The following is a 57,551-nucleotide window of genomic DNA, read 5'->3' on the forward strand; positions in this document are numbered from 1 at the left end:
TGCAGCGTGTGGCGCTCGAAGCCGTCCTCGATGTTTCGGGCGCGACGACCGCGGGCGGCGCGCTGCGCATCCTCGTGACTCATCTGGAGTTTTATTCGGAACGCCAACGGCTGGCGCAGGTGGATGAGTTGCGCCGCTTGCAGCGCGAAGCCGCCGGACACGCGGCGCAGCCCGCACCGGCTGAAAACGCCGACGGGCCGTTCGCACGCACCGCCCGGCCCGCGAGCGCAATCGTCTGCGGCGATTTCAACAGCGAATGGAATAGCGCGGCGTACCGGCGCATGCTGGCGCCGATCGATGACAGCCCGGCCTTTATCGACGCCTGGGCCGCGCTGCACCCGGGCGCGACGCCGCCGCCCACGGCAGGCGTCTACGACACGCAGCAATGGCCCGACGGACCGATCAGCTGCGACTTCGTGTTCGTCACGGAGGATTTGAGCGCGCGTCTTAAGCGCTGCGAGTTCGACGGCGCGACGCAGGCGTCGGATCATCAGCCGGTCGTACTCGACATCGACTGATCCCGAGCACGAACGCGTGCCGCACCGACTTACTCGGCGTCGCCGAACGCCTTCAGATATTCGTCCCAGTGCGGCGCCGTTTCGGCCGCGAGCGACTGCTTCACGAAGGTGATTTCGTCCGCATATTCACGCTCGCTGAAGCCGCCGCGCATCATCTGAAAGCGGCAGTAAAGCAGATACGTATTGACCACGTCCGTTTCGCAGTAATTGCGGATTTCCTCGATCTGGCCCGCCTGGAACGCCGTCCACACCTGGCCGCCGTCCATGCCGAGCTTGCCCGGGAAGCCGCACAGCTTCGCGAGCGCGTCGAGCGGCGCGTTGGCGCGCGCCTGGTACATCGCGAGCAGGTCCATCAGGTCGGTGTGACGCGAGTGATAGCGGCTGATGTAGTTGTTCCACTTGAACTCGCGGTCCGCATCGCCCATTTCCCAGTAGCGCACCGCGCGAATGCCGTGCACCAGCGCGCGGTAGTGCAGCACGGGCAGATCGAAGCCACCGCCGTTCCACGACACCAGTTGCGGCGAATACTTCTCGATGGTGCGATAGAACGAGTCGATCAGCTTGGCCTCGCCGTCACCGGGCGTGCCGAGCGAGCGCACGCGAAAGCCCTGGCCGTCGCGGAACACACAGGAAATCGCGGCCACGCGTTGCAGATGATGCGGCAGGAAATCGCTGCCCGTCTTCTCGCGGCGCGCGGCGAACGCGTGTTCGGCCACTTCGGCGTCGGTGAGCGTGGCGGGCAGATCTTCGAGACGGCGAATGCCGTCCACATCGGGAATCGTCTCGATGTCGAATACGAGTACAGGTGTCATACCGGATAGCAGCACGGAATCGGCGCGGACAGCCCGCGCCGAAGGGGTTGTTCTGGGTGAGTCGGGCTTAGAGAACGGCGTCCTTGCGCACGCCGTTCGACGCGAAAAAGCGTTTGAGGCGCACCAGCGCTTCCTGCTGGATCTGCCGCACGCGCTCGCGCGTGAGGCCCATTTCGTCGGCCAGTTCTTCGAGTGTGGCCGGTTCGATATGGTTCAGGCCAAAGCGCCGTTCAATGACGTGACGATGCTTGTCCGACAAACGGCCGAGCCATGCGCGCGTCAGCGTTTCCAGTTCGCGATGCTGCACTTCGGCATCGGGCGACTGGCTCTGGTCGTCGGACAGCAGATCGAGCAGGCTGCTCGCGGGATCGAGATCGAGCGGCGCGTCGAGCGAAGCCGTATGCTCGTTGAGCGCGAGGATGTCGGTGACTTCCTCGGTGGTCTTGCCGGTGAGATAGGCGATGTCGTCGATGCTCGCGTCGCGCCGTTCCGACGCCGCGTTGGTGTTCATCGAATTCTTCTCCAGATGGCGCTTGGCGCGCAGCACCTGGTTGAGTTCGCGGATCACGTGCACGGGCAGGCGCACCGTGCGTGCCTGGTTCATGATCGCGCGCTCGATACTCTGACGGATCCACCAGGTGGCGTAGGTAGAAAACCGGAAGCCGCGCGTAGGGTCGAACTTCTCGATCGCGTGCATGAGACCGAGGTTGCCTTCCTCGATGAGATCGAGCAAAGGCACGCCGCGATTCAGATAACCTTTCGCAATGCTCACGACGAGACGCAAATTGCGCTCGATCATGACCTGACGCGCCTCGAACTCGCCGGCCTTCGCCAGACGCGAGTAGCGCTGCTCCTCCTCGACGGTGAGCAGCGGCTTGACGCTGATCCGGTTCAGATAATGCTGGATGGTGTCGGCCGTGAGCTCGGCCTGAAGGATGGCGCGGAAATCGTCGGCGTCCGAGGGCGCGGCGCCCTCTTCGCCTTCGCGGCTGCTACTTTCTTCGGAGCCCGATTCACGCTCTTCGCGTTCCTCGCGCTCCTCGAAATCGCGCTCCTCGTCGTCGGCCGCCTGCGCGCCGTCCTCCACCGAAACCTGGGCGGCTTGACTGTCAGACTCGGCTTGCTGCAGACGGCGCTTCGATTTCGGCATGGTCGGCTCGCTTTATTGCGGCGGCAAGTACTTCAGTGGGTCGACGGGCTTGCCCTGACGGCGTACTTCGAAATGCAGCATCACGCGATCGGAGTCAGTATTGCCCATTTCGGCAATCTTCTGTCCCTTGGTGACCGCATCGCCCTCTTTTACCATCAAAGCCCGGTTGTGTGCGTACGCTGTCAAAAACGTGGCGTCATGCTTGATGATAATGAGATTGCCGTATCCGCGCAGCCCATTTCCGGCATAAACCACGCGGCCATCGCCTGCTGCCTTGACCGGATCGCCCGCTGCGCCGCCGATATTGATGCCCTTGTTCTTCGAATCGTCGAAGCCGTTGAGCAACGGACCGCGCACCGGCCACGCAAGCGCGATGCTGCCGCCCGGCGCCGCGGCCATGTCGCCCGTGCTGGCAGCGGGCGGCACGGCGGCTTGCGGCGCCGACGTGGCATTCGCACCCGAACCGATCATCGGCGGCATGGCAGCCTGCGAGCCCGGCGGCGGCGAAGCCGCCATACCCGGCACAGGTGCGGTCACGACGCCCGGCGTGTAGGCCGCAGCATTGCTCGCACCCGGCGGCACGACACGCAGCAACTGATCCACCTCAATCTGGTTCGGATTGGTGAGGTTGTTCCACGTGGCGATGTCGCGATAGTTCTGACCGTTTTCGAGCGCAATCCTATAGAGAGTGTCGCCCGGCTTCACCCGGTAATATCCCGGAGGCGGCGGACCGAGCGGCACCGGCGGCTGCGCGCCGGCCGTACCGAGCGGTGCGGTGCGGTCAACGACGGGCGCGTTGTCGAGACGCGTCGCGCAGGCCGTCAGGAGACAGAGCGCGATGACCGAGGCACTGCGTTGGGCCGCGGTCAGGTCGATATTCAAGCGTTTTCTTTGCATCGCGCGCAACATACTCATCGGTTTCAGATCACTCCGGATTTTAAAGGGACAAAGAAAACGCGATCAAGCCGCGACTCCCGCCATTGCGCCGGACCCGTGCGCTCCACGAGCGTGAGCACCTGGGTCTGTTCGTCCTGCTCGGCGACCGGCGCCACGAGCCGGCCGCCAATGGCGAGCTGCTCGAGCAGCGCCTGCGGCACGTCGAAGCCCGCGGCGGCAATCACAACCGCGTCGAACGGCGCCGCCGACGGCAAACCGAGCCGTCCGTCGCCGTAATGCAAGCGGATGTTCGGGATGCGCAGCGGACGCAGGTTCGTCTTCGCGCGCTCGTATAACGGCTTGATGCGTTCAATCGAATACACATCGCGTGCAATCCGGCTCAAGACCGCGGCCTGATAGCCGCAGCCCGTGCCGATTTCGAGCACGCGGTCGAGCTCCCGGCCCGCGCCCGCGAGTTCCAGCATGCGGGCGACGACCGAAGGCTTCGAGATGGTCTGGTGATGACCGATCGGCAGCGCCGCATCTTCGTAAGCCTGGGCCGCGAGACCCGGATCGACGAACATGTGGCGCGGCACGGCCGCGAGCGCCTGCAGCACGCGCGGATCGGTCACGCCATTGGCACGCAGGCGTTCGACCATGCGTTCGCGCACCCGTTCCGAAGTCAGCGCAAGTGCACCGTTGAGCGCAACGCCGGGCGCACCGGCGCTGGGCGTCACGTGCGGCCGCGCCTGCACGGCCGTGTGCGGCTGAGACGGCCTGGCGGACGGCGCCGACGCCCCTTGAAACGATTGCGCGGCACGCGTGCCGAGATCGGCACGCGGCTTGGCCGACGCGCTGCCTGGCGAACTACCCAGTGAACTACCCGACGAACCACCGGAAAGATGGCCAGGATGCGCGGATTTGCGCGCGGGCGAAGCCGCGCTGTGCGCGGCGCCCGGCGGCTTGGCGGCCTTGACGCCGGTGCCCGCGCCCACGACACCCGATGCGCCCGGACCGCGCGCACCCGGCGCGGCCTTCGCGACCGTGCCCTTCGCGATGCCGGGCTTGCTCGCGGACGCGAGCGAACCGCGCGCGTCGTCGCGACGGCGCGGCTCGCGCACGAGATCCGCGAGGCCCAGCGGGAAACGCTTCGTGCGCTCGCCCGTCATGAAGCGCCGCCGCCCTGGCGCACCCAGTCGTGCGTCGCCGGCAACATGTGCGTATGCGTGAGGTCGAGTTGCAGCGGCGTGATCGACACATGACCGTTCGCGACTGCGTGGAAGTCCGTGCCCTCGCTCGCGTCGCGCGCGCTGCCCGACGGACCGATCCAGTAGATCGGTTCGCCGCGCGGATTGGTTTCGCGGATCACGGGCTGCGAGGGATGGCGCTTGCCGAGGCGCGTCACGCGCCAGTCGCCGATTTCCTCGTAGGGCAGGTTCGGGATGTTGACGTTCAGCAGCGGGCTGTCCGGCAGCGGATGTTCGAGGTAATGCTTGACGATTTCGGCCGCGACGCGCGCGGCGGAATCGAGGTGCACCCAATCCTTCTCGACGAGCGAGAACGCAATGGCGGGCACGCCGAACATGATGCCTTCGGTTGCCGCCGCGACCGTGCCCGAGTAAAGCGTGTCTTCGCCCATGTTCTGGCCGTTATTGATGCCGGACACGACGAGATCGGGCTTGTGCTCGAGCATGCCCGTGAGCGCGATATGCACGGAGTCGGTGGGCGTGCCGTTGACGTAATAAAAGCCCGTCGAGGCCGAGCGCAACACCGAAAGCGGGCGCCACAGCGTGAGCGAGTTGGAAGCGGCGCTGCAGTTCTGCTCGGGCGCCATCACCGTGACTTCGCCGAGCGGCTTGATCGCTTCGTAAAGCGCGGCAAGGCCGGGGGCGAGGTAACCGTCGTCGTTGCTGATCAGGATTCGCATCAGCCGATTGTAACCGAGGAAAGAAGGCAGGCGAACGACAGGCGGAGGCCCGCTGCGTCGCCGCTTACGACTCCACGCGCGGCGCATTCCTACGATCGCTTTCATGAGATCGCAGGGCCATTTTCCGATGTTCCTCTTGTATGCTTCTTCGAAAGAAAACTGCACGACCGTTCGCAATCTGTCGGATTGCCGTACACTGTGCTGCTGTGCAGTATCCATGACCGAAGTGACAAGACAGGAGACACGATGCGCGCAATCCGCTGCAACCAGTACGGCCCGCCCGACACGCTCTCGATCGAGGAACTGCCCGACCTCGTGCCGGGCGCGGGCCAGGTCGTCATCGACGTGAAAGCCGCGGCCGTCAACTTCCCCGACGTGCTGATCATCGAGAACAAATATCAGGTCAAGCCGCAGTTGCCGTTCACGCCGGGTGCGGAAGTCGCGGGCATCGTGCGCGCAGCGGGCGAAGGCGTGAAGTTCGCGCCCGGCACGCGCGTGGTCGCCTACGTGGGCAACGGCGGCTTTGCGCAGCAGGCCATCGCCGAAGCGGCCGCCTGCGTGCCGCTGCCCGAAGGCGCCGACTTCGCGACGGCCGCCGCCTTCACGCTCGCCTACGGCACCTCGCATCACGCGGTGGTCGACCGCGCGGCGCTGCGTGCGGGCGAAACGATGCTCGTGCTCGGCGCGGCGGGCGGCGTGGGCCTCGCGGCGGTGGAGATCGGCAAGGCGCTGGGCGCGCGCGTGATCGCGGCGGCATCGAGCGAAGAAAAGCTCGAAGTCTGCCGCCGCTTCGGCGCCGACGCGACCATCAACTACACGACCGAGGATCTGCGCGAGCGCATCAAGGCGCTCACCGACGGCAAGGGCCCGGACGTGATCTACGATCCGGTCGGCGGCGAGTATGCGGAACCGGCGTTCCGCAGCATCGGCTGGCGCGGGCGCTATCTGGTGGTCGGCTTCGCCAACGGCGAGATTCCGAAGCTGCCGCTCAATCTCGCGCTGCTCAAGGGCGCGAGTCTCGTCGGCGTGTTCTGGGGCGATTACGCGCGCCGCGAACCGAAGAACAATGCGGCTGCGTTCGCGGAGATGGTCGGCTGGATCGGCGAAGGCAAGCTCAAGCCGTATGTCTCGAAGCGCTACACGCTCGACGAAACCGCGCAGGCGCTCAAGGACATGGCCTCGCGCAAGGTCACCGGCAAGATCGTCATCGAACCCTGAGTCGCGAATCGGCGTCCGGAACCGGCATCCGGTTCGCGCACAATGAAAAAAGGCTCGCTGAATGCGAGCCTTTTTGTTGTTGCAACGGCCACGCAGGCCGCCGCGCGCTACACGACCTGCTGCTCGTGCAGCCGCGCGATCTGATCGGCGTCGTAGCCGAGCGAGCGCAGCACTTCGTCGGTGTGCTCGCCGAGCGCCGGACCGAGCCAGCGCGTGTCGCCAGGCGTCGCCGAGAGCTTGGGCGTGACGCCGGGCAGCGCGATATCGACGCCCTCGCCCGGCTCGCCAGCTTCACCATTCGCGCCCTTCGTCTGCCAGCGGAACTGCTGGATCATCTGGCGCGCGGCGAACTGCGGATCGGTGAACATGTCTGCGGCGCTGTAGATGCGGCCCGCGGGCACGTCGGCGGCATTGAGCACGTCGAGCGCCTCGTCGATGGTGCGCGACGACAGCCACGCGGCAATCGCGCCATCGATCTCGGCGGTGCGCGGCACGCGACCGTCGTTGTGCGCGAGCGCGGGATCGCTGGCGAGATCCTCGCGCTCGATCGCCGTCATCAGCCGTTTGAAAATCGGATCGCTATTGCCGCCGATCACGATGCTGCCGTCGCGGCACGGATACGTATTCGACGGCACGATGCCCGGCAGCGACGCACCCGTGCGCTCGCGCACCATGCCGTACACGCCATATTCGGGCACCACGCTTTCCATCATGTTGAAGACGGCTTCGTAGAGCGCCACGTCGACGATCTGACCGCTGCCGCCGTTCATGTTGCGATGATGCAGCGCCATCATCGCGCCGATCACGCCATGCAGCGCCGCGATCGAATCGCCGATCGAAATGCCGATGCGCGGCGGCGGCAGTTCGGGATAGCCGGTGATGTGACGCAGACCGCCCATCGACTCGGCAATCGCGCCGAAGCCCGGACGATCGCGATACGGCCCGGTCTGGCCATAGCCCGACAGCCGCACCATCACGAGACCGGGGTTGTGCTTCGAGAGCACGTCGTAACCGAGCCCGAGTTTTTCGAGCAGCCCGGGCCGGAAGTTCTCGACGACGATGTCCGCCTCCGCCGCCAGACGACGCACGATCTCCTTGCCCTCTTCGGCCTTGAGATTGACCGTCACCGACTTCTTGTTACGCGCCTGCACGGCCCACCAGAGCGATGTGCCGCCGGCCTCGGGCCAGAGCTTGCGCCACTTGCGCAGCGGATCGCCGCCTTTCGGGTCTTCGATCTTGATGACTTCGGCGCCGAACTCGCCCAGAAAGCGCGCGGCGAACGGGCCCGCGATCAGCGTGCCGAGTTCGAGCACCTTCACGCCCGCGAGCGGACCCGCGCTTTTTGCATCGGCGTTCGCGCCGGTGTTGGCTCCCGTCTGGGCGACGGATTCGTTGGATGCGGCTGCGCTCATGTGTCTCCTTGCGTGTTCTTCGCTGCGGCTCGGGTCGCTTGCATCGAGCCGCTTACATCGAGCGGCGGTCGAGCATCGCGCGCGCGATCGTGCCCGCGTCGACGTATTCGAGTTCGCCGCCCACCGGCACGCCGCGCGCGAGTCGCGTAACCGCGAGGCCGCGCGCCTTGAGCGTCTGGCCGAGATAGTGCGCGGTCGCCTCGCCTTCGTTCGTGAAGTTGGTCGCGAGCACGACTTCCTTGACGACGCCGTCGGAGGCGCGCTTCACGAGGCGGTCGAAATGAATTTCCTTGGGACCGATGCCGTCGAGCGGGCTCAGATGCCCCATCAGCACGAAATACAGCCCGCGATACGTAAGGGTCTGTTCGAGCATGATCTGGTCGGCGGGCGTTTCGACCACGCAGAGCAGCGTGGGATCGCGCTCATCGTCGAGACAGGTTTCGCACACCTGAGCTTCGGTAAACGTGTTGCACTTCTCGCAGTGCTTGAGGTTCTCGGTGGCGAACGTGAGCGCACGGCCGAGCTTTTCGGCGCCTTCGCGGTCGTGCTGCATCAGGTGATAGGCCATGCGCTGCGCCGACTTCGGCCCGACGCCGGGCAACACGCGCAGCGCTTCGACGAGCGCCGACAGGGCGGAAGGTTGTTTCATGCGGATTCAGCGCGGCAAAGCGGTAAGCGGACGATAAACGGACAAGAGCGATCGATGATCCCGCCATCGACGCGCGCTCAAGTCAACCAGCAAAGCCGCTCAGCGAGCCGTTCTGCTCGCGCGGCAAACCGCGCACAGGGCCACGCGCATGCGCGGCCCGGCGCGGGTACATCGGTACATCAGCGGTGCGCGCGCACGCCGGTCCATGCGGACCCGCGGCACGCGGCAACCTGCCTTAGAACGGCATCTTGAAGCCCGGCGGAATCGGCAGACCGGCCGTCATGCCGCTCATCTTTTCCTGCGACGTGGCTTCGGCCTTGCGCACGGCGTCGTTGAACGCAGCGGCGACGAGGTCTTCGAGCATGTCCTTGTCGTCGGCGAGCAGGCTCGGATCGATCGACACGCGGCGCACGTCGTTGCGGCAGGTCATCGTCACCTTGACGAGACCGGCGCCCGCCTGCCCCTCGACTTCGATCTGGGCCAGCTGCTCCTGCGCCTTCTTCATGTTTTCCTGCATCTGCTGGGCTTGCTTCATGAGCCCGGCGAGTTGGCCTTTCAACATTTCATTGCTCCTTGTGGATCATGGTGATGCGTCACGCGCGCGGCGACGGAGCACGCTCCGCGCCGCGCGGCGCAATTCAATGGGCGGCCTGGCCGCCCTGCGCGGCTTCGGGCGCGATCGGCCGGATCGAACCGGGCACGATGCTCGCGCCGAAGTCGCGAATCAGTTGCTGCACGAACGGATCGGCACCGATCACGCGTTCGGCGTCGCGCTGACGCTCGGCGCGCGCGGCGGCGTCGAGCGCGGCGGCCGTGCGGCGCGCCGGACCGACCGTCACGTCGACCTCGACGGGCTTGCCGAGCGCTTCCGCGAGCGCCGTCTTGAGCTTGGCGACCTGCGAGCTTTCCGCGTACTGCGGCACCGGCACGCTGAGCTTGAGCACGCCGCCATCGAGCGCGGTCAGTTCGCTGTTGAACGCGAGCTGATACGAAATGCCCTTGAGCGGCAGCGTCGCGGCCAGCGCGGGCCAGTCGCCGTTGAAGCCGATCGCGTCGAGCGCGATGCCCGGCGGCAGCTTGCTCACGTCGACGACAGCAGCGGAAGCGGCTGAACTCGCGCGCGGCGCGGCGTTTCCGTTGTCGAACGACGGCGCGAAGCCGTCATCGGACGACGAGAAATACGCATCGTCGGCACCGATCGGCATGTAATCGTCGGGCGGCATGTCGTCGAACTGACTGCCCCACGGCGGCGCGTCGGACGCATCCTGACGCGCGGCAGCGGCGCGCGGCTGACGTCCCTGCGCTTCCTGCGCGGCGGCGGCGCGACGCGCGGGATCGGGCGTCGGCACCTTCACTTCCATGCGCGGCTTGTCGAGCTTCGGCGCGGGCGCAGCAGGCGCGGAGGCGCCGGCCGGCGTGCGCGCGGCGGAACGATCCGTCGAGACGCGCAGGCCCTTGTTGCGCAGCAGATCGAGCGCGGCGCTCGCGCCGCTGCGTCCGCCCGCCGATGCAGCGGGCGATTCGAACGGGTCGTCGGACGCTTGCTGCGTTTGGGCAGGCACAGGCGCGGGCGCGGGTTCGGCGGCAACAGGCTCAGCCGCTGCGACGGCTTCATCCGCCGGTTTCGCGCTCGCGGCTTCGATCAAAGCCGGTTCCGGCGATGCAAGCGGCGACTCCGCCACGGCTTCCGCGCTGACAGCCTCGACCGGCGCGGCAGCGGCTTCGGCTTGAACCGGAGCTGCGGTCGCTTCGTCTTCCCACGGCGGCACGACGCGCGGCTGCGCGGCGCTCGTTTCAACCTTCGCGGGTTCAGCAGGCGCGGGCTCCACCGGCTTCGCGGCCGCAACAGGCGCGGGCTCCGGCGTAACGACGCCCGGCGTAACGACGCCCGGCGTAACCGGCGCGACCGACGTGACCGGAGCAACCGGCACAGTCACACGCGGCGCAGCAACGGGCGCGGCAACCTGCGGCTGCGCATCGGCACGCGATACCGGCGCGGCGCTCACAGCCGGCGCCGACGCACGCGCACTCGCTGCGCTGCTCGCGACACCCGCCGCAGCCGGCTTCGACGCCGGCGCGCTACCGACACTCCCCGCGCTCACAGAAGGCTCGAACGCCAGCATGCGCAGCAGCGCCATCGTGAAACCCGCATACTCGTCGGGCGCGAGACCCAGTTCGCTACGACCCAGCGTGGCGATCTGATAATAAAGCTGGACCTGTTCCGGATTCAGCGCCTGCGCGAAGCGGCGCACATCGTCGGCCTCGGGCCATTCGTCGAGCACCGAAGCCGGCGCAAATTGCGCCCAGCCGATGCGATGGAACAGACTCGCGAGATCCTGCAGTGCCGTCGAGAACGACAGGCTGCGCAGCGCCATTTCGTCGGCGATCGACAGCACGTTGGGGCCGTCGCCGGCCACCAGCGCGTCGATCAGGCGAATCAGATAGCTCTGGTCGAGTGCGCCGAGCATGCCGCGCACGGCCTCTTCCGTCACCTGATTGGCCGAATACGCGATCGCCTGATCGGTCAGCGAGAGCGCGTCGCGCATCGAACCGTCGGCGGCGCGCGCAAGCAGACGCAGCGCCTGCGGCTCGAACTCGACTTTTTCTTCGCCGAGAATATGCGTCAGATGCTCGACGATATTGCCGGCGGGCATCTGCTTCAAATTGAATTGCAGACAGCGCGAAAGCACGGTGACTGGAATCTTTTGCGGATCGGTCGTCGCGAGAATGAACTTCACGTGCGGCGGCGGCTCTTCCAGCGTCTTCAGCATCGCGTTGAAGGCGTGGTTCGTGAGCATGTGCACTTCGTCGATCATATAGACCTTGAAGCGCGCATCGACCGGCGCGTAGACGGCGCGCTCGAGCAGCGCGGCCATTTCGTCGACGCCGCGATTACTCGCCGCATCCATTTCCACGTAATCGACAAAGCGCCCTTCGTCGATTTCCCGGCACGCGCGACATACGCCGCACGGCTTGGACGTCACGCCGGTCTCGCAATTGAGCGCCTTGGCGAAGATGCGCGAGAGCGTCGTCTTGCCCACGCCGCGCGTGCCCGTGAAGAGGTACGCGTGATGGAGACGCCCGCCGTCGAGCGCATGCGTGAGCGCGCGCACCACGTGCTCCTGTCCGACGAGCGAAGCGAAATCCTTCGGTCGCCACTTGCGTGCGAGAACTTGATAGGTCATCCGGAAATTGTATCAGCAACGCCCGCGCGCTCCGATGAATCGGAAGGCGCCGAACGCCTTGTGTGCAGGCGCGCGGAACGGGGTCGCCCATGCGCGGCAAAACCGGTGCGAAAGCGCGCGCAAAAACCGCTCGACGCTGGTGCAAACGGGCATGACGCGAAACGATAAACGTGCGGAAGCCGGATGCTACGCGAGCAAGTTGACGCAATAGAAAAACCGGAGAAGACCGACGGAAAACTGCGAGGGGATGCTGCAAGACGCGCGCGAGGCGCAAGAAGAAAAAGCGAAGGTGACGAGCCTGACCCTCGGCACTGGCGGAAAACGGCTGTGGCTGCTTCGTTCCCGACCTGACCAGGTTGACCGCCCCACCATGCGAGGAGGCCCGTCACGAAGCATTCTAACATCGCTGGACCCGAATTGAGAATGCCGCACTGCAAAACTCTTTGCGCGGGGCCGCCGACCATCCGCGGGACGGCTGCTGCAATGCCCTTCCAGCGGCCCTTCCACGGACTTCGCGCGGTCTCTCGGCAAAGTCCTTGCAAAGCCGCGCCGCGACACCATATCGAGATTGTGCGATATGTCGGGTTCCCCACGCTGGCATTGCATTACAGTGCGGCAGCACGCAGTCAGGCTGTGCGGCACACGGAGAATCGGCATACGCCTGTGCGCCCTGTTGCATGCAATCCGTGCACGCGACGCACGAAATGAAGGGAAAAATGTGGGAAACCCTGCTGCCGACCTGCGTACTATCACCGTCGGCAACGCATAGGGATTTAGGCTACACTGGCGTCGATCGTCGTCAGGACAGCCTTGGCGACTCGATCCGGTCCCGCCCGGCAAGGCTTGGGCATCGCCGGATATATTCTGGTTTTTGGTGTATCGTGGCGAGCAATTCAATCAGCCTCGATCCGAAAGAGGTATTCATACAATGAGCGAACAAATCAAGCACATCAGCGACGCATCGTTCGAACAGGACGTCGTTAAATCCGATAAGCCCGTCTTGCTGGACTTCTGGGCCGAATGGTGCGGCCCCTGCAAGATGATCGCGCCGATTCTCGACGAAGTCGCGAAGGACTACAGCGACCGTCTGCAAGTCGCGAAGATCAACGTCGACGAACATCAGTCGACGCCGGTGAAGTTCGGCGTGCGCGGCATCCCCACGCTGATCCTCTTCAAGAACGGCGCCGTCGCGGCGCAGAAGGTCGGCGCCCTGTCGAAGTCGCAGCTCACCGCGTTCCTGGACAGCCACCTGTAAAAGCGTTCCGGCCGCCGCGCACCCTGCCCTCACGGCAGCCGCGGCAGTGCTGAAAGGCGCATCAGGTCGGTCACGGGCATGTTGTCAGCCGACAACATGCCCGTTAAAAACATGCTGAAACATGCCGCAGGGCTTCACTGGCGGTTTCTGGCGTGTGCTATGCTAGAATTCATAAAGCGTCGTATCCGGCGCCCTTATATAAGTCCTTGAGCGGTTCCGCTCGTTCTTTTCCCCCTGACTTCTTTTCGTCGCATCCTCCCCGACGGGTTCTCCGTATGCATCTTTCCGAGCTCAAGTCTCTGCACGTGTCCGAATTGATCGAGATGGCCAATGGCCTCGAGATCGAAAATGCGAACCGCCTGCGCAAGCAGGAACTGATGTTCGCGATTCTCAAAAAGCGCGCCAAGACGGGCGAAACGATCTTCGGTGACGGCACGCTTGAAGTGCTGCCGGACGGATTCGGCTTCCTGCGCTCGCCGGAAACCTCGTATCTCGCCAGCACGGACGATATCTATATCAGCCCGTCGCAGATCCGCCGCTTCAATCTGCACACCGGCGACACGATCGAAGGTGAAGTGCGTACGCCGAAGGACGGCGAACGCTATTTCGCGCTCGTGAAGGTGGACAAGGTCAACGGCCAGCCGCCGGAAGCCTCGAAGCACAAGATCATGTTCGAGAACCTCACGCCGCTGCACCCGAACAAGGTGCTGCTGCTCGAGCGCGAAATGCGCGGTGAGGAGAACGTGACGGGCCGCATCATCGACATGATCGCGCCCATCGGCAAGGGTCAACGCGGCCTGCTGGTCGCATCGCCCAAGTCCGGCAAGACCGTGATGCTTCAGCACATCGCGCACGCCATCAAGCAGAACCACCCCGACGTGGTCCTGTTCGTGCTGCTGATCGACGAGCGTCCGGAAGAAGTGACGGAAATGCAGCGTTCGGTCGCGGGCGAAGTGATCGCCTCGACGTTCGACGAACCGGCCGCGCGTCACGTGCAGGTCGCCGAAATGGTGATCGAAAAGGCCAAGCGCCTCGTTGAAATGAAGCACGACGTCGTGATTCTGCTCGACTCCATCACGCGTCTCGCGCGCGCCTACAACACGGTCGTGCCGGCTTCGGGCAAGGTGCTGACGGGTGGTGTGGACGCTAACGCGCTGCAACGTCCGAAGCGTTTCTTCGGCGCGGCGCGTAACATCGAAGAAGGCGGTTCGCTCACGATCATCGGCACCGCGCTGATCGAAACCGGCAGCCGCATGGACGACGTGATCTACGAAGAGTTCAAGGGCACGGGCAACATGGAAGTGCACCTCGAGCGCCGTCTCGCGGAAAAGCGCGTCTATCCGTCGATCAACCTGAACAAGTCGGGCACGCGTCGCGAAGAGTTGCTGATCAAGCCGGACATCCTCCAGAAGATCTGGGTGCTGCGCAAGTTCATCCACGACATGGACGAAGTCGAAGCAATGGAATTCCTGCTCGACAAGATTCGCCAGACGAAGAACAACTCCGAGTTCTTCGACATGATGCGCCGCGGCGGCTAAGGCCTCGCGCCCCGCTCGATGCAGCATCTGAAACGCCCGCTCCCAGCGGGCGTTTTTCATTTCCGGATGCGTTAGGACGCGTTAGTGCGCTGATTTCACACAATAAACCGTTGCGGATACGCGGAGCCCCAACCTGTACGTGAACGTTCACGTTGGACTATAATTCGGGGCTGTATTCACTGCCGCCTGCCCGGCCGGCCACCGATGTCCAGACCCGCCAGACCGGACCCCGCTCCGGACGCCAACCCGCTCCTCACCGTGCGCGACGCCGCCTTGCGGCTGAACGTCACGCCACGCACGCTCAAATACTACGAGGAACGCGGACTCGTGACCCCGACGCGTAGCGAAGGCCGCTACCGCCTCTACGACGAACACGATCTTGAGCAATTCGCGCGCATTCTGCGCTTGCGTGCGCTCGGCTTTTCGCTGCACGGCATCACCGAAATGCTCAAGCGTCCGCTGGAATCGGTCGGCGACGGCCGGCGGCGCTACTCGCACGAATCGCTGCAACAGATCGCCGACGCGCTCGCGCAGCAGATCGACACGCTCGATGCGCGCATCGGCGCCGTGCGGCGCGAGTTGAAGGAAGCGCAAAGCGTGCGTGCCGAACTCGCCGACGATCTCGACTACCTGAAGCGTCGCCTCGCGGGCGAACCGTCCGAAGCGCTGATCGGCGAACGTCTGGCCGCCTCGCGCCGACGCCAAGATGCCGAACGCGGCGCACCACCGCTCGCCCAGGCGCCCTCGTCCACCGCACTCAAATCCGCGAACAAGCCAGGCCATGCGCGCGCGAGCAAGGGCGCAGAAAAGCGCGGCGCAAAGCGCACGCAAAAGCAGTCCGACGACGAAGACGGAGGCGAACGCGCATGAGCGCCACCTCCACCCGCGAACCGCTCTTCAGCGCCGCCCGCCTGCGCGGCGACTTCCTCCCCTGGGTCCTCGCCATCGCGACCGGACTCGACTACTACGACAACGCGATCTTTTCGTTTTTCACGAGCTACATCGCGGGCGGCATCAACGCCTCGCCCGACGAGCTCGTCTGGTCGTCGAGCAGTTATGCCGTGTGCGCGGTGCTCGGCATCCTGCAGCAGCAATGGTGGGTCGAACGCGTGGGCTACCGGCGCTACGTGGGCGGCTGCCTGCTGCTCTATGCCGCGGGGTCGGTGGCGGCGGCGCTGTGCGAATCGTCGATCGAACTGGCTTTCGCGCGCGGCTTCCAGGGCTATTTCATCGGCCCGATGATGGGCACCTGCCGCATCCTCATTCAGATCAGCTTCACGCCGCAGCAACGCCCCGTCGCCACGCGCGCGTTCCTGATCCTGATCGTGCTGTCGAGCGCGCTCGCGCCGCTCGTCGGCGGCTATCTGGTGTCGTATTTCGACTGGCGCGCGCTGTTCGCCTTTTCCGCGCCGGCGGGCGTGCTCTACGCCGTGCTGGCGCTGCTCGCGCTGCCCGATTCCGGCCACGTGCTGCCCGAGGAGCGCGGCGCGTCGCACTTCTGGCCGTACATTATCTTCGCCTTCGCGCAAGGCGCGCTGCAGATCGCCATGCAGCAGGTGCGCTTCGAACTCTTCACCACGTCGCCGCAAATTCCGCTGCTGACGCTCGCGGGCATCGGCTCGCTCGCGTGGTTCGTGTGGCATCAATGGCATCATCCGAAGCCGCTCGTGCGGCTGCACGCGCTGCGCGAGCGGCCGTTCCAGGTCGGGCTGCTGCTGTACATGTTCTACTACTACATGACCACGGTGCTCAGCTATCTGGTCTCGCGCTTTCTCGAAAGCGGTCTCGACTATCCGGTCGAAAACGCCGGCCGCCTCACCGGCATCACCTCGCTGATTTCCGCCACCGCGCTGTTTCTTTACTTCCGCTATGCGAAGTTCGTCACGCACAAGAAGTGGATCATCGTGCCGGGCTTCCTGCTGGCGTTTTTCGTGGCGTTCTGGATGACGAAGATGACGCCCGACGTCAGCGAGACGTGGCTGATTCCGCCGCTGCTGCTGCGCGGCCTGTTGCTGCTGTTCATCGTGCTGCCGGTGGCCAATCTCACCTTTCGCATCTTCGATATCGACGAGTTCACACACGGTTACCGCTTGAAAAACATCGTCCGTCAGTTGACGATATCGTTCGCGACCGCCACGGTCATCATCGTCGAGCAGCATCGGCTGGCGCTGCACCAGACGCGGCTCGTGGAATTCGTGAATCCGCTCAACCCGATCTTTCAGGACACGTTCGCGAAGCTGACGCACACCTTCGAGGCGCTCGGCCGCTCGCCGGGCGAAGCGCACGGCCTCGCGCTCGCGCAGGTCAGCCGGATGGTGGCGCAGCAGGCGAGCTTCCTGAGTTCGCTCGACGGCTTCTACTATCTGATGGGCGCGGCGATCGTCGGCGCGGTATTCGCCGCGTGGCAAAAGCAGATCGACTGAACACAACTGACGCGATGCTTTCGAAACTCTCCAGCTGGTTCGGCGCGCGCCGCCGCGAAAAGGCGCTGCGCACCTATGCGATCGACGACGTGCTCTGGCAGGCGACGCTCGAGGGACTGCCCTTTCTCGGCCACCTCGACGCCGCCGATCTCATACGCCTGCGCGAACTCACAAGCCTGTTCCTCGCACAAAAGGAATTCTCGACCGCGCACGATCTCGAACTTACCGACGCCATGACCGTGGCGATCGCCGCCCAGGCCTCGCTGCCCGTGCTGAATCTCTCGCTCGATCTGTACAAGGGCTGGGTGGGCGTGATCGTCTATCCGGGCGAGTTCGTGATCCGCAAGACCGTGGAGGACGAGGACGGCGTGGTGCATGAAGTCGAGCACGACGCGAGCGGCGAGGCGTGGGAAGGCGGCCCGGTGATCCTCTCGTGGGAAGACGCGCAGATGACCGACGGCAGCGACGCCTACAACGTCGTCATCCACGAGTTCGCGCACAAGATCGACATGCTCAACGGCGAAACCGACGGTCATCCGCCCCTTTATCGACGCTGGCACGCCCCGCTCGACGCGCAGGCGTGGGCCGATGTGTTCGACAACGCCTACGACCAGTTCTGCGACAAGGTCGATGCGGTGCCGGAACGCCGCTGGAAGCGCTTCGAACGTGACTCGCTGATCGATCCCTATGCGGCCGATCACCCGTCGGAGTTCTTCGCCGTGTGCAGCGAGGCGCTGTTCGTCACGCCGAAGGCCTTCGAGGCCGAATATCCGGAGCTTTACCGGCTGCTCGCGCGCTATTACCGTCAGGATCCGGCACGGGTGGGCGCGCTCGACGGCCAACCGGCCTGAAAAAGCTGTCGCGGGCCCGCAAAAATTCGCCAACCAGCTGATTTTCTGGCATAATCGCGTTTTTTCGACCTTGGGCAAGTGGCTCGCGCGAAGAGCGCCGCGACATGGGTGTTGCGGGCAACGTGGGTTGGCTACCGCCAGATTTTAGGAAAGATCATGAAAGAAGGCATTCACCCGGATTACCGCGAAGTTCTGTTCATCGACGTGTCGAACGATTTCCGTTTCGTGACGCGCTCGACCATCCAGACGCGCGAAACCGCCGAATTCAACGGCAAGACCTACCCGCTCGCGAAGATCGAAGTCTCGTCGGAATCGCATCCGTTCTACACGGGTACGCAGAAGATCATGGACACGGCCGGCCGCGTCGAGAAGTTCAACAAGAAGTTCGGCGCACGCGCTACGGGCAAGGCAGCGAAGTAAGCTTCGCTCTCCGGTCATCGTGCCGGACCCGCACAGACGTGTACAAAAAGGGCAGCCCAGGCTGCCCTTTTTTGTTGCCCGCGCCGTCTTACCGGATTTTTCCGACGCTTTCCGACGCTTGTTGCAGCTTACGCTGACACACTGCCGCCGCCCCGCCGTGACGGTCCGGTTTCGACCATCGACCGCTTCATTGCGCCGGCAAGCGTTGGCAACAGCTGACAAGCGTCGCTTGCCGTGACGCGCGCGAGCCTGCCCGGCTAGAATGCCGGATGCTCCGCAACGGCCGCCCGCGACCGTTGCGCTTACTCGAATTCCCTCGCACTGCATGAAGCCAGCCATTCGCCTGACCGCCTCCGCCACCAGCGCCCTGCCGCGCTGGCTGCTGCTGACCATCTGTATCATCTTCGCGTCGTTCGGCCTGTTCGGCCGCGATCCGTGGAAGAACGAGGATGCGGCCGGCTTCGGCGTGATGTGGACCATGGCCGGCGGCACCTCGCACGACTGGCTGCTGCCCAACCTCGTCGGCAAGTACGTGACCGAGAACGGTCCGCTCGGCTACTGGCTCGGCGCGCTGTGCATCCGCGTGTTCGCGCCGTGGGTGGACGCGAGCAACGCCTCGCGCATCGCCACCGGCGTGCTGTTCTGCCTCGCCTGCGCGTTCGTCTGGTACAGCGCCTATCTGCTCGGCCGCCGCGCCGAAGTGCAGCCGTTCAAATACGCGTTCGGCGGCGAGCCCGAGCCGCGCGACTACGGCCGCACGCTCGCCGACGGCGCCGTGCTGATTCTGCTCGCCTGCTTCGGTCTCGCCGAGCGCGGCCACGAAACCACGCCGCAACTGATGCAGTTCGTCGGCATCGCGATGCTCGTCTACGGCCTCGTGCGCGCCATCGACAAACCCATCCAGGGCGCGCTCTGGTGGGGCCTCGCGCTCGGCATCGTGATGCTCGCGGCCGGCCCCGTGCTGGTTGGCGCCCTGCTGATCGGCACGCTTGCGATGCTCGCCGTCGCACCCGAAACGCGTTCGCGCTGGCTGCTCGTGGCCGGCTTGCCGGTCGCGCTCGTGGTGGGGCTGTCGTGGCCGCTGCTCACGCTGCACATCTATCCCGACGACGGCGTCTGGTTCCTCAACCAGTGGGCGCGCACCAACGTCAACGCGTTCGCCGGGCCGCCGGGCACGGTGCTGCGCTACGCGGCCAAGAACCTGCCGCTGTTCACCTGGCCGGCCTGGCCGCTCGCGATCTGGGCGTGGGTCAGCTGGGCCGGCCTGCGCCGCGCGCCGCACATCGCGATTCCGCTTTCGGTGATCGTGCCGCTGCTGATCCTCGTGGTCGTGCAGAGCCACGAAACCAACCGCCTGTTCATGCTGGTGCTGCCCGCGGTCTGCGTGCTCGCGGCTTTCGCGCTGCCCACGCTCAAGCGCGGCGCGATCAATGCAATCGACTGGTTCGCGGTGCTGAGTTTCACGATCCTCAGCACCTTCGTGTGGCTCGTGTGGCTGGCGGGCATGACGGGTTTCCCGGCGCCCCTCGCACGCAATCTCGCACGCCTCGCACCGGGTTTCGCGCCGCAATTCAAGATTCTCTCGTTCGTCTGCGCCGTGGCCGTGACGCTGTGCTGGATCGCACTCGTGCAATGGCGCGTGGCGCGTCATCCGAAAGTGTTGTGGCGCAGCGTCGTGCTGTCGAGCGGCGGCACCACGCTGATGTGGGTGCTGCTGATGACGCTCTGGCTGCCGGTCGTGAACTACAGCCGGACCTATAAGGATGTCGCGCAGCAGATCGCCGCGCACCTGCCCGCCGACTACCAGTGCATCTCGCCCGTGCGCCTCGGCGACGCGCAGATCGCCACCTTCGCCTACTTCGGCAAAATGCACTTCTCGTTCGACGAGGATTGCGACGTGATCCTGCGACAAGACACCCAGGACTACGGCGAGCCGAGCTCGATGTCGAACTTCGTCTGGAAGCTGGTCTGGGAAGGCCGCCGCGTCGCCGACCGCGACGAGCGCTTCCGTCTCTACGTGCGCATCGACCGCCCGCAGCCGCCCGTCAAAAAACATGTCTGGCGCAAGCGCCCCGACTGAGGCCGCGGTGACGACGACGTTCCTCGCCGACATACGGCGCATCGCCGGGCTCGCCTGGCCGGTGCTGATCGGCCAGCTCGCGATCATCGCGTTCGGCGTGATCGACACGGCGATGGTCGGCCGCTACTCGGCGCTCGATCTCGCCGCGCTCGGCCTCGGATCGTCGATCTACGTCTCGGTGTACATCGGTCTCACGGGCATTCTCACAGCGCTTCAGCCCGTGACCGCGCAGCTCTACGGCGCGCGCAAGGACACCGAGATCGGTCTGGAAGTGCGCCAGGCCTTCTGGCTCGCACTCGTGCTGATGGTGATCGGCTTCACGATCCTCTATTTTCCGGGCCCGCTGCTCGACCTCGCGCGCGCGCCCGAAGCGCTGCGCGAACGCACCATCGGTTATCTGCGGCTGCTGTCGTTCGGCCTGCCCGCCGCGCTCGCGTTTCGCATCTACAGCTCGCTCGCCAACGCCGTGGGACGGCCGCGTCTCGTGATGTTCCTGCAAGTGGGCGCGCTGATCGTCAAGATTCCGCTCAATACCTGGCTGATTTTCGGCGGACTCGGCGTGCCCGCGCTCGGCGGTCCGGGCTGCGCGCTGGCGAGCACGTCGATCAACTGGGCGCTCGCGTTGTGCGCGGCGATCGCGATCACGCGCGTGGATGTCTTCGAGCCGTTCGAGATTTTCAAGCACTTCTGCTGGCCCGAATGGAAACGGCAAGCGGAACTGCTCAAGCTCGGCATTCCGATGGGACTCTCGTATCTGATCGAGGTGACGTCCTACACCTTCATGGCGATTTTCATCGCGCGCCTGGGCACGACGACGCTCGCCGGACATCAGATCGCCGGGAACATGGGCGCGGTGCTGTACATGACGCCGCTCTCGATCGGCGTGGCGACTTCGACGCTGGTTGCGCAGGCGCTGGGCGCCGAACGCCACGCGGAGGCGCGCACGCTCGCGCGTCATGGCGTGATGACGGCGGTTGCGATTGCCTGCGTGTTCGGTGCAATCGTGTTCGTGCTGCGGCCGCTGATCATCGGCGCGTATACGCCCGATCCGGCCGTGGCGATCGCGGCGATGCCGCTGGTTGCGATCGTCACCGTGTATCACGTGTTCGACGCGCTGCAGATCACCACCGCTTTCGCGCTGCGCGCCTACAAGGTCGCCGTGGTGCCGACCGTGATCTACGCGATCGCGCTCTGGGGCGTGGGACTGGGCGGTGGCTACGCGCTCGGCTTCGATGTGTTCGGCAACCTGCCCGTCTGGGCGACCGGCGCGCGCGGTTTCTGGCTCGCCAATGCGGCCAGTCTGGTGATCGCGGGCGCAGGGCTCGCGGTGTATTTGCAGCGTGTGAGCACGCGGTATTTAAAGGCGGCGTAGTCGAAGCGATGATGGCGGCGAGGCCGACGTCATCGCGTTAAAGACCGGCGTTTTCATTTAGCACTCGACGTGGTCGAACCGCCACCGCCCCGAGTTGCAGAATCGCGCACACTTGGCAGTTAGTTGCGTAACTCGTCGACATCACGCCACCCCGCGCGCCGCCTCCACCGTCTGCGCGGCGTGATACGACGACCGCACCAGTGGCCCCGCCACCACCTCGCGAAAGCCCATCGCCAGGCCCGCCTCGCGCAGCGCCGCGAATTCGTCCGGATGCACGTAACGCCGCACCGGCAAATGAAACCGCGACGGCGCCAGATACTGCCCGATCGTCAGCACCTCCACGTCGTGCTCGCGCAGATCGCGCATGGTTTCGAGCAATTGCGCATCGGTTTCGCCGAGCCCGACCATCAGCCCCGACTTCGTGACGAGCGCCCCACCCGCGCCACTCGCGGCCTTCGCGCGCGCCAGCAGTTGCAGCGAGCCGCGATAATCCGCGCCCGGACGCGCCGCGCGATACAGCGACGGCACCGTCTCGATGTTGTGATTGAACACATCGGGCCACGCCGCCGAAAGCGCATCGAGCGCGCGCTCGATGCGTCCGCGAAAATCCGGCGTCAGCACCTCGACGCCAATGCCCGGCACGCGCTCGCGCACCCGCGCGACGCAGCGCGCGAAATGCGCCGCGCCGCCGTCGCGCAGATCGTCGCGATCGACCGACGTGATCACCACATGCCGTAAGCCGAGCGCCGCGACCGCCGACGCGAGATGCGCGGGTTCATCCTCATCGAGCGGCGCCGGCCGCCCGTGCGCGACGTCGCAGAACGGACAGCGCCGCGTGCACAGCCCGCCCATGATCATGAACGTGGCCGTGCGCTGCGCGAAGCACTCGCCGATGTTCGGGCACATCGCCTCCTCGCACACCGAATGCAGCCGATGCTCGCGCAGCACGGCCGCCACGTCGGCGACCGTCGTGCTCATCATCGGGCGCGCGCGCAGCCAGGGCGGCTTGGGCAACGCCGCGCCCTCGCCCGCCGGCACGATCTTGACGGGAATGCGCGCGAGCTTCTCGCGGCTGCGCAAGCCGTGCTGGCCGAGCGCGGTGTCGCCGGCGCGCGGCGTGTCGGACGCGACGGGCTCCATCTCAGCCTCCCGCGTCGAAAAAAGCCTTGAGCAGGCGATTGATCTCGGCGGCGGCTTCCATCTGCACCATATGCCCCTTGCCCGCGATCACCTCGACCTGCACCGTGGGCGCGAGTCCCTGCGCGTGGCGCGCCGGAATGATCTGATCGGCGTCGCCCCAGATCACCAGCACTTTGGGCGCAAGCGTCGAGAGCCGGTCGCGGAACACACGCCGCTGCGCGCCGCCCGCGAAACTCTGCGACGCGATCTTCGCGAGCGCGTCCTGCACGCCTTCGAGCCGCTTGTACTTCACGAGGTCTTCGACGAGCTGACGCGTGACGAGCGCCGGATCGGCGAACAGCTTCGTCACGTGCGGCTTGAGCACGTTGCGGTTCGTTGCGCTCGCGAAGCCCTCGATATACGCACCATCGATTTCGTCGCCGAGACCCGCGCTCGCGATCAGCGAGAGCGACGCGACGCGCGTGGGCGCGCGCTCGGCCACGGCCATCGCCACCGCGCCGCCCAGCGAATGCCCGACCAGATGCGCGCGCTCGATCTTCTGCGTGTCGAGAAAATCGATCACGCTCTGCGCGAGTTCGTCGAGCGCGCCGCTTTCGACCGCCTTGCCCGACTCGCCATGCCCCGGCAGATCGAGCGCCCACACGGTGCGTCCCGTCGCGAGATCGGCGTGATTGAACAGCCAGTTGTTGAGATCGCCGCCGAAACCGTGGATCAGCACCACGGGTGTGCCGTCGCCCTCGCCCAGCTTCAGCCAGCGCACCGTGCGGCCACCGATCTGCGCCTTCTCCGGCTGGGGGCCCGCGTCGGCGTCGCCCGCTTTGGCAGGCACGAAGTCGCGCTGGAATTCAGCGACGGCCGCATCGATTTCGGCGTCCGATGTTTCCTGATCGGCAACGACGCCGAGCAACGCGCCCACCGGCAGCGTATCGCCCTCCTGCGCAATCTGTCGTCGCAAGATGCCGTCGAACGCGCACTCGACGCCCGAGGCGATCTTGTCGGATTCGACGTCGAGCAGTTCGTCGCCCTTCGAGACTTCGTCGCCGGGCGATTTGAGCCAGCCGTTCACCTGGCCCTGCTCCATCGACAAGCCCCATTTGGGCATCGTGATCATGTGAATCGGCATGACTTCAGCTCCTTGCGGCACGCGCGGCGGCGGCGATCTGATCCGCCGAGGGGATGTAAATGTCTTCGAGCGAGGCCGCGAACGGCACCGGCGTATGCGGCGCGGTGACCATGCCGACCGGCGCTTTCAGGTCGTGAAACGCTTTCTGCGCGACCAGCGCGGCGATGTCCGTGGCCATCGAGCAGCGCGGATTCGCTTCGTCCACCACCACCACGCGACCCGTGCGGCTCACGCTTTCGAGGATCGTGTCCTCGTCGAGCGGCGAGGTCGTGCGCAGATCGATCACGTCGGCTTCGATGCCGTCTTTCGCGAGCTTCTGCGCCGCGTCGAGCGCGTAATGCACCATGCGCCCGTAAGTGACGATCGTCACGTCGTCGCCATCGCGCACGATATTGGCCTCGCCGAACGGAATCGAATACGACTCCTCGGGCACGTCGCCTTCCATCGTGTAGAGCAGCTTGTGCTCGCAGAAAATCACCGGATCGTTGTCGCGGATCGCGGCGATCATGAGCCCCTTCGCGTCATACGGCGTGGCCGGGCACACGACCTTGAGCCCCGGAATATGCGTGAACAGCGACGTGAGCATCTGCGAGTGCTGCGCCGCCGCGCGCAGACCCGCGCCGCACATCGTGCGAATCACGACGGGCGTGACCGCCTTGCCGCCGAACATATAGCGGAACTTGGCCGCCTGATTGAAAATCTGGTCGAAGCACACGCCCATGAAGTCGATGAACATCAGCTCCGCCACCGGCCGCAAGCCGCACGCGGCCGCGCCCACCGCCGTGCCGATAAACCCGCCTTCCGACAGCGGCGTATCGAGCACGCGGCCCGGAAACTTGCCGTACAGCCCTTTCGTCACGCCGAGCACGCCGCCCCATGCGTCCTGCTCGCCGGGCGCACCCGCGCCGCCCGCGTTGTCCTCGCCCATCACGATCACGCTTTCGTCGCGTGTCATTTCTTGTGCAAGCGCTTCGTTGATCGCCTGCGAATAAGTGATTTTCCGTGCCATTTTTGTCTCCTTGATCTGGAATCCTGACTAATCATCGTTCCCGGCGCAGCAGGCGCTCAGGGATAGGACACGTACACATCGGTCAGCAGCGCTTCGGGCGCAGGCAGCGGCGCGGCCTTCGCCTTGGCCACCGCGTCGTCGATCAGCGCCTTCACTTCCGTATCGACTTTGCGCAGGTCGTCGGTGCTGGCGAGTTCCGCGCGCACCACGCGCTCCTCGAAACGCTTGAGGCAATCCTTTTCCTCGCGCAGCTTCTGCACTTCGCCGGGCGCGCGATAGGTCTGCGCATCGCCTTCGAAATGGCCGAAATAGCGCGACAGTTTCATTTCGACGAGCGTCGGGCCGCCGCCGTTGCGCGCCCGCGCGATGGCTTCGCCGAGCGCTTCATAAACGGCGAAGAAGTCGAATCCGTCGACGATCACACCAGGCATGCCGAAGCCGTTGGCGCGATCGGCGATATTGTCCGCGGCCACCGACCATGTCGATGACGTCGCTTCCGCGTAACCGTTGTTTTCGGCGACGAAAATCACCGGCAGACGCCACACCGAAGCGAGATTCATCGACTCGAAGATCACGCCTTGATTCGACGCGCCATCGCCGAAAAAGCACACGCCCACGCCGCCGGTTTTCTTCTGCTTCGCCGCGAGCGCCGCGCCGCATGTAAGCGGTCCGCCCGCCCCGACGATGCCGTTCGCGCCCAGCATGCCCTTCGAGAGATCGGCGATATGCATCGAGCCGCCCTTGCCGCGACACGAACCGGTTTCGCGCCCGTAGATCTCGGCCATCATCTCGCGCACGTCCACGCCCTTGGCGATGCAATGGCCGTGACCGCGATGCGTGGTGGCCACGTAATCGGCATCGTTCAGGTGGCTCATGACGCCGACCGCCGACGCCTCCTCGCCCGCATAGAGATGCACGAAGCCCGGAATCTCGCCGGTCGCGAACTCGACGTGCAGACGCTCCTCGAATTCACGGATCGTGCGCATCGAGCGATACGCCGTGAGCAACTGCTCCTTGTTCAACTGATTCGACATGGTTGTCTCCTGATGAAACACAATGAGTCGTGCCTGAGTCGTTTCTGCGTTGCCTTCAATGAAACGTGAAGCCTCCATCGACGTTCACCGACTGGCCGGTGACGTTGTCCATCGTCGCGAAGAACAGGGCGAGCCGCCCCATGTCCTCCGGCGTTTGCGCGCGGCCTTGCGGAATCAGCGCAAGCTGATGGCGCTGCCACGATTGCTCGACGCTCTCGCCTTCGTTCTTCCATTCGTCGGAGAGCCGGTCCCACATGTAGGTGCGCACGATGCCCGGACAGATCGCGTTGACCGTGATGCCCTCGCGCGCGACTTCCTTCGCGAGCGCGTTCGTGAAGCCGACCACCGCGAACTTCGAGGCGCTGTAGTGCGCGAGATTCGGAAAGCCTTCCTTGCCCGCGATCGACGCGACGTTGATGATGCGACCGCGCTTTTGCATCAGAAAATGCGGCAGCGCAGCCTTGCAGCCGAGAAACGTGCCCTTTGCGTTCACGTCCATGACGAAGTCCCAGTCGCGCTCCGATAGCTCGGCGACCGGATGAATCGAAATCACGCCCGCGCAGTTCACGAGAATGTCGAGGCCGCCGAGTTCCGAAATCGCCCGCGCGATCATCCCGTCGATCTGCGCGGCCTGCGTGACGTCGACCTTGCAGGTGAGCACGCGGCGGCCGAGTTCCTGCACCTCCTTCGCGGTCTGTGCGAGCGCTTCGTCGAGCAGATCGGCGAGCAAGACATCGGCGCCCGCACGCGCGAGCGTGAGCGCTATGCCGCGTCCGATACCGCGCGCGCCGCCAGTGACGACCGCGACCTGACCTTTAAGGGGTTCGTCCATGCTGATGTCTCCTGTTTTTAAGGCGTTGGCGAGAAAAACCTTCAAACGCGCCGGCATGCGTACACCTGCGCACACAAGCGCGGACCTGCGTCCTCATGCACGCGTGGCCGCCGCGCGCAGCAACTGATGCGAGGCCGCGTAACGCAAGGTGCGCGCGACATCGACGGTCAAAGGGCCGCCCCAGTCGAGCGCCACTTCGTAGCGGTCGCCGCGCGACGGTTCGATCTCGCGCTCGCCGTCGAAGGCGAGCGTGCCGTGGCCCGCATCGAGCGGCATCGGCATGCCGACTTCGAGCCGCTGGCACGTGCGCATGTTGAGCCGTTCGATGCGGCCCGGCGCGATCGGCGCGAGTATCGGCACGCCTTCGCCGCCGGCGTCGGCATCGCCGAACGTCATGTGCAGACCGTGCGCCGCGTCTCGTCCGACCGGCGCCCACGCGCCGCCGATCGACGCGAGCCCGATGCCGTCGGGCGGCGCGAAGGCCAGAAATAATGATTCGATATCCGAACTATCCGAAATCGCCCGCGCGCCAACGAACGGTTGCCGCGATACGCAAACATCGACCAGTGCGATTTCCTCGCGGCCCAGCGCCGGTCCTTCGACGCAGCGCGCGACCAGCCGCTTGTTGCGCGCGAGCGCGGCCTCGGCGGGCACCGCGCCGGTGGCCACGAGCGCGCCGGCAAGGCCCGCGACGGTGGCCTCGCGCAGTTCGGGGAACGCGTTATTGGTGCCGGTGGAGAGCGCGAGCAAGGGCGTGTCGCCGCTATGCGCCGCGACCGCGCGATGCGTGCCGTCGCCGCCCAGCACGGCGATCAGCGCGACCCGTTCGCGCACCATGTGAGCGACGCCCGCGTGCGTGTCGGCGGCGCTGTCGCTGATCGGCAGATCGATGAAATCGACGGTCGGCCAGCGCTCGTGCCGCGCCACCGCCGCATGCGTTTCGAGCGCGCGCAGCACCAGCGCGGCGACGCCGGTCTTATCGCGCAAGGTGATCACGCGATCGACGCCGAATGCGCCCAGTCCCGCGAGCAGTCGCACGACCATGTTGGCTTTCTCGGCCGTCGGAAATACGGAAGCATGCGTGGTGAGGCGGCGGATGTCGCGTCCCGAAGCCGGGTTCGCGATCACGCCTACGGTCACGGGCGTCGTCACGGGCTTTGTCTCCTGATCCGCGCAAGGGCGGACCGATTGTGTCGGCGACGCTTGCCGATTGCGTTTGCGCGTCGCGTTTGTGCGTCATGTTTGTCCGCAGACTCTGCAAGCGTTGTGCCAACGCGTGCGCGCCGCGCGTTCACGCAGACGGAATGCCGCTGCGACAGGGCTTTGCGGCCGATTCGCAAGCGCGCCGCGATCAGCGTCGCGTGGCGCGACGGCGTCTCAACACGGCCTGCGTTGAGCTCGGGGGCGAAGTGCACTGCAGCGAAACGCGCGGACGCAATCGCGCCGCGCCCCGCACGACGCACCCGACCCGCCGTTGTGCAGGCCCGCATGCGCGTCTCGCGACACACTGAGACGATCGTCTCAGCCATCTCGCTTGCTGCGCTGCGGTGTGATTGCGCGCGCGGGATGTGCTACAAAAGGTTCCCGCCTGGAGTGGTCTGGATTCGACTGGAACCGCCATGCCCTACGCCCTCGCTCCCACCCGCCACGCCGCGCGCGTGCGCGACGCCGTCGAAGGACGCCTGCCCGCGCCTTCGGGCTCGGCGCGGCTCGCGTCGTCGTGGCAGCGCTCGTTCGAGCGCTATCAGCTCGATCCCGGCTCGGTGATCGGCCCGCGCGTGCTGAGCGCCGCCGAACTGCGCGAAATCCGCGATCGCGAGGAGTCTTTTCTGCGCGCTTCGGGCCAGTGCCTCACGCGCCTGCACGACGTCGTGCGCGACGCCGACTATTGCGTGATGCTCACCGACGCGCATGGCGTGACGATCGACTACCGCATCGACCGCGAGCGCCGCAACGACTTCAAGCACGCGGGCCTGCATATCGGTTCGTGCTGGTCGGAGAGCGAGGAAGGCACGTGCGGCATCGCGAGCGTGCTGGCCGATCTCGCGCCGATCACCGTGCACAAGACCGATCATTTCCGCGCCGCGTTCACCACGCTCACCTGCAGCGCCGCGCCGATCTTTGCGCCCGGCGGCGAGCTGATCGGCGTGCTCGACGCCTCCGCCGTGCAGTCGCCCGATGGCCGCGAGAGCCAGCGCATCGTCAATCAGCTCGTGCGCCAGAGCGCGACGCTCATCGAGGACGGCTATTTCCTGCATCGCACCGCGTCGTGCTGGATTCTGTTCGGCCACCAGAGCCGCAATTACGTCGAGGCGCAGCCCGAACTACTGATCGCCTTCGACGAAAACGGCAACGTGGTCGCCGCGAACCGGCGCGCGCGCGAAATCATTCCGGGCCTCGAAGGTCCGCGCCATATCGACGAGATTTTCGATTCGTCGCACGTGCAGTTGCGCGATATCGGCCGCATCGAGGCCATCGCGGCGCTGCGCCTGCGGGCGAGCGGCGCGATGCTTTACGCGCGGATTCGCGCGCCGCTCGGACGGGTGCCGTCGCCGGGCGTGCATGGCGCGGTGCCGCTGCGCGACGTGCGCGATGCGCCCCAAACCCGCGCCGAGGAGGCGCACGACCGCAGCGCGCTCGGCCCGTTCCTGCGCAGCGCCGACGCGCGCGTGGCCGACAACGCGCGCATCGCACAGCGCGTCGTCGGCAAGCGGCTGCCGATTCTGCTGCTCGGCGAAACCGGCGCGGGCAAGGAAGTATTCGCGCGCGCGATCCACGATGCCGGGCCGCGCCGCAACCGGCCGTTCGTCGCGGTGAATTGCGGCGCGCTGCCCGAGTCGCTGATCGAGAGCGAGCTGTTCGGTTACGCGCCCGGCGCGTTCACGGGCGCGCGGCGTCACGGCGCGCGCGGCAAGATCGCGCTCGCCGACGGCGGCACGCTCTTTCTCGACGAAATCGGCGATATGCCGCTCGCGCTGCAGACGCGCCTGCTGCGCGTGCTCGCCGAAGGCGAAGTGCTGCCGCTCGGCGGCGAGACGCCGGTGCGCGTCGATCTCGACGTGATCTGCGCGACGCACCGCGATCTCACGCAGATGGCCGCGGCGGGCGCGTTTCGCGACGATCTCTACTACCGCCTGAGCGGCGCGGTGCTCACGCTGCCGCCGCTGCGCGAACGGCGCGACATCGGCATGCTGATCGACACGGTGTTCGCCGAAGAAGCGCAGGCCGCGGGCCGCCCGCTCGGCCTCGACGCCGCGCTGGCCGCGCAACTCGCCGCCTATGCGTGGCCCGGCAATCTGCGCCAGTTGCGCAACGCCATGCGCTACGCATGCGCCGTCTGCGACACCGTGCGTGTGGAGGCGCGGCATTTGAGCGCCGATCTCGCCGCGCAATTGCCTGATTCAGCGCGTGGGGGCGCCATGGCCTCGCGCGAGGGCGACCGCGCGTCGACGCGCGCCGAACGCGCGACGGGCCATCACGACAGCGCCGAACGCGCCCGCATCCTCGCCGCCCTCACCGCCCACCGCTGGCGTCCCGACGCCGCCGCCGCCGCGCTCGGCATCTCGCGCGCGACGCTCTATCGACGGATCGCGAAGCACGGCATCGTCGGGCCGCATCGCGCTTGAGCGTCGGCGCGTGCGGCTGTTCCGCCGTTCCAGCGGCAGTTTTCGCGCGCGCGCACCGTCATGGCGCACGCGCGCTCGTTGCGTCCGCCGCGATCGGCCTGTGCGCGCAATGCACAGAAGTATTAAATATTGTGCGGCGCGATTGTCTTGCCACGAAACGCTCGGTATAAATCGTCCGCTTCCCGTCCACGCAGGCGCGAACTGTCCTATCCTGATAGCGCAGCGCCCACCGACTGGATGCGTCGTCCGTTCCCGGCTAACCGAATTCGAATTGCCCTCAATGGAGCGATTGCCATGCTGAAGAAGCTGCTGATGCTGTTCCTCGCACTCGGTCTGTCGCTGTCCGCCGCGTTGGCCGCGGCGGTCGAAGTCAATACCGCCGATCAGGCGGCGCTCGAATCGGTCAAGGGCATCGGCCCCGTCCACGCCAAGGCGATCCTCGACGAACGTAGCAAAAACGGCCCGTTCAAGGATGCGGACGACCTCGCCACGCGCGTGAAGGGCATCGGTCCGAAGTCGGTGCAGAATCTCGAAGCCGCCGGTCTGACGATCAACGGTTCGTCGGCGCCGCCGGCGGGCAAGCCGGCAGCGTCGTCGAAGAGCAGCAAGGCGGCGACCACGGCGGCGCCCGGCGCCACGGCCGGCACCGCGCCGAATCCGATGACCACGGCCCCGACGTCAGCGGCGCCCGCCACCACGGCCACGACCGCGCCGGCCGCCTCGGACGCCAAGGCCGGCAAGTCCAAACGCAAGAGCAAGAAGGACAAGGAAGCCGCCGCCGCGAGCGCCGCGCAGGCGGGTTCCGCCGCGCCCGCCGCCACCGCGCCGGCCGCCGCTTCGGATACCAAAGCAAAGAAGAGCAAGAAGTCGAAGAAGAGCAAGGCCGCGTCCGACGCGGCCGCCTCGGGCGCTTGAGGTCGCGCGCCCGCTTTCCGGCACTTTCTGCCATCCCCGCGGCGCGCCTCGTGCGCGCCGTCCGATTTTCCGGCCGCGTCCCCCGTCGCGGCCATCATTAGTGAGATCGTCATGAGCCTGCTCGATACCCTCGGTTCCCTGCTCGGTTCGTCGCAACAGCAACAAGGCGGCGGCCAAACTCAACTCCTCGCGCTCGCGATGGAATTCGTCAACAATCAGCCGGGCGGCCTGAACGGCCTCATCCAGAAGTTCCAGCAAGGCGGTCTCGGCGACGTCGTGCAGTCGTGGGTCAGCAACGGCGAGAACCAGTCCGTTTCGCCCGATCAGCTGCACAACGTGCTCGGCTCGGACGTCGTCTCGGGTCTCGCGCAGAAGGTCGGCATGCAGCCCGAACAGGTCAGCGGCCTGCTCGCCCAGGTGCTGCCGCACGTCGTGAACGCGGGCACGCCGAACGGCGAAGTGCCGCAGGGCGGCCAGATCAACACCGAAAGCGTGCTCGGCACGCTCGGCGGCCTCGCCTCGCTGTTCGGCGGCGGCAACAAGCAGGCTTGATACGCTGACGCGAGGCGCGCCTCGCGCGCGCCGGTGCGTACTTTTGCGACGCCCATGAAAAAAGGGCTCCCCGAATCGGGGAGCCCTTTTTGTTTGAAGCGCGACAGATTACCGTCGCGCCAGCGGTGCATCAGCGAACTGAGAGCGCTTAATGAACGACGCGCTCGAACACCAGCTTGCCGTCCTGGACGTCGACCGGAATCACGTCCTTCGGTCCGAACTTGCCCGCGAGGATCAGCTTGGCGACCGGGTTTTCGATCTCCTGCTGGATCGCGCGCTTGAGCGGCCGCGCACCGAACAGCGGGTCGTAGCCGACATCCGCGATCTTGCCGAGCGCTTCGTCCGACACGACGAGTTCCATGTCGAGCTTTTCCAGACGCTCGCGCAGGCGCTGCAACTGGATCTTCGCGATCGACTCGATGTTGTCCTTGCCGAGCGCATGGAACACGACGACTTCGTCGATCCGGTTCAGGAACTCGGGGCGGAACTGCAGCTTCACTTCGTTCCAGACCGCTTCCTTGACCGCTTCCTGCGGCTCGCCGTGCATCGACTGGATGAGGTGCGAACCGAGGTTCGAGGTCATCACGATCACCGTGTTCTTGAAGTCGACGGTGCGGCCCTGGCCATCGGTCATGCGGCCGTCGTCGAGCACCTGCAACAGCACGTTGAACACATCCGGGTGCGCCTTCTCGACTTCGTCGAGCAGGATCACGCTATACGGCTTGCGGCGCACGGCCTCGGTCAGATAACCGCCTTCCTCGTAACCGACGTAGCCCGGCGGCGCGCCGATCAGACGCGCGACGCTGTGCTTCTCCATGAACTCGCTCATGTCGATGCGGATGAGGTGATCCTCCGAATCGAACAGGAAACCCGCGAGCGCCTTGCACAGCTCGGTCTTGCCCACGCCGGTCGGCCCGAGGAACAGGAACGAGCCGTACGGCTTGTTCGGGTCCGCGAGACCGGCGCGCGAACGGCGGATCGCATCCGACACCGCGTTAATCGCCTCGTCCTGGCCAACCACGCGCTCATGCAGCTTGTCTTCGATCAAGAGCAGCTTTTCGCGCTCGCCCTGCATCATGCGCGAGACCGGAATGCCGGTCGAACGCGACACGACTTCCGCGATTTCCTCGGCGCCCACCTGCGTGCGCAGCAGACGATGACGCTTCGGGCTGTTCTGCTCGGTGGCCTCGGCCTGCGCGACCTGCTTGAGCTGCGCTTCGAGTTGCGGCAGCTTGCCGTACTGCAATTCCGCGACCTTCTCGAGCTTGCCTTCGCGCTGGAACTTCGTGATCTCGGCACGCACCTTGTCGATGTCTTCCTTGATCTGCGCGCTGCCCTGCACCGCGGCCTTCTCGGCGGTCCAGATCTCTTCGAGGTCTTTATATTCGAGGCTCAGGCGATCGATTTCCTCTTCGATCAGCTGCAGACGCTTCTGCGACGCTTCGTCCTTTTCTTTCTTGACGGCTTCGCGCTCGATCTTCAGCTGGATCAGACGACGATCGAGCTTGTCCATCTCTTCGGGCTTCGAATCGATTTCCATCTTGATCTTCGACGCCGCTTCGTCGATCAGGTCGATCGCCTTGTCCGGCAGGAAACGGTCGGTGATGTAGCGATGCGACAGTTCCGCCGCCGCGACGATCGCCGGGTCGGTGATTTCCACGCCGTGGTGCAGTTCATATTTCTCCTGCAGACCGCGCAGAATCGCGATGGTCGCTTCGACCGACGGTTCGTCGACGAGCACCTTCTGGAAGCGGCGTTCGAGCGCGGCGTCCTTCTCGATGTACTTGCGATATTCGTCGAGCGTGGTCGCGCCGATGCAATGCAGCTCGCCGCGCGAGAGCGCCGGCTTGAGCATGTTGCCCGCGTCCATCGCGCCTTCGGCCTTGCCCGCGCCGACCATCGTGTGAATTTCGTCGATGAAGACGATGGTCTGGCCTTCGTCCTTGGCGATGTCGTTGAGCACCGACTTCAGGCGTTCCTCGAACTCGCCGCGATACTTCGCGCCCGCCAGCAGCGCGGCCATGTCGAGCGAGAGCACGCGCTTGCCCTTGAGCGTTTCCGGCACTTCGCCGTTGACGATGCGCTGCGCGAGACCTTCGACGATGGCCGTCTTGCCCACGCCGGGCTCGCCGATCAGCACCGGATTGTTCTTGGTGCGGCGTTGCAGGATCTGGATCGAGCGGCGGATTTCGTCGTCGCGGCCGATCACGGGATCGAGCTTGCCGGCGCGCGCGCGCTCGGTCAGGTCGACCGTGTACTTCTTGAGCGCCTCGCGCTGGCTTTCGGCGTCCTGGCTATGCACCTGCGCGCCGCCGCGCACCGCGACGATCGCGGCTTCGAGCGCCTTGCGCGAGAGGCCGTTCTTGCGCGCGATCTGGCCCGCGTCGCCCTTGTCGTCGGCGACGGCGAGCAGGAACATTTCGCTCGCGATATAGGTGTCGTTGAGCTTCTGCGCTTCCTTGTCGGCCTGATTGAGCAGACCCGTGAGCTCGCGCCCGACCTGCACGTTGCCGTCGGTGCCCTGCACCTGCGGCAAGCGGTTGATGGCGTCGTTGAGCGCGTTTTGCAGCGCCTGAACCTGCACGCCGGCCCGCGACATCAGCGAGCGCGCGGAACCGTCCTGTTGCGCGACGAGCGCCGCCAGCAGATGGACCGGTTCGATGTATTGATTGTCGCGGCCGACGGCCAGGCTTTGTGCGTCGGCGAGTGCTTCCTGAAACTTGGTGGTGAGCTTGTCGATTCTCATTTGAAACGAGACCTCCAGTAATCTTGACTGTCACCAGATTTAAGGGTCATTGAGCCGGTTTCAAGCGCACAGGCCGTCATTTTTTCCGATTTTTAATATGAGGGTGCGCTGGATGCGCAGATCGCCGTCCGCAGGGCGGATGACGGTGAAGCCGGTGGATTCGTCGGATCGAAGCGCGCCGTGAGGAGCGTCGCGAGATCGGGCGAAGTCAGCGCGTGGCGCTCGTCGCCTTTGCGCGCGGGATGAAGTTGACGGGCGCGAGGCCGAGCGCGCCGCTCAGTTCATGCTCCGGTTGCGCCAGTTCGCCGATGGTGTGGCGATCGAGTTCGGCGAGGAAGGCGTCGCGCGCGGCCGCCAGCGCATGCTTGAGGCGGCACTGCGGTTCGATGACGCAGCCGCGGCGCTCGCCGTGTTCGTCGGGAAAACAGCCGACCAGCGCGAAATCGCTCTCGGTGTGGCGCACCACGGTGCCGACGCTCAGCGACAGCGAATCCGCCGCGAGCCTCAGGCCGCCGTTACGGCCGCGCAGGGTGTCGACCCAGCCGAGTTCGCCCAGCCGCTGCACGACCTTCATCAGATGGTTCTTCGAGATGCCATAGGCGTCGGAGATTTCCTGGATCGTCGCCAGGCCGTCGCGGCGCAGCGCGAGATACAGCATCACGCGCAGCGAGTAGTCGGTGTAATCGGTCAGTCTCATGGCGATCGTTAAAAAATGAGTCAGGTCAATCGTGACGCTAATGCGTCTAAGATAACATGCAGCGCCCATGCAGGTTTTGCGCTGTCTGGGTATCATGACGCTTCGTATTTCCAGGCATTTTCCGGCATTTCCAGCCGCATCGGAACGTGCCGTGGCATTTGTACATCCGCAACAAGCCCATCATGACCGACGCACGCCCCGCCCCCTACGCCGAGCCGACCGAAGACAACATCCGCGAACTCGTCTACGCGTTCTATGACCGCGTGCGCGCGGACGCGCTGCTCGGCCCGGTCTTCGACGGCATGCTGGCCGGGCGCTGGGACGACCATCTGCCGAAGATGGTGCGCTTCTGGTCGAGCCTTGTGCTCGGGACGAAAACCTACCGCGGCAACGTGCAGCAGGCCCACAATCCCGTGGAAGGCGTCGAGCCGCGTCATTTCAGCCGCTGGCTCCATCTGTTTCTCGATACCGTGCAGGCGCGCTACGAGCCTGCCGCCGCGCTCCAGTTCATGGAGCCCGCGCTGCGAATCGCGCAGAGCCTGCAATTGAGCAAGTTCGGCTGGGACTACCAGATTCCGCCCGAACAGCAAGCCTTGCTCGATGCGGTCGCGCCGCGCCGCCGCCCCGCAGGCCACGGACACGATCACGACCTGCCCACGCGCCCGCCTGGCGAGCCGTTTCCGACGCGCATCGTCGGCCGCTCGATGGACGCGGACGAAGCCGATCGCGCGAACTGAGCGACGCCTGCGTCTGGCGTCGTCGGCTGATTCTGGCTGTTAGTTGCGATTCATCACGCAAGTCAGCGCGATCTGCCCCGTTTTATGCGCATAACGGCGGCCAGGCATCGCGTCCCAGCTTCAAAACAGGCTGCGATCGACTTTCGGCACTTCGGGCGCCAGCTTCAACAGCCTCTCGCTCTGCGCGACGACAACGCGCGCCACCGCGTCCACCAGCGCCCGTTCCTCGCCCACATAAACCTCGGCGCGCGCCAGTTCCGGCGCAAGCGCACTCGCCTGCCGCGCCATCCGCACGATCTCGCGCTCCAGAAAACGCGGCTGCGTGCGCGTGCGCTGGGCGAAATCCGCTAGCGCGTACGGCGTGAGCTCCTGTAGCCGGAATACGTCGCCATAGGCCATCGCCATGTCCTGCTCGACGTGCTCGCCGTAGGCGTTCACCGAAACGAGGTCGTACAGCGGCGCGGGCTCCAGATTCGACGCGCGCATGAAAAACGAGATGTTCTTGCCATGCGCGTCGCTATTGCCGATCAGCACGTGCAGCAGCGCCCAGCGCACGAGAAACGTGCGCGTCGACAGCGGATTGTCGAAATACGGCTCCAGCGCGAACAGCTTCTCGAAACTCACGCCTTCGCGGATATTGCGCACGTCGGCGACATTGCCGAAATTGCGCTCGTATTTGAACGACACGGGCAGATCCAGCGCCTGACAGCCGTCGATCACATGCCGCCGGCGCACCGCGGTCACAGTCTCGCCATCGGCGGGATCGATGCTTACAGCGCGATCGAAACGCTCGATCAGCAGAATCGGCTCGGGGATACGGCGAATCTCGACCGGCGCAACCTTGAGCCCCAGACGCGCCGCCAGCGTCATGCAGAAGTGCTCGTTGGCGACCATGTGCGGCGTAACGGCATTGCGCGACTCGGGCTTGAGAATATGCGTCGAACTGAGCGCGCCGTCCGCGAGCGCGAGGCGCGCGCCTTCCGCCAGCACCTGCAGCTTGTCCTGATAGCCGGCGACCGAGAGTCGCACCTTGCCGTCCCAGACCGGGAAATCGACGAGATCGCGTTCGCGGATCCGCTGGCTCAGTTCTTCCGTCGAAATCGGTCTGCGCAGCGGCGGCGCGGCCTCGACCGGCGCGCCGGGCAGGTCCGAGGGCGGCGCGAAGCTCAGCGCGCCGACGGGTTCCTTGCCGAGCACGCGCACGAGCCCGAAAACGTTCTCCTTCGAGATCTGATTGACGATCGATGCGACGTCGAGCGCGCGGCCTTCCGGCAGCAGGTTTTGCAGGAAACGCTGGACCGCGCCCGGCGCCGCGACCGCGCCCGAGAGCGGGATGTGCGGCGAGAGCGGAAAGGCGTCGTCGCGCTGGCGCCAGGCCGCGTCGTAGTCGAAACCGTAGCGCTCCTCGCGCGATTCGAAGCTCAACGTGCCGACCGGCGCATCGCCGGTTGTGACGCGCAGCGTATGGGCGGCCATCAGGGCGTCTCCTGCGCGCCGGGCGGCATCAGCTTGCGCACTGCCATGCTGGCTTCGCTGCGCGGCAGGACCAGCAGGCTGAGCCCGAGCCCGTTGAGAATCAGAAACACCTTGTCGAGACTGACCGAGCGACCGTTTTCGAGCCGCGACAGCACGTCCTTGGAGACGCCGAGCATTTGCGCGGCATCGTCGATACGCAGTTCGCTTTGTGCGCGGCGATTGCGCACGAGCAGGCCGAGCGCGGCCATGTCCAGCGCCAGCGGGTCCGGGCGTTCAATCGGTCGAGGCAAGGTGCGGGGCATGGCGGGCGCGTCCAGAATGTCCAGATTTTCGGAATCAGCCGCTTGATGCGGCCATAATTCCGAGAATATCAGAATTATTCCGTTGGACGCCAGTTTTGGCGAATAGTTCTCGCATTTAAGGAATAAATCGACTCAGCCCACACGGCGAGCCGATTATTCTCATATTTCAGGAATTATTCCGTACGATCCACGGTTGCGCTTGTTATTCTGATATTTCAGGAACAATCGATAGAATACGCACGCATGCGTGTTTAATCCGGCTTGACCGCCGCATTCCCCGACTCGATCCCCCAACGCGCCAGCGCCGCGTCGTCGCTTTCGCGCGCATCGACCCAGCGCGCGCCGTGCTCGGTCGCTTCCTTCTTCCAGAACGGCGCTTCGCTTTTCAGGTAATCCATCACGAACTCGCAAGACGCGAACGCATCGCCGCGATGCTTCGACGTCGTCGCGACCAGCACGATCTGGTCGAGCGGCGCGAGCTGGCCGACCCGATGCACGATCAGCACCTCGATGCCCGGCCAACGCGTGCGCGCCGCCTCGACGATGTTCTCCAGCGCCTTCTCCGTCATCCCCGGATAGTGCTCGAGCTCCATCCCCGCGACCGCGCTGCCGTCGTTCAGGTCGCGCACGGTGCCGACAAAGCACGCCACCGCGCCGATCGACGGATTGTTGGCGCGCAGTTGCGCGACTTCGGTCGTCAGGTCGAAATCCCCGGTCTGAACCCGCACGGGCATGACTGCTCTCCTTAATCGTCGTGAGGGATTCAGCCGCCGGTGACGGGCGGGAAAAACGCGACTTCGCAGCCTTCGGTAATGCGCGTGCGCGGGTCGGTCATGACGTGGTTGCACGCCATGCGCAGCGAACGGCCTTCCGCCAGCGTCTCCGCCCAGACGCCGCCGCGTGCGCGCAGCCAGCCGCGCACATCGCCGACCGTGACGATGCTGTCGGGCAGCGTGACCGTTTCATCGGCGACGCCCAGTGCTTCACGCACGCTCGCAAAAAATTTCAGCTGGATTTTCATCGTTTCAAACTCAGTACAGCAATTCGGTAAAGGGGATGAAGCGCACGATCTCACCGGCGCTGATCGTATGATTCGGCGGATTGTCGATGATGCCGTCGCCCCAGACCGTCGAAGTCAGCACCGCCGAACTCTGGTTCGAGAACAGGTCGAGGCCGCCCGCCGGATTCACGCGCGCGCGCAGGAACTCGTTGCGGCGATCCGATTTGGTCTGCGTGAAATCGGCGCGCAGCGACAACGCGCGCGGGCTGACGTGCGCGACACCCGCGAGACGCAGCAGGAACGGGCGCACGAACAGCAGGAAGGTCACGAAGCTCGACACCGGATTGCCCGGCAGCCCGATGAAAAACGCCTGCCCCGCTTCGTTCGCGCCACGCCGCACCGCGCCGAACGCGAGCGGCTTGCCCGGCTTCATGGCGATCTGCCACATGCCGATATGGCCTTCCGCCTCTACGGCCGGACGCACATGATCTTCCTCGCCCACCGACACACCGCCCGAGGTCAGAATCAGATCGTGCTGCGCGGCGGCTTCGCGCAAGGTCGCGCGCGTGGCGTCGAGCTGATCGGGAACGATGCCGTAATCGGTCACGTCGCAGCCCAGATTGCGCAGCAGGCCCGTGAGCGTGAAACGGTTCGAGTTGTAGATCGAACCCGGTTTGAGCGGCTCGCCGGGCATCGTCAGTTCGTCGCCGGTGAAGAACACCGCCACCTTCACGCGGCGCGTGACCGTGAGCGTCGCGCAGCCGACCGAGGCCGCCAGCCCGAGCGCCGCGGGCGACAGGCGCGTGCCCACGGGCAGGATCACCGAATCCTTCTTGATGTCCGCGCCCTGGGCCGTGATCCACTCGCCGGCCTTGGGCGTGTGCAGGATCGTCACTTCGCCGTCGCCGGCTTCGGCCTGCTCCTGCATCACCACGGCGTCCGCGCCCGGCGGCACGGTCGCGCCCGTGAAGATGCGCGCCGCCGTGCCTGCCGTGAGCGGCTGCGGCGCGTGACCGGCCGGAATGCGCTGCGAGACCGGCAAGCGGCGGCTGCCTTGATGCAGGTCGGCCGCGCGCACGGCGTAGCCGTCCATCGCGCTCGTGTTCATCGGCGGCACGTCGAGCGGCGACACCACCTCGACCGCCAGCACGCGGTTGAGCGCGTCGAAGGTCGAGAGCGTTTCGGTTTGCGTGAGCGGCTGCGCGGCGGCGAGCAAGGTCGCGAGCGCATCGGCGGTCGAGATCATCGGCGGGCGCGGGGCGCCTGTAGCGGCGTTCGTGGCGGCGCGGGTGCCTGAATTCGGGGCTTGGGGCGTGGACATGGGCGGGATGTTGGGGCGTACGGGACGAGGCGCGATCCGCGGTGCTTGCAGAGCGCTCCGCGCGACGCCTTCGGCAGTGGGTCTGCCGTTATTGTAGCGGCGGGCAGGCGGCATTGCGCCGCGTGCCCTTATGCCGTGAATTCGCCGTGTGCGTCGAGGACTGCGCGCCGCGAGCGGCTCGCGCCCGCGGCGGGTACGGCGGCAGAACCGATCAGTCCTGCGTGTGCGCCGTGATGTAGTCCTTCACCTGCTTCGCGTCGGCGGCCACCACTTCGAAACGCTGCGGCAGCGCCTCCAGGCCTTCGAACGCCGCCGGACGCTCGGCTTCGCGATCGAGCGCTTCGCGGATCGTCTCGCCGAACTTCACCGGCTGCGCCGTTTCCAGCACGATCATCGGCACGCCCGGTTGCAGGTGCTCGCGCGCGACCTTCACGCCGTCGGCCGTATGCGTGTCGATCATCGTCTTGTAGCGCGTGAAGACGTCGCGGATCGTCGCGATACGGTCGTCGTGGCCGCTGCGGCCCGACACGAAGCCGAACTGCTGCACGCGCACGAAGTCGCCGCTCGCCGCGAGATCGAAACCGCCCTTCTCCTCGACGTCGCGGAACAGCTGCGCGACGCGCGCCGGATCGCGGCCCAGCAGGTCATAGACGAAGCGCTCGAAGTTCGAGGCCTTCGAGATGTCCATGCTCGGGCTGGTCGTGTGATACGTCTCGGCCGACGCGCGCACGCGATAGACGCCGGTGCGGAAGAACTCGTCGAGCACGTCGTTCTCGTTGGTCGCGACCACGAGCTTATCGATCGGCAGACCCATCATGCGCGCGATGTGACCCGCGCAGACGTTGCCGAAGTTGCCCGAAGGGACCGTGAACGACACGCGCTCGTCGTTGCTCTTCGTGGCGGCGAAATAGCCCGCGAAGTAGTAGACGACCTGCGCCACGACGCGCGCCCAGTTGATCGAATTGACCGTGCCGATCTTGTGCGCGGCCTTGTACGCGTGATCGTTCGAGACCGCCTTGACGATGTCCTGGCAGTCGTCGAACACGCCTTCCACCGCGAGGTTGAAGATGTTCGGATCCTGGAGGCTGAACATCTGCGCGGTCTGGAACGCGCTCATCTTCTTGTGCGGCGAGAGCATGAACACGCGCACGCCTTTCTTGCCGCGCATCGCGTATTCCGCCGCGCTGCCGGTGTCGCCCGACGTGGCGCCCAGAATGTTCAGCTGCTGGCCGGCTTTGGCGAGCGTGTACTCGAACAGATTGCCGAGCAGCTGCATCGCCATGTCCTTGAACGCGAGTGTCGGACCGTTCGAGAGTTCGAGCAGCGAGAGCGTCGTGCCGTTTTCCTCGCCGAGCGTGGTCAGCGGCGTGATCTTGCTCGCGTCCTCGCCGTGGCGCACGTTGCAGTACGTGGCCGCGGTGTAGGTGCGGCGCGTGAGGTCGCGCAGATCGTCGGCGGGAATGTCGTCGCTAAACTTCGAGAGGACCTCGAACGCGAGGTCCGCGTACGAGAGACCGCGCCAGCGCGCGAGTTCTTCCTTGCCGATCTGCGGATACTGCGCCGGCAGATACAGGCCGCCGTCGCGTGCGAGGCCGCCCAGCAGGATGTCCGAGAACGAATGCTGCTCGCCGGCGCCCGCGCCGCGCGTGGATACGTAATTCATTGCTGGTCCTTGCCTTACCTTAGTTCAGTCCTTCCATGCGCAGCTTCGTCACCGACGACTTCACGGTCGCCAGCTTCTCGATCTGCGCGATCGCCGCGTTGACGTTCTTTTCGAGCGTCTCGTGCGTGATCAGGATGATGTCGGTCTCCGCCTTGCCCTGCGCGTCCACTTCTTCCGACTCCTTCTGCAGCAGCGCGTCGATCGAAATGCCGCTGTCGGCCAGGATGCGCGTGATGTCGGCCATCACGCCGGTCTGGTCGGCCACGCGCAGGCGCAGGTAGTAACCGCTCGTGACTTCCTCGATCGGCAGGATCGGCGTGTTCGAGAGGCTATCCGGCTGGAACGCCAGATGCGGTACGCGATGCTCGGGATCGGCCGTATGCAGGCGCGTCACGTCCACGAGATCGGCCACGACCGCCGAGGCCGTCGGCTCCGCGCCCGCGCCCTTGCCGTAGTACAGCGTGGTGCCCACGGCGTCGCCGTGCACGACCACCGCGTTCATCGGGCCTTCCACGTTCGCGAGCAGCCGCTTCGCCGGGATCAGCGTCGGATGCGTGCGCAGCTCGATGCCCTTCTCCGTGCGGCGCGCGATGCCCAGCAGCTTGATGCGATAGCCGAGTTCTTCCGCGTACTTGATGTCGATGGCGTCGAGCTTGCTGATGCCTTCCACGTAAGCCTTGTCGAACTGCACCGGCACGCCGAACGCGATCGCGCTCATGATCGTGGCCTTGTGCGCGGCGTCCACGCCTTCGATGTCGAAGGTCGGGTCGGCTTCCGCGTAGCCGAGTTCCTGCGCGCCCTTCAGTGCGGTCGCGAAGTCGAGGCCGCGCTCGCGCATTTCCGAGAGGATGTAGTTCGTCGTGCCGTTGATGATGCCGGCGATGTACTGGATGCGGTTGGCCGTCAGACCTTCACGCAGCGCCTTGATGATGGGGATGCCGCCCGCCACCGCCGCTTCGAACGCGACCATCACGCCCTTGGCGCGTGCGGCCTGGAAAATTTCCGTGCCGTGCACCGCCAGCAGCGCCTTGTTGGCCGTGACCACGTGCTTGCCGTTGGCGATCGCGCGCAGCACGAGGTCCTTGGCGAGGGCGGTGCCGCCGATCATTTCGGCGATGATCGAAATCGACGGATCGTCGACGACGGCGTTGAAGTCGGTCGTCAGGTCGACGCTGCCGGCTTCGCTGCCGAGCGCCGCGGTGGCCTTGGCCGGATTGCGCACGGCAATGCGCGCGATCTCGATGCCGCGGCCCGCGCGGCGTTTGATTTCTTCCTGGTTGCGGCGCAGTACCGTGAAGGTGCCGCTGCCCACCGTGCCGAAGCCCAAGAGACCTACTTTGATCGGTTCCATGCAGCGTGTGTTCGTCTAAGTGTGTGAAAAGGAAATGCGTTTGCGTGGCGTTTTTCGTGGCGTCTGCGTGACGGGTGCCGTCGCTCAGGTGCCGTGACGCTGGCGATAGCCGTCGAGGAAGCGCGCGATCCGGTTGATCGAATCGGTCAGGTCGTCGACGTTCGGCAGGAACACCACGCGGAAGTGATCCGGCTGCTTCCAGTTGAAGCCCGTTCCCTGCACGAGCAGCACGCGCTCCTGCAGCAGCAGATCGAGGATGAACTGCTGGTCGTCCTGGATCGGATAGAGCTTCGGATCGAGGCGCGGGAACATGTACAGCGCCGCTTCCGGCTTCACGCAGCTCACGCCCGGAATGGCCGTGAGCATGTTGTACGCGAGTTCGCGCTGGCGATACAGGCGGCCGCCCGGCTGGATCAGCTCGTTGATGCTCTGGTAGCCGCCGAGCGCCGTCTGGATGGCGTACTGGCCCGGCACGTTCGCGCACAGGCGCATCGACGCGAGAATGCCGAGGCCTTCGGTGTAGTCCTTCGAGCGGCGGCGGTTTTCGCCCGTCATGCCCGAGAGGAACATCCAGCCCGCGCGGTAGCCGCACGCGCGGTAGCTCTTCGAGAGGCTGTTGAGCGTGACCGTGATGACGTCTTCCGAGAGCGAGCCGAGCGCCGTGTGCGTCTTGCCGTCGTAGATGATCTTGTCGTAGACCTCGTCGGCGAAGATGATCAGGCCGTGCTCGCGCGCGATCGCCACGAGGCCTTGCAGCAGTTCGTCCGAATACAGCGCGCCCGTCGGGTTGTTCGGATTGATGACGACGAGCGCGCGCGTGTTCGGCGTGATCTTCGCGCGGATGTCGTCGAGATCGGGCATCCACGCGTTCGATTCGTCGCAGATGTAGTGAATGGGCGTGCCGCCCGACAGGCTCACGGCCGCCGTCCAGAGCGGATAGTCGGGCGCGGGCAGCAGCACTTCGTCGCCGTCGTTCAGCAGCGCCTGCATGGCCATCACGATCAGCTCGGACGCGCCGTTGCCGATGTAGATGTCGTCGAGCTCGACGCCCTTGACGCCCTTTTGCTGCGCGTAATGCATGATCGCCTTGCGCGCGGCGAACACGCCCTTCGAGTCCGAATAGCCCGAGGAGCCCGGCAGGTTCAGGATCATGTCCTGAATGACCTCGTCCGGCGCGTCGAAGCCGAACGGCGCCAGATTGCCGATGTTCAGCTTGATGATGCGATGGCCTTCTTCTTCGAGGCGCTTGGCATGCTCGAGCACCGGCCCGCGGATGTCGTAGCAAACGTTCTGCAGCTTGTTGGATTTGAGAATCGGTTTCACGGCGGGCTTTCGGTCTGGGAAACGGTCTTAAGGGGCCAAATAGGCGAGTCGGGCATTGGCCGGGCGCGGCATACCGGGTAACTATACAGAGCGGGCCGAACGGCGCACGGGCCGCGAGCCTGTCGAGGCAAGGGGCGAGCGTGGCTGCGGCACGGGCCAACTCCGGCTAACCACGGGAAACTGCGGACATCTTCGGGCAACGTGCCAGTTGCAGCTTGTGACTGCGTTCGCCGGCTGGGTGTGTCCACTGGGTGTATCCAGACAGGATGTCGCAGGCGAATGGCGCGGATGTGGCGCTCGGACTGACGGGCTCGAAGCGGTTCAGGCCGGACCCCGCTGGGGCGACGGCGCGCCGCGGCGGCTAAAAAGCTATAATTTAGCGGATTTTGACCGACTTCCGCAATGCGCAAAGCGCCGTCACGGGCCGTGCCAGGCCACGGGCAGCGGCAGCGCGCGGCGTCCTTCGTCCGCGCCGTGCCTGCGCCGGCGCGCGCTGTCCGTAATAAGACCTTCGCTGAGACCTTCCGGAATTCCGTTTTGAAACTACACCAGGACTCCAGCGGCGCCCTGAACACCGTCACCGGTTATGGCGCCGATTACGTCGAGATCAATCTCGAGCGTCATAACGGCAGCATCCTCGTCATGCCTGACTCGCCGGTCCAGCCCTGGCCGGTGAATGCGTTCGACTCGCTCACCCCCGACCATTTTGCGGCGCTGCTGCCGCTCAAGCCCGAAGTCGTCGTGTTCGGCAGCGGCGAGCGCCTGCGCTTTCCGCATCCGCGCCTGACCGCGCCGCTGTCGGCCCAGCGCATCGGCGTGGAGGCGATGGATTTCAAGGCCGCCTGCCGCACCTACAACATCCTGATGGCCGAAGGCCGCCGCGTGGCGCTCGCGCTGCTGATCGAAGCCTGACTGAAGCCTGGTCGGGGCCTGATCGCAACCTGATTAAAGTCCGATCGCGCCCCGGATCGGCCGCCCGATCGCGCGGCCTCGTGCCCGCCCCTTAAGCTTGCCTTCAGGTACGCTCCCCGTGCCGTAGTACACTTGCGCGCCGCGCGGGCGAGGCGCGTATCCACGCCGCCACCCGACCGACTGCAACGTTGACAAAAACAGGCTGGAATCCATGAACGATACGCCCTCGCGGCTGCCGCTCAACCGCAGCGCGATCCTGCTTCTGATCGTCGCTCTCGCCGTGATCTGGTTCTTGCCGCTCGGCTGGCGCCATCTGCTGCCGAGCGACGAAGGCCGCTATGCCGAAATGGCGCGCGAAATGCTCGCGACCGGCGACTGGATCACGCCGCGCTACAACGGCTACAAGTATTTCGAGAAGCCGCCGCTGCAAACCTGGATGAACGCGCTGACGTTCGCCTGGTTCGGCATCGGCGAATGGCAGGCGCGCCTCTACACGGCGCTGACCGGCTTCGCCGGCGTGCTGCTGGTCGGCTTCACCGGCGCGCGCGTGTTCAACGCCGCCACCGGCTTCTTCGCCGCCGTCGTGCTCGCCTGCGCGCCGTACTGGAACCTGATGGGCCACTTCAACACGCTCGACATGGCCCTGTCGTTCTGGATGGAACTCACGCTCTGCGCGCTGCTGCTCGCCCAGCGCCCCAATCTGCCGCGCAACACCGCGCGCCTGTGGATGTGGGTCTGCTGGGGCGCGATGGCGCTCGCCGTGCTCTCGAAGGGCCTCGTCGGCCTGATCCTGCCGGGCGCCGTGCTGGTGCTCTACACGCTGATCTCGCGCGACTGGGCGCTCTGGAAGCGCCTCTACCTCGTGAGCGGCCTGATCGTGTTCTTCGCGGTCGTATCGCCGTGGTTTGTGCTGGTGCAGGAGCGCAATCCCGAGTTCTTCAACTTCTTCTTCATCGTCCAGCAGTTCCAGCGCTATCTGACGCCCGCGCAGAACCGCCCCGGCCCGTTCTATTACTTCGTGCCGGTAATGCTGGTCGGCTTCCTGCCGTGGCTCTCCGTGAGCGTGCAGAGCGTGCGCCACGCGCTGCGCACGCCGCGCCAGCCGAACGGCTTCGCGCCGGTCACGCTGATGCTGGTCTGGAGCGCCTTCATTTTCCTGTTCTTCAGCGCGTCGCATTCGAAGCTGATCTCGTACACGCTGCCGATCGCTCCGCCGCTCGCGCTCGTCATCGGCCTCTATCTGCCGCTGATGACGAAAAAGCAGTGGAATCGCCATCTGATCGGCTATGCGCTGCTGGCCGTCGCGCTGATGGCGGGCTCGTTCGTACTCACGCGCCTCGGCGACTCGCGCAACCCCAACGCGCTCTACCGCGAGTACCAGGTCTGGGTGTTCGCCGCCGCCGCCGCCGCCTTCGTCGCGACCATGATCGGCCTGCGCATCGCTCGCGCGAAGAACACGCCCGAAACCGGCGCGCGCGCGCCGGCCGTGGCGCTCGGCACCGCGTGGCTGCTGCTCGCGACCATCGCCGGCACGGGCCACGACGTATTCGGCACGCTGAGTTCCGGCGCGCCGCTCGCGCCCGCCGTGCGCGCGGCCATCGCCAAAATGCCGCCCGACACGCCGTTCTATTCGGTCGGCGTGCTCGATCACACGCTGCCCTTCTACGTGCGCCACTCGATGACGATGGTCCAGGTCACCGACGAACTGGCCTTCGGCATCTCCGAGGAACCGCAGAAATGGGTGCCGACCGTCGCCGAATGGGAGCAGCGCTGGAAGGCCGAACGCTACGCGCTGGCGCTGCTGCCCGCGCAGCGCTACGACCAGCTGGCCGCGCAAGGCTTCCCGATGCAGGTGATCGCGCGCGACGCGCGCCGCGTGGTGGTGGAAAAGCCGCAGCCCTGAGCCTGGCGGAACGCGGGCGCGCATGAGCGATAATGCCGGGTTGTGACCCTGACGGCGCCGGCCCGGCAGCCGCGCAGCGCGCGGGCCGTTCCACGCGCCCGCCTGTGGCTGCCCGCCCGCCGCAGCGGCGTCGCGGACCGCGCCCGGTCCGCCCCCATAACCGAGTTGATCACCAGAATGATGAATCCGATTTCCCTTATCTGCATCCTGGCCGGCGTCGGCCTGAATGCCTGTGCGCAACTGTTGCTGAAAGCCGGTGTCAATGCCGTTGGACACTTCGAATTCAGCCGTGCGAACATCCTGCCCATCGGCTGGAAGCTCGCCACGCAGCTGCCGATCATCGGCGGACTCACCTGCTACGTGTTCAGCGTGGTCGTGTGGATCGTGGGCCTCTCGCGCGTCGACGTCTCGATCGCCTACCCGATGCTCTCGCTCGGCTACGTGGTCAACGCGTTCGCGGCCTGGTATCTGTTCGGCGAAGTGATGAGCGTGCAGCGCCTCGTCGGCATCGGCATCATCCTGATCGGCGTGGTCGTGCTGGCGCGCAGCTGATCGGCGCAGCCGGGCCATACGCCACATCGAAGCCACATCGAAGCAAATCGTAAGGTCGGCGGCGCATGCTTCGCGCCGCCACAGCCTCACTCACTATCTGACGTTCTGACGAGCCAAGCCCTCATGACCCAGTCATCCGCGCAATCCTCCGTACCGTTCCTCCCGTTCGTCAAACCCGAGATCGACGAGGAAACCATTCAGGGCGTCGTCGACGTGCTCCGCTCGGGCTGGATCACGACCGGCCCGCAGAACCAGGCGTTCGAAGCCGCGCTGTCCGAGTATTGCGGCGGCCGTCCGGTGCGCACCTTCAACTCGGGCACGGCGACGCTGGAGATCGGTCTGCGCATCGCGGGCGTCGGTCCCGGCGACGAAGTCATCACCACGCCGGCCTCGTGGGTGTCCACGAGCAACGTGATCTACGAAGTCGGCGCGACGCCCGTGTTCGCCGACATCGACCCGCTCACGCGCAATATCGACCTCGACAAGCTCGAAGCCGCCATCACGCCGCGCACCAAGGCGATCATTCCGGTGTTCCTTTCGGGCCTGCCCGTCGACATGGACCGCCTCTACGCGATCGCCCGCCAGCACAAGCTGCGCGTGATCGAAGACGCCGCCCAGGCGTTCGGCGCAAGCTGGAACGGCAAGCGCATCGGCGAACTCGGCGACATCGTCTCGTTCAGCTTCCACGCGAACAAGAACCTCACGGCGATCGAAGGCGGCGCGCTCGTACTCAACAACGAGGACGAAGCCGAACTCGCGCGCAAATACCGGCTGCAGGGCATCACGCGCACGGGCCTCGACGGCATGGACTGCGACGTGCTCGGCGGCAAGTACAATCTCACGGACGTGGCCGCGCGCGTGGGCCTCGGCCAGCTCAAGCACATCGAGCGTTTCACGCTGCAGCGCCGCAATCTCGCGAAGGCGTATTTCGCGGGCTTCGAAGGCGGCGCGGCCGTGAAGCTGGGCATGGGCCTGCCGCACGCCGACTTCGCGAACAGCAACTGGCACATGTTCCAGATCACCCTGCCGCTCGAAAAGCTCACGCTCACGCGCGCGGAATTCATGGAACAGCTCAAGGAACGCGGGATCGGTTCGGGCGTGCACTACCCGGCCATCCACCTGTTCACGCTCTATCGCGAGCGCGGTTTCCGTGCGGGCATGTTCCCGCACGCCGAGCGGTTCGGCGCGACCACGGTCACGCTGCCGCTCTTCACGCTGATGACGGAAGCGGACGTCGCGCGCGTATGCCACGCCGTCAACGACATCTGCACGCAGTTCGCGAAGTAGGCATCGCCAGCAAGTACCTGCACGGAGTGGGCGCTGTTCGGCCAATCGCGCCCGCCCCGCCCGCCGTACACTGTCGTGCAACACGGATTACCCCAACGGAAAAGACGCACACATGAGTCAAACGGAACAACGCACCTTGACCCCGGAAACGCCGGAAGTCTCGGTCATCATTCCGGTCTACAACGAGGAAGCCGGACTGGCCGCGCTGTTCGCGCGCCTGTACCCGGCGCTCGACAAGCTCGGCACCTCGTACGAAGTCATCTTCATCAACGACGGCAGCCGCGACCGCTCCGCCGCGATGCTCGCCGAGCAGTTCCGCGCGCGCCCGGACACCACGCGCGCGATCCTGCTCAACGGCAACTACGGCCAGCACATGGCGATCCTCGCGGGCTTCGAGCAGTCGCGCGGCGAGATCGTCATCACGCTCGACGCCGACCTGCAGAATCCGCCCGAGGAAATCGGCAAGCTGGTCGAGAAGATGCGCGAAGGCTACGACTACGTGGGCACGATCCGCATGCAGCGCCAGGACAGTCTGTGGCGACGCAAGGCTTCGCAGGCCATGAACCGGCTGCGCGAGCGCATCACGCGCATCAAGATGACGGACCAGGGCTGCATGCTGCGCGCCTACAACCGTCATATCGTCGATACGATCAACCGTTGCGGCGAAATCAACACCTTCATTCCGGCGCTCGCGTACACCTTCGCGCAGAACCCGGTCGAAGTCGACGTCGCGCACGAAGAGCGCTTCGCGGGCGAGTCGAAGTACTCGCTCTATAGCCTGATCCGCCTGAACTTCGACCTCGTCACCGGCTTCTCGGTCGTGCCGCTGCAGTGGCTGTCGTTCATCGGCGTGATTCTTTCGCTGGGCTCGGCGGGCCTGTTCGTGCTGCTGCTGATCCGCCGCTTCATCATCGGCGCGGAAGTGCAAGGCGTGTTCACGCTGTTCGCCATCACGTTCTTCCTGCTCGGCGTGATCATCTTCGCGCTCGGCCTGCTCGGCGAGTACATCGGCCGTATTTATCAGCAGGTGCGCGCGCGTCCGCGCTATCTGGTGCAGACGATTCTCGAAGCGCGCAACGGCCGCGAAGTGGTCGACGTGCCGCGTCAGGATGTCGTGCAGGCCGTGCAGACCGCGCTGAATCCTGTCGGCGCCGCGAACCAGAACGTCAACCCGAACGGCGGCGCCAACGTCGACCAGGAAGCCGGTCAGGACGCACGCCACGGAGCCCAGTCATGAAAGCGCGCGCCGTCGTCTTCGCGTATCACAACGTCGGGGTGCGCTGCCTGCAGGTGCTGCTCGCGCGCGGCGTGGACGTGGCGCTCGTCGTCACGCACGAAGACAGCCCGACCGAAAACATCTGGTTCGGCAGCGTGAAGTCGGTGGCCGAGGAACACGGCATCGACGTCATCACGCCGGCCGATCCGAAAAGCCCCGAGCTGCGCGCCGCGATCGCCGCCGCGCAGCCCGACTTCATCTTTTCGTTTTACTACCGCCACATGTTGTCGGTGGATCTGCTCGCGCTCGCCGCGCGCGGCGCCTACAACATGCACGGCTCGCTGCTGCCGAAGTATCGCGGCCGCGTGCCGACCAACTGGGCGGTGATCAAGGGCGAAACGGAAACCGGCGCGACGCTGCACGAGATGGCCGCGAAGCCCGACGCGGGCGCGATCATCGCGCAAACGCCGGTGCCGATCCTGCCAGACGACACGGCGGCGATGGTCTTCGACAAGGTGACGGTGGCCGCCGAGCAGACGCTCTGGCGCGTGCTGCCCGCCCTCGTCGCGGGCGAAGCGCCGCACCTGCCGAACGATCTGTCGCAAGGCAGCTACTACGGCGGGCGCAAGCCCGAAGACGGCCGGCTCGACTTCTCGCAGAGCGCGCAGGACGTCTACAACCTGATCCGCGCGGTCGCGCCGCCGTACCCGGGTGCGTTCACGGACATCGGCGAGCATCGTTTCGTGATCGCGCGCGCGCGGCTGGTGCGCCCCGGCACGCAAGACGCCGAACGCGTGCGCGCCCTCGCCGGATTGCCCGCCGGCATCCACGTAAGCGATAATGCGCTTTTCGCCCTTTGCGGCGACGGCCGCGCCATCGCGATTCACGAACTGCGGCACGCACCGAATCTGGAACACGGCGGTCAAGAGACCGTCGTCACGCCCGCCGCGTTCTCCGACCTCATTTCATCTGTCCCCCGTCCATGAAAAAAGTTCTGATCCTGGGTGTCAATGGCTTCATCGGCCATCACCTCTCCAAGCGCATCCTCGAGACCACGAACTGGGAAGTGTTCGGCATGGACATGCAGACGGACCGCCTCGGCGATCTGGTCAAGCATGAGCGCATGCACTTCTTCGAAGGCGACATCACGATCAACAAGGAGTGGGTCGAGTATCACGTCAAGAAGTGCGACGTGATCCTGCCGCTGGTCGCCATCGCCACGCCGGCCACCTACGTGCAGCAGCCGCTGCGCGTGTTCGAACTCGACTTCGAGGCGAACCTGCCGATCGTGCGTTCGGCGGTCAAGTACCGCAAGCACCTCGTCTTCCCGTCGACCTCCGAGGTCTACGGCATGTGCTCGGACGAGCAGTTCGACCCGGACGCGTCGGCCCTCACCTACGGCCCGATCAACAAGCCGCGCTGGATCTACGCGTGCTCGAAGCAGCTGATGGACCGCGTGATCTGGGGCTACGGCATGGAAGGCCTGAACTTCACGCTGTTCCGTCCGTTCAACTGGATCGGCCCCGGCCTCGACTCGATCTACACGCCGAAGGAAGGTTCGTCGCGCGTCGTGACGCAGTTCCTCGGCCACATCGTGCGCGGCGAGAACATCAGCCTCGTCGACGGCGGCGCGCAAAAGCGTGCGTTCACCGACATCGACGACGGCATCGAAGCACTGATGAAGATCATCGACAACAAGGACGGCGTCGCCTCGGGCAAGATCTTCAACATCGGCAACCCGACCAACAACTTCTCGGTGCGCGAACTCGCGCACAAGATGCTGGCGCTCGCCGCCGAATTCCCCGAGTACGCGGAAACGGCGAAGAAGGTCCAGCTGGTCGAAACGTCGTCGGGCGCGTACTACGGCGCGGGCTACCAGGACGTGCAGAACCGCGTGCCGAAGATCGACAACACGATGCAGGAACTCGGCTGGGCGCCGAAGTCGACCTTCGACGAAGCGCTGCGCAAGATCTTCGAAGCGTACCGCGGCCATGTCGGCGAAGCGCGTGCGCTCGTCGAACAGCAGCAAGCGTAACGCCGGGGACAACGCCACTTGGCCCGCATCGTTCTCAAGATCGACGTCGACACACTGCGCGGCACGCGTGAAGGCGTGCCGAATCTCGCGCGCATCTTCGACCGCTACAAGGCGCGCGCGACGTTCCTGTTCAGCCTCGGCCCGGACCATACGGGCTGGGCGCTGCGCCGCGTGTTCCGGCCGGGCTTTCTGAAGAAGGTCTCGCGCACCTCGGTGGTCGAGCATTACGGCATCCGCCAGCTGATGTACGGCGTGTTGCTGCCCGGCCCCGACATCGGCGTGGAAGCGGCCGCGCAGATGCGCGCGATCCACGAAGCCGGTTTCGAGTGCGGCATCCACACGTGGGACCACGTCTACTGGCAGGACAACGTGCGCACGCGCGACGCGCAATGGACCGCGCGTCAGATGCAGAAAAGCTTCGACCGCTTCACGCGCATCTTCGGCACGCCGCCCGTCACGCACGGCGCGGCAGGCTGGCAGATGAACGAGTCGGCGTTCGAGCAGATCGACACCTGGGGCATGCAGTACGCCTCGGACGGGCGCGGCCATTCGCCCTATCGTCCGGTCGTGAACGGCCGCACGCTCAACCACGTGCAGATGCCCACCACGCTGCCCACGCTCGACGAAGTGCTGGGCGTCGATGGCGTGGACACGGACACCGTCGCCGCGTGGATGCTCAAGCTCACCGAGAACAATCCGCACGATCAGGTGTTCACGCTGCACGCGGAACTCGAAGGCCAGAAGCTCGCGCCCGTGTTCGAACAGCTGCTCGCGGGCTGGCGCGCACAGGGCCACACGTTTGCCACGATGGGCGATTACCATGCGACGCTGGACCCGGATTCGCTGCCATCGTACCCTGTCACCTGGGGCGAGATCGCGGGCCGTTCCGGCCAGTTGATCGTCCAGCCCGACTGAACCCCGCCGCCCGCGCCACCGCGCCTGTCTTCGCGCACGCAGCCCATGCCGCCGGCACGGCGCCGCGAGCGGCACACACCGTCCCGGCCGACCGGCGCCCGCGCCGCCCCCGCGCCAGCCAATAACAAAGGGAGAGCCACGTGCCTGACGTGACCATCGCTGTCGACCAACCCGTTCCCGACTTCACCGCGCCCGCCACGGGCGGCGACTTCACGCTCTCGAGCCTCAAGGGCAAGAAGGTCGTCCTCTACTTCTATCCGAAAGACAACACGCCGGGCTGCACGCGCGAAGGCATGGAATTCCGCGACCTGTTCGCGAAGTTCAAGAAGGCCGGCGCCACGATCGTGGGCGTCTCGCGCGACAGCGTTCGCTCGCACGACAACTTCAAGGCCAAGCTCGAACTGCCGTTTACCTTGGTATCGGATGGCGACGAAGCGCTCTGCTCGCTCTTCGGCGTCATCAAAATGAAGAAAATGTATGGCAAAGAAGTGCGTGGAATCGAGCGCTCCACCTTCCTCATCGACGCCGACGGCGTGCTGCGCCGCGAGTGGCGTGGCCTCAAGGTTCCGGGCCACGTCGAGGAAGTTCTGGAGGCTGTACAAGCGCTTTGAGGCGCGTTATATTGGGCTGCAATGAGTGCCTGTCCAACCCATTTTTTGATGCATTGCAGCGGTCTCGCTACCGGTCACGTCGTGGCCGGAAATGCGCTTCCGGGGCAGCGTGTCAGCACAGCAGTCAAGCCGCTTGCCTCGTCAGTCGGGGCGGCGGCTTTTTTGTTGGCCTTTCTGTTGAATGTCACTCCCTCCACGCCGCGCCGGCGTAGCGACCCGGTGCGCGTCAACGTCAAGGAGCCGATCGAAAAACAGGCGAACCGGCATTTTCAGACCTGAGCGCGCACCCAGCGCGGTCACGGCGGCGGCCCACCCGGCTGTCCGCACGCGCCGCCCGAAAGCGCACCTTACTGGGTAACCCCGCGACCACTCGACCCGATTTTTTCGAGGGACACCATGCCTTTGCCTACTCCCCCCAGCAAGCTCGGCAACCTGCTGCCGCCCGAGGAATACAAGGCGCGCGCGAAGCCCTCGCGCAACACCCGCAAAGCCGCGGGTGAGAACGACGCCGCCGATGTTGCCTCGGAACTTGCCAACGACGCGACCGCCTATGGTGCGGCAAGCGTCGCCCAACCGATGACCGAGGCCGCGAACGCCGCGACCACGCTGCGCACCGTGCCGCTGCCTTCCGCCAGCGCCGAACTCGCCGCGCTCGAACCCGTCGCGCCGGCCCCCGCACGAAAACGCAAACAGACCGCCGCGTTGCTGCAGCCGCTCCAGACGCCCGCGGCCGAAGCGCCCGTTGCGCGCAGCGGCAAGCAACCCGCCGCGAAAACCTCGGGAGGTACGGCCGCACCGGCCACGCGCGGCAGCACGAAAAAACGCGTGCATCCGGAAGAAGCCGTCGAAGTCCAGAAGCTGTTCGTGCTCGACACCAACGTGCTGATGCACGACCCGACCTGCCTGTTCCGTTTCGAGGAACACGACGTCTATCTGCCGATGATGACGTTGGAAGAACTCGACAACCACAAGAAAGGCATGTCGGAAGTCGCGCGTAACGCGCGTCAGGTCAGCCGTACGCTCGATCAGCTCGTGGCGAACGCGGGCACGATCTCCGAAGGCATTTCGCTCGCGCGCCTCGGCAGCCGCGAAGCGCTCGGCCGCCTGTACTTCCAGACCACGCTCACGCACATCGATCCGGTCGACGGCCTGCCCGAAGGCAAGGCCGACAACCAGATTCTCGGCGTGGTGCGCGCGTTGCAACGCGACCGGCCGGACCGCCTCGTCGTGCTGGTGTCGAAAGACATCAACATGCGTATCAAGGCGCACGCGCTCGGCCTGCCCGCCGAAGACTATTTCAACGACCAGGTTCTCGAAGACAAGGACCTGCTCTACTCGGGCATCCGCGCGCTGTCGCAGGACTTCTGGGCGAAGCACGCCAAGGGCATGGAGTCCTGGCAGGACACCAAGACCGGCACCACGTATTACCGCGTGACCGGGCCCGAGTGCGCGTCGATGCTCGTCAACGAGTTCGTCTATCTCGAGCCGCAGAACGGCGAGCCCGCGTTCCACGCGATCGTGCGCGAGCTCAACGGCAAGACGGCGCTGCTGCAGACGCTGCGTGACTACGGCCACCACAAGAACAACGTGTGGGGCATCACGGCGCGCAACCGCGAGCAGAATTTCGCGCTGAACCTGCTGATGAATCCGGAGATCGACTTCGTCACGCTGCTCGGCCAGGCCGGGACGGGCAAGACGCTTGTCGCGCTCGCGGCGGGCCTCGCGCAGGTGCTCGACGACAAGCGCTACAACGAGATCATCGTGACGCGCGCGACGGTGCCGGTCGGCGAAGACATCGGCTTCCTGCCGGGCACTGAAGAGGAAAAGATGCAGCCTTGGATGGGCGCCTTCGACGACAACCTCGAAGTGCTCCAGAAGACCGACGACGCCGCCGGCGAATGGGGCCGCGCCGCGACCCAGGAGCTGATCCGTTCGCGCCTGAAGGTCAAGAGCATGAACTTCATGCGCGGCCGTACCTTCGTCGACAAGTATCTGATCATCGACGAGGCGCAAAACCTCACGCCCAAGCAGATGAAGACGCTTGTGACGCGCGCGGGCCCCGGCACGAAGATCGTGTGCCTCGGCAACATCGCGCAGATCGACACGCCGTATCTGACCGAAGGCAGTTCGGGTCTGACTTACGTGGTCGACCGCTTCAAGGGCTGGGCGCATAGCGGGCACGTGACGCTGGCGCGCGGCGAGCGTTCGCGTCTGGCCGATTACGCCTCGGACATTCTCTAAAGCGCTCTGCCGGCGCGGGTTTCTCGCCGCGCCACGCCTGTTGAGCCGTACCTGGAAGGACCGCATCCGGATCGCCGGATGCGGTCCTTTTTTCTTGTGCGTCGCCCGCGCCCACGGGCGTCTCGGCCCTTCGGGCCGTGCCGAACCCGCAACAGATCGCCCGCGAACTTCAAGTAATTCTTGAAGAATTCTTGCCGAAGCCGTGCCCCACGGGCTACCATCCGCTCATTACCGGTTTTCCCCAATGGCGGACGTGCGTCGTTCGCCGTCCGCTTTTCATGCGCCGACTCTGGCTTCCGTTGCTGATCGTGATATTCCTTGCGGCGTGTTCGAGCGCGCCGCAGAAGGTGTCGCGCGGCGGCGGATCGAGCGGCGGCTACGCCTGGCGCACCAAGCCGCCCGGCTTCCCCAATTTCGTCGACCACAGCATCGGCCGCGAGGAAATCTCGATCCAGGCGATGGGTCTCGTCGGCATTCCCTACCGCTGGGGCGGCAATACGCCCGATAGCGGCTTCGATTGCAGCGGTCTCGTCAAATACGTGTTCGCGCGCGCCGCGTCGGTCGATCTGCCGCGCACTACGGCCGACATGAGCCAGCGCGGCGAGTCGATCGAGCCGGACGAAATCGCGGCCGGCGACCTCGTGTTCTTCAACACCACCGGGCGGCCGCACTCGCACGTGGGCATTTACGTGGGCAATCTGCGCTTCGTGAATGCGCCGTCTACGGGCGGCACCGTGCGGCTCGACTATCTGACCAATCCGTACTGGTCGAAGCATTTCGACGGCATCCGCCGCATGGCGCCGCCCAAACGCGCGCCGAGCACGCCGTTCGATACGCCGACTTACGAGGCGGCGACGCCTGCTCCGGTCGCGCCGGCCGCAAACGTGGCGGTTGCCGCGCCTGCGGCTCGCGTCAGCGCTGCGGCGGTGGATCAGCGTCGCCTGACGAGCACGCCGCCAACTACCTACACGAGTACGGCGACGAGCACCGCCGCGATACCTGCATCGCCCGCGCCGCAGGCCGCGTCCGCCGACGCCTTCGAGCCGCCGCCCGCCGCGATGGGTGCTGCGCAGATGCAGGCCCGCGACGCGGGAGCGGTTGCGCCGGTCGCCGCCGCGCCCGACGCCATCGATGCCGCCGCCGACGCGTTCGAGCCTCCACCGCCCCGCGCGGCCGCCGCCGAACGTCAGGCCGCGCAGGCCGGTTCAACGGCCATCCAGTCGACCCAGCCCGCTCAGGCGCCGGTCCAGATCATGCGCGCCTCGACCGCCGGCGCCGCATCGCCCGCCCCCACGCAATCGAGCGACGACCCGATCGCACGCTTCGCGAACGGCTCGTACTGAACA

At 65.7% G+C, this 57,551-nt stretch carries 50 protein-coding genes and 1 other RNA gene (1 of these 51 cut by a window edge); 25 read left to right on the top strand and 26 right to left on the bottom strand.

The window, feature by feature from the left end; translation table 11 throughout:
• Positions 1-518 carry the 3' portion of an endonuclease/exonuclease/phosphatase family protein gene (locus G5S35_RS07665; RefSeq protein WP_074984208.1) on the top strand. It extends 367 nt beyond the left edge of the window, so only the last 518 of its 885 coding nucleotides appear in the window; its start codon lies off the left edge, out of view; it ends in the stop codon at positions 516-518.
• Between the two features lie 29 nt (positions 519-547).
• Here G5S35_RS07665 and G5S35_RS07670 read toward each other — a convergent pair whose 3' ends face one another.
• The 5 genes from G5S35_RS07670 to surE form a co-directional block, all read right to left on the bottom strand.
• Positions 548-1,330 (bottom strand): 3'-5' exonuclease, encoded by a 783-nt coding sequence (locus G5S35_RS07670; protein ID WP_074984210.1) that lies wholly within the window; start codon positions 1,328-1,330, stop codon positions 548-550.
• 67 nt (positions 1,331-1,397) lie between these two features.
• Positions 1,398-2,480 (bottom strand): RNA polymerase sigma factor RpoS, encoded by a 1,083-nt coding sequence (rpoS, locus tag G5S35_RS07675; protein ID WP_074984211.1) that lies wholly within the window; start codon positions 2,478-2,480, stop codon positions 1,398-1,400.
• 12 nt (positions 2,481-2,492) lie between these two features.
• The gene (locus G5S35_RS07680) at positions 2,493-3,395 is read right to left on the bottom strand and encodes a peptidoglycan DD-metalloendopeptidase family protein (RefSeq protein ID WP_065060036.1); all 903 of its coding nucleotides are present in this window, start codon (positions 3,393-3,395) and stop codon (positions 2,493-2,495) included.
• A 5-nt stretch (positions 3,396-3,400) separates the two neighbouring features.
• Positions 3,401-4,525 (bottom strand): protein-L-isoaspartate(D-aspartate) O-methyltransferase, encoded by a 1,125-nt coding sequence (locus tag G5S35_RS07685; RefSeq protein ID WP_074984213.1) that lies wholly within the window; start codon positions 4,523-4,525, stop codon positions 3,401-3,403.
• On the bottom strand, positions 4,522-5,283 hold the full coding sequence (gene surE, locus G5S35_RS07690) for a 5'/3'-nucleotidase SurE (protein ID WP_074984214.1): 762 nt from the start codon (positions 5,281-5,283) through the stop codon (positions 4,522-4,524). Before surE ends, G5S35_RS07685 begins: the two co-directional genes overlap by 4 nt.
• A gap of 246 nt (positions 5,284-5,529) precedes the next feature.
• On the opposite strand from surE, the gene G5S35_RS07695 reads away from it, so the two are divergent.
• Positions 5,530-6,501 carry an NADPH:quinone oxidoreductase family protein gene (locus tag G5S35_RS07695; RefSeq protein WP_074984216.1) on the top strand — a complete coding sequence of 324 codons (972 nt, stop codon included), beginning with the start codon at positions 5,530-5,532 and terminating at the stop codon, positions 6,499-6,501.
• A 107-nt stretch (positions 6,502-6,608) separates the two neighbouring features.
• Here the strand turns inward: G5S35_RS07695 and G5S35_RS07700 are convergent, their stop codons facing one another.
• The 5 genes from G5S35_RS07700 to ffs form a co-directional block, all read right to left on the bottom strand.
• Positions 6,609-7,913: a CaiB/BaiF CoA transferase family protein gene (locus G5S35_RS07700; RefSeq protein WP_237181265.1), complete on the bottom strand. Its 1,305-nt coding sequence runs from the start codon at positions 7,911-7,913 to the stop codon at positions 6,609-6,611.
• 52 nt (positions 7,914-7,965) lie between these two features.
• A complete protein-coding gene (gene recR, locus G5S35_RS07705) occupies positions 7,966-8,562 on the bottom strand; it encodes a recombination mediator RecR (protein WP_065060041.1) in 597 nt (198 codons plus the stop codon).
• A gap of 235 nt (positions 8,563-8,797) precedes the next feature.
• On the bottom strand, positions 8,798-9,124 hold the full coding sequence (locus G5S35_RS07710; RefSeq protein WP_027818382.1) for a YbaB/EbfC family nucleoid-associated protein: 327 nt from the start codon (positions 9,122-9,124) through the stop codon (positions 8,798-8,800).
• A gap of 76 nt (positions 9,125-9,200) precedes the next feature.
• Positions 9,201-11,747: a DNA polymerase III subunit gamma/tau gene (locus G5S35_RS07715; protein ID WP_183038132.1), complete on the bottom strand. Its 2,547-nt coding sequence runs from the start codon at positions 11,745-11,747 to the stop codon at positions 9,201-9,203.
• A 288-nt stretch (positions 11,748-12,035) separates the two neighbouring features.
• Positions 12,036-12,134, bottom strand: an RNA gene (gene ffs, locus G5S35_RS07720) — signal recognition particle sRNA small type.
• Between the two features lie 541 nt (positions 12,135-12,675).
• On the opposite strand from ffs, the gene trxA reads away from it, so the two are divergent.
• The 8 genes from trxA to G5S35_RS07760 all read left to right on the top strand — a co-directional run bounded on the left by trxA (position 12,676) and on the right by G5S35_RS07760 (position 21,686).
• Positions 12,676-13,002 carry a thioredoxin TrxA gene (gene trxA / locus G5S35_RS07725; protein ID WP_065060043.1) on the top strand — a complete coding sequence of 109 codons (327 nt, stop codon included), beginning with the start codon at positions 12,676-12,678 and terminating at the stop codon, positions 13,000-13,002.
• Between the two features lie 275 nt (positions 13,003-13,277).
• Positions 13,278-14,540 carry a transcription termination factor Rho gene (gene rho, locus G5S35_RS07730; protein ID WP_027818379.1) on the top strand — a complete coding sequence of 421 codons (1,263 nt, stop codon included), beginning with the start codon at positions 13,278-13,280 and terminating at the stop codon, positions 14,538-14,540.
• A gap of 204 nt (positions 14,541-14,744) precedes the next feature.
• Positions 14,745-15,410, top strand: coding sequence for a MerR family transcriptional regulator (locus G5S35_RS07735; RefSeq protein WP_183038133.1), 666 nt, complete (start codon positions 14,745-14,747; stop codon positions 15,408-15,410).
• Positions 15,407-16,963 (top strand): MFS transporter, encoded by a 1,557-nt coding sequence (locus tag G5S35_RS07740; protein ID WP_074984219.1) that lies wholly within the window; start codon positions 15,407-15,409, stop codon positions 16,961-16,963. Before G5S35_RS07735 ends, G5S35_RS07740 begins: the two co-directional genes overlap by 4 nt.
• Before the next feature lie 14 nt (positions 16,964-16,977).
• Positions 16,978-17,814: a M90 family metallopeptidase gene (locus G5S35_RS07745; protein WP_065060046.1), complete on the top strand. Its 837-nt coding sequence runs from the start codon at positions 16,978-16,980 to the stop codon at positions 17,812-17,814.
• Positions 17,815-17,970: 156 nt separating this feature from the next.
• On the top strand, positions 17,971-18,234 hold the full coding sequence (locus tag G5S35_RS07750) for a type B 50S ribosomal protein L31 (protein ID WP_065060047.1): 264 nt from the start codon (positions 17,971-17,973) through the stop codon (positions 18,232-18,234).
• 325 nt (positions 18,235-18,559) lie between these two features.
• Positions 18,560-20,314 (top strand): ArnT family glycosyltransferase, encoded by a 1,755-nt coding sequence (locus G5S35_RS07755; protein ID WP_065060048.1) that lies wholly within the window; start codon positions 18,560-18,562, stop codon positions 20,312-20,314.
• A 7-nt stretch (positions 20,315-20,321) separates the two neighbouring features.
• Complete coding sequence (locus G5S35_RS07760; RefSeq protein ID WP_074984221.1) at positions 20,322-21,686, top strand: MATE family efflux transporter; 1,365 nt, start codon at positions 20,322-20,324, stop codon at positions 21,684-21,686.
• A gap of 141 nt (positions 21,687-21,827) precedes the next feature.
• On the opposite strand, the gene lipA is transcribed toward G5S35_RS07760, so the two are convergent.
• The 6 genes from lipA to G5S35_RS07790 form a co-directional block, all read right to left on the bottom strand.
• A complete protein-coding gene (gene lipA, locus G5S35_RS07765) occupies positions 21,828-22,826 on the bottom strand; it encodes a lipoyl synthase (protein WP_183038135.1) in 999 nt (332 codons plus the stop codon).
• 1 nt (position 22,827) lies between these two features.
• Complete coding sequence (locus G5S35_RS07770) at positions 22,828-23,949, bottom strand: acetoin dehydrogenase dihydrolipoyllysine-residue acetyltransferase subunit (RefSeq protein WP_183038136.1); 1,122 nt, start codon at positions 23,947-23,949, stop codon at positions 22,828-22,830.
• Between the two features lie 4 nt (positions 23,950-23,953).
• On the bottom strand, positions 23,954-24,958 hold the full coding sequence (locus G5S35_RS07775) for an alpha-ketoacid dehydrogenase subunit beta (RefSeq protein WP_065060052.1): 1,005 nt from the start codon (positions 24,956-24,958) through the stop codon (positions 23,954-23,956).
• Between the two features lie 56 nt (positions 24,959-25,014).
• Positions 25,015-25,992 (bottom strand): thiamine pyrophosphate-dependent dehydrogenase E1 component subunit alpha, encoded by a 978-nt coding sequence (locus G5S35_RS07780; protein WP_065060053.1) that lies wholly within the window; start codon positions 25,990-25,992, stop codon positions 25,015-25,017.
• A 55-nt stretch (positions 25,993-26,047) separates the two neighbouring features.
• On the bottom strand, positions 26,048-26,824 hold the full coding sequence (locus G5S35_RS07785) for an SDR family NAD(P)-dependent oxidoreductase (protein ID WP_065060054.1): 777 nt from the start codon (positions 26,822-26,824) through the stop codon (positions 26,048-26,050).
• 93 nt (positions 26,825-26,917) lie between these two features.
• Entirely contained in the window at positions 26,918-27,976 is a 1,059-nt protein-coding gene (locus G5S35_RS07790) for an ATP-NAD kinase family protein (protein ID WP_183038137.1), read from the bottom strand.
• A 467-nt stretch (positions 27,977-28,443) separates the two neighbouring features.
• Between G5S35_RS07790 and G5S35_RS07795 the strand changes: the two genes are divergently transcribed.
• The 3 genes from G5S35_RS07795 to G5S35_RS07805 all read left to right on the top strand — a co-directional run bounded on the left by G5S35_RS07795 (position 28,444) and on the right by G5S35_RS07805 (position 31,917).
• Positions 28,444-30,450, top strand: a complete 2,007-nt coding sequence (locus G5S35_RS07795; RefSeq protein ID WP_074984229.1) for a sigma-54-dependent Fis family transcriptional regulator — start codon at positions 28,444-28,446, stop codon at positions 30,448-30,450.
• Between the two features lie 294 nt (positions 30,451-30,744).
• Positions 30,745-31,365, top strand: coding sequence for a ComEA family DNA-binding protein (locus G5S35_RS07800; protein ID WP_183038138.1), 621 nt, complete (start codon positions 30,745-30,747; stop codon positions 31,363-31,365).
• A gap of 111 nt (positions 31,366-31,476) precedes the next feature.
• Entirely contained in the window at positions 31,477-31,917 is a 441-nt protein-coding gene (locus G5S35_RS07805; RefSeq protein ID WP_065060059.1) for a YidB family protein, read from the top strand.
• 148 nt (positions 31,918-32,065) lie between these two features.
• On the opposite strand, the gene clpB is transcribed toward G5S35_RS07805, so the two are convergent.
• Both clpB and G5S35_RS07815 read right to left on the bottom strand, forming a co-directional pair.
• Positions 32,066-34,663, bottom strand: a complete 2,598-nt coding sequence (gene clpB, locus G5S35_RS07810) for an ATP-dependent chaperone ClpB (protein WP_065060060.1) — start codon at positions 34,661-34,663, stop codon at positions 32,066-32,068.
• A 208-nt stretch (positions 34,664-34,871) separates the two neighbouring features.
• Positions 34,872-35,360: an Rrf2 family transcriptional regulator gene (locus tag G5S35_RS07815; RefSeq protein WP_124261025.1), complete on the bottom strand. Its 489-nt coding sequence runs from the start codon at positions 35,358-35,360 to the stop codon at positions 34,872-34,874.
• 182 nt (positions 35,361-35,542) lie between these two features.
• Between G5S35_RS07815 and G5S35_RS07820 the strand changes: the two genes are divergently transcribed.
• Positions 35,543-36,097 carry a group III truncated hemoglobin gene (locus G5S35_RS07820; protein ID WP_074984345.1) on the top strand — a complete coding sequence of 185 codons (555 nt, stop codon included), beginning with the start codon at positions 35,543-35,545 and terminating at the stop codon, positions 36,095-36,097.
• A 120-nt stretch (positions 36,098-36,217) separates the two neighbouring features.
• Here G5S35_RS07820 and G5S35_RS07825 read toward each other — a convergent pair whose 3' ends face one another.
• From G5S35_RS07825 to G5S35_RS07860, 8 genes are all read right to left on the bottom strand, one after another.
• Positions 36,218-37,573 carry a HipA domain-containing protein gene (locus G5S35_RS07825; RefSeq protein WP_183038139.1) on the bottom strand — a complete coding sequence of 452 codons (1,356 nt, stop codon included), beginning with the start codon at positions 37,571-37,573 and terminating at the stop codon, positions 36,218-36,220.
• Positions 37,573-37,875, bottom strand: coding sequence for a helix-turn-helix domain-containing protein (locus tag G5S35_RS07830; protein WP_074984232.1), 303 nt, complete (start codon positions 37,873-37,875; stop codon positions 37,573-37,575). Before G5S35_RS07830 ends, G5S35_RS07825 begins: the two co-directional genes overlap by 1 nt.
• A gap of 251 nt (positions 37,876-38,126) precedes the next feature.
• Complete coding sequence (locus G5S35_RS07835) at positions 38,127-38,609, bottom strand: molybdenum cofactor biosynthesis protein MoaE (protein ID WP_065060064.1); 483 nt, start codon at positions 38,607-38,609, stop codon at positions 38,127-38,129.
• Between the two features lie 29 nt (positions 38,610-38,638).
• Entirely contained in the window at positions 38,639-38,896 is a 258-nt protein-coding gene (moaD, locus tag G5S35_RS07840; protein ID WP_074984234.1) for a molybdopterin converting factor subunit 1, read from the bottom strand.
• 10 nt (positions 38,897-38,906) lie between these two features.
• Positions 38,907-40,121 (bottom strand): molybdopterin molybdotransferase MoeA, encoded by a 1,215-nt coding sequence (locus tag G5S35_RS07845; protein ID WP_183038140.1) that lies wholly within the window; start codon positions 40,119-40,121, stop codon positions 38,907-38,909.
• A 286-nt stretch (positions 40,122-40,407) separates the two neighbouring features.
• On the bottom strand, positions 40,408-41,859 hold the full coding sequence (gene thrC / locus G5S35_RS07850; RefSeq protein WP_183038141.1) for a threonine synthase: 1,452 nt from the start codon (positions 41,857-41,859) through the stop codon (positions 40,408-40,410).
• Positions 41,860-41,878: 19 nt separating this feature from the next.
• Entirely contained in the window at positions 41,879-43,210 is a 1,332-nt protein-coding gene (locus G5S35_RS07855) for a homoserine dehydrogenase (RefSeq protein WP_065060068.1), read from the bottom strand.
• 84 nt (positions 43,211-43,294) lie between these two features.
• On the bottom strand, positions 43,295-44,533 hold the full coding sequence (locus tag G5S35_RS07860) for a pyridoxal phosphate-dependent aminotransferase (protein WP_065060069.1): 1,239 nt from the start codon (positions 44,531-44,533) through the stop codon (positions 43,295-43,297).
• 537 nt (positions 44,534-45,070) lie between these two features.
• Between G5S35_RS07860 and G5S35_RS07865 the strand changes: the two genes are divergently transcribed.
• The 11 genes from G5S35_RS07865 to G5S35_RS07915 all read left to right on the top strand — a co-directional run bounded on the left by G5S35_RS07865 (position 45,071) and on the right by G5S35_RS07915 (position 57,548).
• Positions 45,071-45,445, top strand: coding sequence for an Mth938-like domain-containing protein (locus tag G5S35_RS07865; RefSeq protein WP_065060070.1), 375 nt, complete (start codon positions 45,071-45,073; stop codon positions 45,443-45,445).
• 211 nt (positions 45,446-45,656) lie between these two features.
• The gene (locus G5S35_RS07870) at positions 45,657-47,348 is read left to right on the top strand and encodes a glycosyltransferase family 39 protein (protein WP_110328105.1); all 1,692 of its coding nucleotides are present in this window, start codon (positions 45,657-45,659) and stop codon (positions 47,346-47,348) included.
• 180 nt (positions 47,349-47,528) lie between these two features.
• The gene (locus G5S35_RS07875; RefSeq protein WP_065060114.1) at positions 47,529-47,900 is read left to right on the top strand and encodes an SMR family transporter; all 372 of its coding nucleotides are present in this window, start codon (positions 47,529-47,531) and stop codon (positions 47,898-47,900) included.
• A 123-nt stretch (positions 47,901-48,023) separates the two neighbouring features.
• The gene (locus G5S35_RS07880; protein ID WP_074984241.1) at positions 48,024-49,187 is read left to right on the top strand and encodes a DegT/DnrJ/EryC1/StrS family aminotransferase; all 1,164 of its coding nucleotides are present in this window, start codon (positions 48,024-48,026) and stop codon (positions 49,185-49,187) included.
• A 112-nt stretch (positions 49,188-49,299) separates the two neighbouring features.
• The gene (locus G5S35_RS07885) at positions 49,300-50,424 is read left to right on the top strand and encodes a glycosyltransferase (RefSeq protein WP_183038142.1); all 1,125 of its coding nucleotides are present in this window, start codon (positions 49,300-49,302) and stop codon (positions 50,422-50,424) included.
• A complete protein-coding gene (locus G5S35_RS07890; RefSeq protein ID WP_183038143.1) occupies positions 50,421-51,389 on the top strand; it encodes a formyltransferase in 969 nt (322 codons plus the stop codon). Before G5S35_RS07885 ends, G5S35_RS07890 begins: the two co-directional genes overlap by 4 nt.
• The gene (locus G5S35_RS07895) at positions 51,386-52,438 is read left to right on the top strand and encodes a bifunctional UDP-4-keto-pentose/UDP-xylose synthase (protein WP_124261029.1); all 1,053 of its coding nucleotides are present in this window, start codon (positions 51,386-51,388) and stop codon (positions 52,436-52,438) included. Before G5S35_RS07890 ends, G5S35_RS07895 begins: the two co-directional genes overlap by 4 nt.
• Before the next feature lie 18 nt (positions 52,439-52,456).
• Positions 52,457-53,353 carry a polysaccharide deacetylase family protein gene (locus tag G5S35_RS07900; RefSeq protein WP_065060076.1) on the top strand — a complete coding sequence of 299 codons (897 nt, stop codon included), beginning with the start codon at positions 52,457-52,459 and terminating at the stop codon, positions 53,351-53,353.
• 149 nt (positions 53,354-53,502) lie between these two features.
• On the top strand, positions 53,503-53,964 hold the full coding sequence (locus tag G5S35_RS07905) for a peroxiredoxin (RefSeq protein WP_065060077.1): 462 nt from the start codon (positions 53,503-53,505) through the stop codon (positions 53,962-53,964).
• A gap of 396 nt (positions 53,965-54,360) precedes the next feature.
• Positions 54,361-56,205: a PhoH family protein gene (locus G5S35_RS07910; RefSeq protein WP_110328101.1), complete on the top strand. Its 1,845-nt coding sequence runs from the start codon at positions 54,361-54,363 to the stop codon at positions 56,203-56,205.
• A gap of 278 nt (positions 56,206-56,483) precedes the next feature.
• Complete coding sequence (locus tag G5S35_RS07915) at positions 56,484-57,548, top strand: C40 family peptidase (protein ID WP_074984248.1); 1,065 nt, start codon at positions 56,484-56,486, stop codon at positions 57,546-57,548.
• Positions 57,549-57,551 lie beyond the last annotated feature (3 nt).

The sequence above is a fragment of the Paraburkholderia tropica genome, assembly GCF_014171495.1.
Classification (GTDB): Bacteria; Pseudomonadota; Gammaproteobacteria; order Burkholderiales; family Burkholderiaceae; genus Paraburkholderia; species Paraburkholderia tropica.

Excerpts from the sequence above, each read along its gene's own strand:
- G5S35_RS07670 (WP_074984210.1), bottom strand. The coding sequence starts at position 1,330 with ATGACACCTGTACTCGTATTCGACATCGAGACGATTCCCGATGTGGAC.
- rpoS (WP_074984211.1), bottom strand. The coding sequence starts at position 2,480 with ATGCCGAAATCGAAGCGCCGTCTGCAGCAAGCCGAGTCTGACAGTCAA.
- G5S35_RS07680 (WP_065060036.1), bottom strand. The coding sequence starts at position 3,395 with ATGAGTATGTTGCGCGCGATGCAAAGAAAACGCTTGAATATCGACCTG.
- G5S35_RS07685 (WP_074984213.1), bottom strand. The coding sequence starts at position 4,525 with ATGACGGGCGAGCGCACGAAGCGTTTCCCGCTGGGCCTCGCGGATCTC.
- surE (WP_074984214.1), bottom strand. The coding sequence starts at position 5,283 with ATGCGAATCCTGATCAGCAACGACGACGGTTACCTCGCCCCCGGCCTT.
- G5S35_RS07695 (WP_074984216.1), top strand. The coding sequence starts at position 5,530 with ATGCGCGCAATCCGCTGCAACCAGTACGGCCCGCCCGACACGCTCTCG.
- G5S35_RS07700 (WP_237181265.1), bottom strand. The coding sequence starts at position 7,913 with ATGAGCGCAGCCGCATCCAACGAATCCGTCGCCCAGACGGGAGCCAAC.
- recR (WP_065060041.1), bottom strand. The coding sequence starts at position 8,562 with ATGAAACAACCTTCCGCCCTGTCGGCGCTCGTCGAAGCGCTGCGCGTG.
- G5S35_RS07710 (WP_027818382.1), bottom strand. The coding sequence starts at position 9,124 with ATGTTGAAAGGCCAACTCGCCGGGCTCATGAAGCAAGCCCAGCAGATG.
- G5S35_RS07715 (WP_183038132.1), bottom strand. The coding sequence starts at position 11,747 with ATGACCTATCAAGTTCTCGCACGCAAGTGGCGACCGAAGGATTTCGCT.
- trxA (WP_065060043.1), top strand. The coding sequence starts at position 12,676 with ATGAGCGAACAAATCAAGCACATCAGCGACGCATCGTTCGAACAGGAC.
- rho (WP_027818379.1), top strand. The coding sequence starts at position 13,278 with ATGCATCTTTCCGAGCTCAAGTCTCTGCACGTGTCCGAATTGATCGAG.
- G5S35_RS07735 (WP_183038133.1), top strand. The coding sequence starts at position 14,745 with ATGTCCAGACCCGCCAGACCGGACCCCGCTCCGGACGCCAACCCGCTC.
- G5S35_RS07740 (WP_074984219.1), top strand. The coding sequence starts at position 15,407 with ATGAGCGCCACCTCCACCCGCGAACCGCTCTTCAGCGCCGCCCGCCTG.
- G5S35_RS07745 (WP_065060046.1), top strand. The coding sequence starts at position 16,978 with ATGCTTTCGAAACTCTCCAGCTGGTTCGGCGCGCGCCGCCGCGAAAAG.
- G5S35_RS07750 (WP_065060047.1), top strand. The coding sequence starts at position 17,971 with ATGAAAGAAGGCATTCACCCGGATTACCGCGAAGTTCTGTTCATCGAC.
- G5S35_RS07755 (WP_065060048.1), top strand. The coding sequence starts at position 18,560 with ATGAAGCCAGCCATTCGCCTGACCGCCTCCGCCACCAGCGCCCTGCCG.
- lipA (WP_183038135.1), bottom strand. The coding sequence starts at position 22,826 with ATGGAGCCCGTCGCGTCCGACACGCCGCGCGCCGGCGACACCGCGCTC.
- G5S35_RS07770 (WP_183038136.1), bottom strand. The coding sequence starts at position 23,949 with ATGCCGATTCACATGATCACGATGCCCAAATGGGGCTTGTCGATGGAG.
- G5S35_RS07775 (WP_065060052.1), bottom strand. The coding sequence starts at position 24,958 with ATGGCACGGAAAATCACTTATTCGCAGGCGATCAACGAAGCGCTTGCA.
- G5S35_RS07780 (WP_065060053.1), bottom strand. The coding sequence starts at position 25,992 with ATGTCGAATCAGTTGAACAAGGAGCAGTTGCTCACGGCGTATCGCTCG.
- G5S35_RS07785 (WP_065060054.1), bottom strand. The coding sequence starts at position 26,824 with ATGGACGAACCCCTTAAAGGTCAGGTCGCGGTCGTCACTGGCGGCGCG.
- G5S35_RS07795 (WP_074984229.1), top strand. The coding sequence starts at position 28,444 with ATGCCCTACGCCCTCGCTCCCACCCGCCACGCCGCGCGCGTGCGCGAC.
- G5S35_RS07800 (WP_183038138.1), top strand. The coding sequence starts at position 30,745 with ATGCTGAAGAAGCTGCTGATGCTGTTCCTCGCACTCGGTCTGTCGCTG.
- G5S35_RS07805 (WP_065060059.1), top strand. The coding sequence starts at position 31,477 with ATGAGCCTGCTCGATACCCTCGGTTCCCTGCTCGGTTCGTCGCAACAG.
- clpB (WP_065060060.1), bottom strand. The coding sequence starts at position 34,663 with ATGAGAATCGACAAGCTCACCACCAAGTTTCAGGAAGCACTCGCCGAC.
- G5S35_RS07815 (WP_124261025.1), bottom strand. The coding sequence starts at position 35,360 with ATGAGACTGACCGATTACACCGACTACTCGCTGCGCGTGATGCTGTAT.
- G5S35_RS07820 (WP_074984345.1), top strand. The coding sequence starts at position 35,543 with ATGACCGACGCACGCCCCGCCCCCTACGCCGAGCCGACCGAAGACAAC.
- G5S35_RS07825 (WP_183038139.1), bottom strand. The coding sequence starts at position 37,573 with ATGGCCGCCCATACGCTGCGCGTCACAACCGGCGATGCGCCGGTCGGC.
- G5S35_RS07830 (WP_074984232.1), bottom strand. The coding sequence starts at position 37,875 with ATGCCCCGCACCTTGCCTCGACCGATTGAACGCCCGGACCCGCTGGCG.
- G5S35_RS07835 (WP_065060064.1), bottom strand. The coding sequence starts at position 38,609 with ATGCCCGTGCGGGTTCAGACCGGGGATTTCGACCTGACGACCGAAGTC.
- moaD (WP_074984234.1), bottom strand. The coding sequence starts at position 38,896 with ATGAAAATCCAGCTGAAATTTTTTGCGAGCGTGCGTGAAGCACTGGGC.
- G5S35_RS07845 (WP_183038140.1), bottom strand. The coding sequence starts at position 40,121 with ATGATCTCGACCGCCGATGCGCTCGCGACCTTGCTCGCCGCCGCGCAG.
- thrC (WP_183038141.1), bottom strand. The coding sequence starts at position 41,859 with ATGAATTACGTATCCACGCGCGGCGCGGGCGCCGGCGAGCAGCATTCG.
- G5S35_RS07855 (WP_065060068.1), bottom strand. The coding sequence starts at position 43,210 with ATGGAACCGATCAAAGTAGGTCTCTTGGGCTTCGGCACGGTGGGCAGC.
- G5S35_RS07870 (WP_110328105.1), top strand. The coding sequence starts at position 45,657 with ATGAACGATACGCCCTCGCGGCTGCCGCTCAACCGCAGCGCGATCCTG.
- G5S35_RS07875 (WP_065060114.1), top strand. The coding sequence starts at position 47,529 with ATGAATCCGATTTCCCTTATCTGCATCCTGGCCGGCGTCGGCCTGAAT.
- G5S35_RS07880 (WP_074984241.1), top strand. The coding sequence starts at position 48,024 with ATGACCCAGTCATCCGCGCAATCCTCCGTACCGTTCCTCCCGTTCGTC.
- G5S35_RS07885 (WP_183038142.1), top strand. The coding sequence starts at position 49,300 with ATGAGTCAAACGGAACAACGCACCTTGACCCCGGAAACGCCGGAAGTC.
- G5S35_RS07890 (WP_183038143.1), top strand. The coding sequence starts at position 50,421 with ATGAAAGCGCGCGCCGTCGTCTTCGCGTATCACAACGTCGGGGTGCGC.
- G5S35_RS07895 (WP_124261029.1), top strand. The coding sequence starts at position 51,386 with ATGAAAAAAGTTCTGATCCTGGGTGTCAATGGCTTCATCGGCCATCAC.
- G5S35_RS07910 (WP_110328101.1), top strand. The coding sequence starts at position 54,361 with ATGCCTTTGCCTACTCCCCCCAGCAAGCTCGGCAACCTGCTGCCGCCC.
- G5S35_RS07915 (WP_074984248.1), top strand. The coding sequence starts at position 56,484 with ATGCGCCGACTCTGGCTTCCGTTGCTGATCGTGATATTCCTTGCGGCG.